The sequence below is a fragment of the Ancylobacter sp. Lp-2 genome (genome assembly GCF_020523795.1).
GTDB lineage: Bacteria > Pseudomonadota > Alphaproteobacteria > Rhizobiales > Xanthobacteraceae > Ancylobacter.
Genome location: NZ_JAJALI010000003.1, coordinates 620131 through 668863 on the forward strand (window position 1 = coordinate 620131; position 48733 = coordinate 668863).

General features: G+C 67.8%; 47 protein-coding genes and 1 riboswitch (1 of these 48 cut by a window edge). Of the genes, 21 read left to right on the forward strand and 26 right to left on the reverse strand.

The window, feature by feature from the left end; genetic code table 11:
* From LGR54_RS11195 to scpA, 5 genes are all read left to right on the forward strand, one after another.
* Positions 1-1025, forward strand: the 3' portion of a protein-coding gene (locus tag LGR54_RS11195) for an acyl-CoA carboxylase subunit beta (RefSeq protein ID WP_230362026.1). 508 nt of this gene lie to the left of the window's left edge; only the last 1025 of its 1533 coding nucleotides appear in the window; the start codon falls outside the window, past its left edge; its stop codon occupies positions 1023-1025.
* 9 nt (positions 1026-1034) lie between these two features.
* The gene (locus LGR54_RS11200; protein ID WP_230362027.1) at positions 1035-3050 is read left to right on the forward strand and encodes an acetyl/propionyl/methylcrotonyl-CoA carboxylase subunit alpha; all 2016 of its coding nucleotides are present in this window, start codon (positions 1035-1037) and stop codon (positions 3048-3050) included.
* 12 nt (positions 3051-3062) lie between these two features.
* Entirely contained in the window at positions 3063-4919 is a 1857-nt protein-coding gene (locus LGR54_RS11205) for a methylmalonyl-CoA mutase subunit beta (protein WP_230362028.1), read from the forward strand.
* 44 nt (positions 4920-4963) lie between these two features.
* Positions 4964-5329 carry a hypothetical protein gene (locus LGR54_RS11210; protein WP_230362029.1) on the forward strand — a complete coding sequence of 122 codons (366 nt, stop codon included), beginning with the start codon at positions 4964-4966 and terminating at the stop codon, positions 5327-5329.
* Between the two features lie 64 nt (positions 5330-5393).
* Entirely contained in the window at positions 5394-7550 is a 2157-nt protein-coding gene (scpA, locus tag LGR54_RS11215) for a methylmalonyl-CoA mutase (RefSeq protein ID WP_230362030.1), read from the forward strand.
* Between the two features lie 15 nt (positions 7551-7565).
* Here the strand turns inward: scpA and LGR54_RS11220 are convergent, their stop codons facing one another.
* Complete coding sequence (locus LGR54_RS11220) at positions 7566-8417, reverse strand: pYEATS domain-containing protein (RefSeq protein WP_230362031.1); 852 nt, start codon at positions 8415-8417, stop codon at positions 7566-7568.
* A 52-nt stretch (positions 8418-8469) separates the two neighbouring features.
* Here LGR54_RS11220 and LGR54_RS11225 point away from each other — a divergent pair, with 52 nt between their 5' ends.
* The 6 genes from LGR54_RS11225 to LGR54_RS11250 all read left to right on the forward strand — a co-directional run bounded on the left by LGR54_RS11225 (position 8470) and on the right by LGR54_RS11250 (position 12859).
* Positions 8470-9225, forward strand: coding sequence for a GntR family transcriptional regulator (locus LGR54_RS11225; RefSeq protein WP_230362032.1), 756 nt, complete (start codon positions 8470-8472; stop codon positions 9223-9225).
* A 3-nt stretch (positions 9226-9228) separates the two neighbouring features.
* Entirely contained in the window at positions 9229-10026 is a 798-nt protein-coding gene (locus LGR54_RS11230) for a transporter substrate-binding domain-containing protein (protein WP_230362033.1), read from the forward strand.
* Between the two features lie 389 nt (positions 10027-10415).
* Entirely contained in the window at positions 10416-11087 is a 672-nt protein-coding gene (locus LGR54_RS11235) for an amino acid ABC transporter permease (protein ID WP_230362034.1), read from the forward strand.
* 10 nt (positions 11088-11097) lie between these two features.
* The gene (locus LGR54_RS11240; RefSeq protein ID WP_230362035.1) at positions 11098-11757 is read left to right on the forward strand and encodes an amino acid ABC transporter permease; all 660 of its coding nucleotides are present in this window, start codon (positions 11098-11100) and stop codon (positions 11755-11757) included.
* On the forward strand, positions 11735-12463 hold the full coding sequence (locus LGR54_RS11245) for an amino acid ABC transporter ATP-binding protein (protein WP_214011146.1): 729 nt from the start codon (positions 11735-11737) through the stop codon (positions 12461-12463). Before LGR54_RS11240 ends, LGR54_RS11245 begins: the two co-directional genes overlap by 23 nt.
* Positions 12464-12526: 63 nt before the next feature.
* Positions 12527-12859, forward strand: a complete 333-nt coding sequence (locus LGR54_RS11250; RefSeq protein WP_230362036.1) for a (2Fe-2S) ferredoxin domain-containing protein — start codon at positions 12527-12529, stop codon at positions 12857-12859.
* A 15-nt stretch (positions 12860-12874) separates the two neighbouring features.
* Here the strand turns inward: LGR54_RS11250 and LGR54_RS11255 are convergent, their stop codons facing one another.
* From LGR54_RS11255 to LGR54_RS11280, 6 genes are all read right to left on the reverse strand, one after another.
* Positions 12875-13867, reverse strand: a complete 993-nt coding sequence (locus tag LGR54_RS11255) for an FUSC family protein (RefSeq protein WP_230362037.1) — start codon at positions 13865-13867, stop codon at positions 12875-12877.
* Positions 13868-13882: 15 nt separating this feature from the next.
* The gene (locus tag LGR54_RS11260; RefSeq protein ID WP_230362038.1) at positions 13883-14863 is read right to left on the reverse strand and encodes an HlyD family secretion protein; all 981 of its coding nucleotides are present in this window, start codon (positions 14861-14863) and stop codon (positions 13883-13885) included.
* A 95-nt stretch (positions 14864-14958) separates the two neighbouring features.
* Positions 14959-16671 carry an ABC transporter ATP-binding protein gene (locus tag LGR54_RS11265; RefSeq protein ID WP_230362039.1) on the reverse strand — a complete coding sequence of 571 codons (1713 nt, stop codon included), beginning with the start codon at positions 16669-16671 and terminating at the stop codon, positions 14959-14961.
* Positions 16672-16703: 32 nt separating this feature from the next.
* Positions 16704-17579, reverse strand: coding sequence for an ABC transporter permease (locus LGR54_RS11270; RefSeq protein ID WP_214011141.1), 876 nt, complete (start codon positions 17577-17579; stop codon positions 16704-16706).
* A gap of 25 nt (positions 17580-17604) precedes the next feature.
* Positions 17605-18630: an ABC transporter permease gene (locus tag LGR54_RS11275; protein WP_370638181.1), complete on the reverse strand. Its 1026-nt coding sequence runs from the start codon at positions 18628-18630 to the stop codon at positions 17605-17607.
* A 340-nt stretch (positions 18631-18970) separates the two neighbouring features.
* Positions 18971-20599, reverse strand: coding sequence for an ABC transporter substrate-binding protein (locus tag LGR54_RS11280; protein ID WP_230362041.1), 1629 nt, complete (start codon positions 20597-20599; stop codon positions 18971-18973).
* A 226-nt stretch (positions 20600-20825) separates the two neighbouring features.
* Here LGR54_RS11280 and LGR54_RS11285 point away from each other — a divergent pair, with 226 nt between their 5' ends.
* On the forward strand, positions 20826-21497 hold the full coding sequence (locus tag LGR54_RS11285) for a GntR family transcriptional regulator (protein ID WP_230362042.1): 672 nt from the start codon (positions 20826-20828) through the stop codon (positions 21495-21497).
* Between the two features lie 150 nt (positions 21498-21647).
* The gene (locus LGR54_RS11290; protein WP_230362043.1) at positions 21648-22580 is read left to right on the forward strand and encodes an ornithine cyclodeaminase family protein; all 933 of its coding nucleotides are present in this window, start codon (positions 21648-21650) and stop codon (positions 22578-22580) included.
* A gap of 20 nt (positions 22581-22600) precedes the next feature.
* Here the strand turns inward: LGR54_RS11290 and LGR54_RS11295 are convergent, their stop codons facing one another.
* The 5 genes from LGR54_RS11295 to LGR54_RS11315 all read right to left on the reverse strand — a co-directional run bounded on the left by LGR54_RS11295 (position 22601) and on the right by LGR54_RS11315 (position 27365).
* Entirely contained in the window at positions 22601-22822 is a 222-nt protein-coding gene (locus LGR54_RS11295) for a hypothetical protein (protein ID WP_214011136.1), read from the reverse strand.
* Between the two features lie 177 nt (positions 22823-22999).
* Positions 23000-23830, reverse strand: a complete 831-nt coding sequence (locus LGR54_RS11300) for an ABC transporter permease (RefSeq protein ID WP_230362044.1) — start codon at positions 23828-23830, stop codon at positions 23000-23002.
* A gap of 19 nt (positions 23831-23849) precedes the next feature.
* The gene (locus tag LGR54_RS11305; RefSeq protein ID WP_230362045.1) at positions 23850-24701 is read right to left on the reverse strand and encodes an ABC transporter permease; all 852 of its coding nucleotides are present in this window, start codon (positions 24699-24701) and stop codon (positions 23850-23852) included.
* Positions 24702-24926: 225 nt separating this feature from the next.
* Complete coding sequence (locus LGR54_RS11310; protein ID WP_230362046.1) at positions 24927-26213, reverse strand: PotD/PotF family extracellular solute-binding protein; 1287 nt, start codon at positions 26211-26213, stop codon at positions 24927-24929.
* Between the two features lie 57 nt (positions 26214-26270).
* Entirely contained in the window at positions 26271-27365 is a 1095-nt protein-coding gene (locus tag LGR54_RS11315) for an ABC transporter ATP-binding protein (RefSeq protein WP_230362047.1), read from the reverse strand.
* A gap of 331 nt (positions 27366-27696) precedes the next feature.
* Here LGR54_RS11315 and LGR54_RS11320 point away from each other — a divergent pair, with 331 nt between their 5' ends.
* A complete protein-coding gene (locus tag LGR54_RS11320; protein WP_230362048.1) occupies positions 27697-28713 on the forward strand; it encodes a tripartite tricarboxylate transporter substrate binding protein in 1017 nt (338 codons plus the stop codon).
* 62 nt (positions 28714-28775) lie between these two features.
* Here LGR54_RS11320 and LGR54_RS11325 read toward each other — a convergent pair whose 3' ends face one another.
* From LGR54_RS11325 to LGR54_RS11335, 3 genes are all read right to left on the reverse strand, one after another.
* A complete protein-coding gene (locus LGR54_RS11325) occupies positions 28776-30002 on the reverse strand; it encodes a URC4/urg3 family protein (RefSeq protein WP_230362049.1) in 1227 nt (408 codons plus the stop codon).
* 28 nt (positions 30003-30030) lie between these two features.
* Positions 30031-30333, reverse strand: coding sequence for an alkylphosphonate utilization protein (locus tag LGR54_RS11330; RefSeq protein ID WP_230362050.1), 303 nt, complete (start codon positions 30331-30333; stop codon positions 30031-30033).
* Between the two features lie 66 nt (positions 30334-30399).
* Positions 30400-31668, reverse strand: coding sequence for a GTP cyclohydrolase II (locus LGR54_RS11335; RefSeq protein ID WP_230362051.1), 1269 nt, complete (start codon positions 31666-31668; stop codon positions 30400-30402).
* Positions 31669-31886: 218 nt separating this feature from the next.
* Here LGR54_RS11335 and upp point away from each other — a divergent pair, with 218 nt between their 5' ends.
* The 6 genes from upp (at position 31887) to hemA (ending at position 37602) form a co-directional block, all read left to right on the forward strand.
* Positions 31887-32549 carry a uracil phosphoribosyltransferase gene (gene upp / locus LGR54_RS11340; protein ID WP_214011127.1) on the forward strand — a complete coding sequence of 221 codons (663 nt, stop codon included), beginning with the start codon at positions 31887-31889 and terminating at the stop codon, positions 32547-32549.
* A gap of 21 nt (positions 32550-32570) precedes the next feature.
* Entirely contained in the window at positions 32571-33047 is a 477-nt protein-coding gene (nikR, locus tag LGR54_RS11345; protein WP_230362052.1) for a nickel-responsive transcriptional regulator NikR, read from the forward strand.
* Positions 33048-33198: 151 nt separating this feature from the next.
* Positions 33199-33813, forward strand: a complete 615-nt coding sequence (locus LGR54_RS11350; RefSeq protein WP_230362053.1) for a HupE/UreJ family protein — start codon at positions 33199-33201, stop codon at positions 33811-33813.
* Between the two features lie 81 nt (positions 33814-33894).
* Positions 33895-34016, forward strand: a riboswitch (guanidine-I (ykkC/yxkD leader).
* Positions 34017-34107: 91 nt separating this feature from the next.
* The gene (locus LGR54_RS11355) at positions 34108-35313 is read left to right on the forward strand and encodes an agmatinase family protein (protein ID WP_214011123.1); all 1206 of its coding nucleotides are present in this window, start codon (positions 34108-34110) and stop codon (positions 35311-35313) included.
* Positions 35314-35671: 358 nt separating this feature from the next.
* Positions 35672-36178, forward strand: coding sequence for a hypothetical protein (locus tag LGR54_RS11360; RefSeq protein WP_230362054.1), 507 nt, complete (start codon positions 35672-35674; stop codon positions 36176-36178).
* 197 nt (positions 36179-36375) lie between these two features.
* Positions 36376-37602, forward strand: coding sequence for a 5-aminolevulinate synthase (hemA, locus tag LGR54_RS11365; RefSeq protein ID WP_230362055.1), 1227 nt, complete (start codon positions 36376-36378; stop codon positions 37600-37602).
* Between the two features lie 30 nt (positions 37603-37632).
* Here the strand turns inward: hemA and LGR54_RS11370 are convergent, their stop codons facing one another.
* Entirely contained in the window at positions 37633-38748 is a 1116-nt protein-coding gene (locus LGR54_RS11370) for an AbrB family transcriptional regulator (RefSeq protein ID WP_230362056.1), read from the reverse strand.
* A gap of 63 nt (positions 38749-38811) precedes the next feature.
* Here LGR54_RS11370 and hemN point away from each other — a divergent pair, with 63 nt between their 5' ends.
* Entirely contained in the window at positions 38812-40131 is a 1320-nt protein-coding gene (gene hemN, locus LGR54_RS11375; RefSeq protein WP_230362057.1) for an oxygen-independent coproporphyrinogen III oxidase, read from the forward strand.
* A 174-nt stretch (positions 40132-40305) separates the two neighbouring features.
* On the opposite strand, the gene LGR54_RS11380 is transcribed toward hemN, so the two are convergent.
* The 10 genes from LGR54_RS11380 to LGR54_RS11425 form a co-directional block, all read right to left on the reverse strand.
* The gene (locus LGR54_RS11380; RefSeq protein WP_230362058.1) at positions 40306-40998 is read right to left on the reverse strand and encodes a Crp/Fnr family transcriptional regulator; all 693 of its coding nucleotides are present in this window, start codon (positions 40996-40998) and stop codon (positions 40306-40308) included.
* A 134-nt stretch (positions 40999-41132) separates the two neighbouring features.
* Complete coding sequence (locus tag LGR54_RS11385) at positions 41133-41480, reverse strand: response regulator (RefSeq protein ID WP_230362059.1); 348 nt, start codon at positions 41478-41480, stop codon at positions 41133-41135.
* Between the two features lie 103 nt (positions 41481-41583).
* Complete coding sequence (locus tag LGR54_RS11390; RefSeq protein ID WP_230362060.1) at positions 41584-42201, reverse strand: response regulator transcription factor; 618 nt, start codon at positions 42199-42201, stop codon at positions 41584-41586.
* Positions 42185-43372 carry a nitrogen regulation protein NR(II) gene (locus LGR54_RS11395; RefSeq protein ID WP_230362061.1) on the reverse strand — a complete coding sequence of 396 codons (1188 nt, stop codon included), beginning with the start codon at positions 43370-43372 and terminating at the stop codon, positions 42185-42187. The genes LGR54_RS11390 and LGR54_RS11395 overlap by 17 nt, the downstream gene beginning before the upstream one ends.
* Positions 43373-43484: 112 nt before the next feature.
* Positions 43485-44258 carry a glycosyltransferase gene (locus LGR54_RS11400; protein ID WP_230362062.1) on the reverse strand — a complete coding sequence of 258 codons (774 nt, stop codon included), beginning with the start codon at positions 44256-44258 and terminating at the stop codon, positions 43485-43487.
* Complete coding sequence (locus LGR54_RS11405) at positions 44255-45202, reverse strand: hypothetical protein (RefSeq protein ID WP_230362063.1); 948 nt, start codon at positions 45200-45202, stop codon at positions 44255-44257. Before LGR54_RS11405 ends, LGR54_RS11400 begins: the two co-directional genes overlap by 4 nt.
* A gap of 13 nt (positions 45203-45215) precedes the next feature.
* Entirely contained in the window at positions 45216-46004 is a 789-nt protein-coding gene (locus LGR54_RS11410; RefSeq protein ID WP_230362064.1) for a hypothetical protein, read from the reverse strand.
* Positions 46005-46030: 26 nt separating this feature from the next.
* Positions 46031-47152, reverse strand: coding sequence for a UDP-glucose 4-epimerase GalE (gene galE / locus LGR54_RS11415; RefSeq protein ID WP_370638182.1), 1122 nt, complete (start codon positions 47150-47152; stop codon positions 46031-46033).
* Positions 47153-47190: 38 nt separating this feature from the next.
* Positions 47191-48165: a UDP-glucuronic acid decarboxylase family protein gene (locus tag LGR54_RS11420; RefSeq protein WP_230362066.1), complete on the reverse strand. Its 975-nt coding sequence runs from the start codon at positions 48163-48165 to the stop codon at positions 47191-47193.
* A gap of 349 nt (positions 48166-48514) precedes the next feature.
* Positions 48515-48733: hypothetical protein (locus tag LGR54_RS11425; RefSeq protein WP_230362067.1), on the reverse strand; the 219-nt coding region annotated here is incomplete at its 5' end.

The window sequence follows — 48733 nt, forward strand, 5'->3', positions numbered from 1 at the left end:
GCGACGTCTATTCGCCGGCGATGACCGACTTCATCTTCATGGTGCGCGACACCTCCTACATGTTCGTCACCGGTCCGGACGTGGTGAAGACCGTCACCAACGAGACGGTCACCGCCGAGGAACTCGGCGGCGCCAAGGTGCACACCTCGAAATCCTCGGTCGCCGACGGCGCCTTCGACAACGATGTCGAGGCGCTCTTGCAGATGCGGCGGCTGATCGATTTCCTGCCGGCCAACAACCAGTCCGGCGTGCCGCAATGGCCGAGCTTCGATGATGGCGAGCGGCTGGATGCCTCGCTCGACACGCTCGTCCCCGACAATCCGAACAAGCCCTACGACATCAAGGAGCTGATCGGGAAGGTGGTCGACGAGGGTGATTTCTTCGAGATCCAGGCCGCCTTCGCCGGCAACATCGTCACCGGCTTCGGCCGGGTGGAGGGGCGCACGGTCGGCATCGTCGCCAACCAGCCGATGGTGCTCGCCGGCGTGCTCGACAGCGACGCCTCGCGCAAGGCGGCCCGCTTCGTGCGCTTCTGCGACGCCTTCGAGATCCCGATCCTCACCCTCGTCGACGTGCCCGGCTTCCTGCCCGGCACGGCGCAGGAATATGGCGGACTGATCAAGCACGGCGCCAAGCTCCTGTTCGCCTATTCGCAGGCCACCGTGCCGCTGGTCACCGTCATCACCCGCAAGGCGTTCGGCGGCGCCTATGACGTGATGGCGTCCAAGCATGTCGGCGGCGACGTCAACTATGCCTGGCCGACGGCGCAGATCGCGGTGATGGGCGCCAAGGGGGCGGTGGAGATCATCTTCCGCGCCGATATCGACGATCCCGAGAAGATCGCCGCGCGGACCAAGGAATATGAGGCTCGCTTCCTCTCGCCCTTCGTGGCGGCCGAGCGCGGCTATATCGACGAGGTGATCGCCCCCCGTTCGACCCGTAAGCGCATCGCCCGCGCACTCGCCATGCTCAGATCCAAGCATGTCGAGACGCCGGCGAAGAAGCACGACAACCTGCCGCTGTGAGGCTCATCCATGTTCCGTAAGATCCTCATCGCGAACCGTGGCGAGATCGCCTGCCGCGTCATCAAGACCGCCCGCCGTATGGGCATCAAGACGGTGGCGGTCTATTCCGATGCCGACAAGGACGCGCTGCATGTCGCGATGGCCGACGAGGCCGTGCCTATCGGCGCCGCGCCGGCCGCGCAGTCCTATCTGCTGATCGACAAGATCATCGCCGCCGCCAAGCAGACCGGCGCCGAGGCGGTGCATCCCGGCTATGGCTTCCTCTCCGAGCGCGCCGCCTTCCCGGAGGCGCTGGCGAAGGCGGGCATCGTCTTCATCGGCCCCAATCCGGGGGCCATCGAGGCGATGGGCGACAAGATCGAATCCAAGAAGGCGGCGGCGGCGGCGAAGGTCTCCACCGTGCCCGGCTATCTCGGCGTGATCGAGGATGCCAAGCAGGCGGCAGAAATCGCCGACGAGATCGGCTATCCCGTGATGATCAAGGCCTCGGCCGGCGGCGGCGGCAAGGGCATGCGCATCGCCCATTCCCGCGACGAGGTGCAGGACGGCTTCGACCGCGCCCGCTCGGAGGCGAAGTCCTCCTTCGGCGACGACCGGGTGTTCGTCGAGAAGTTCATCGTCGATCCCCGCCACATCGAGATCCAGGTGCTGGGCGACAAGCACGGCAACGTCATCTATCTCGGCGAGCGCGAATGCTCGATCCAGCGCCGCAACCAGAAGGTCATCGAGGAAGCGCCCTCGCCGCTGCTCGACGAGGCCACACGCCGCAAGATGGGCGAGCAGGCCGTCGCGCTGGCCAAGGCGGTGAACTATGACAGCGCCGGCACGGTGGAGTTCGTCGCCGGGCAGGACAAGTCCTTCTATTTCCTCGAGATGAACACCCGCCTGCAGGTGGAGCATCCGGTGACCGAGCTCGTCACCGGCATCGACCTCGTCGAACAGATGATCCGGGTCGCCGCCGGCGAAAAGCTTGCCATCGCGCAGGACGACGTGAAGCTGAAGGGCTGGGCGGTGGAGAGCCGCGTCTATGCCGAGGACCCCTATCGCAACTTCCTGCCCTCCATCGGCCGGCTGACGCGCTACCGGCCGCCGGCCGAGCGGGTCGAGAACGGGGTGACCGTGCGCAACGACACCGGCGTCTATGAGGGCGGCGAGATCTCGCTGTTCTACGACCCGATGATCGCCAAGCTGATCACCCACGCGCCGACGCGCCTCGCCGCCATCGAGGCGCAGGCGGACGCGCTCGACGCCTTCGCCCTCGACGGCATCCAGCACAACATCCCCTTCCTGTCGGCGCTGATGGACCACCCGCGCTGGCGCGAGGGCCAGCTGTCGACCGGCTTCATCGCCGAGGAATACAAGGGCGGCTTTTCCGGCGCCGCGCTCACCCCCGCCCTCACCCACCGGCTGGCGGCGGTGGCGGCGGTGATCGACAATATCGGCAACGCCCGCAAGCGGACGATCTCCCAGCAATTGCCCGGGCGCAGCGTGGTGTTCGAGCATCGCCGGGTGGTGCGACTCGGCGATCTGTCGCTGTCCTGCGAGGTCGACCGCGCCGCCGGCGGCTTCATCGTCACCTTCCTCGACGATGAGGGGCGCGCCACCGGTACCTATGAGCTGCGCTCCGGCTGGAAGCAGGGCGAGCCGGTGTGGCACGGGACGTTCGACGATGAGCGGATCAGCGTGCAGGTGCGCCCGCGCCTCAACGGCGTCGCGCTCGGCCATCGCGGCGTGGCGGTGGCGGCAGTGGTCTATACCGAACGCGAGGCCGAGCTCGCCGCGCTGATGCCGGAGAAGCAGGACGCCGGCAGCGGCAAGCAGCTGCTTTGCCCGATGCCGGGGCTGGTGGTCTCCATCGCGGTGGCGGAGGGGCAGGAGGTGAAGGCCGGTGAGGCGCTCGCCATCGTCGAAGCGATGAAGATGGAGAACGTGTTGCGCGCCGAGCGCGACGCTACGGTGAAGAAGGTGCTGGCCAAGGCCGGCGACAGCCTCGCCGTCGACGCCGTCATCCTCGAATTCGCCTGAGGACAGCCCGCCATGGATCCCCTCGATCTCGACCTCGCCACCCTGCCGGCCGCCACCCGCGCGGACTGGCTCAAGCTGGTCGAGGGCGTGCTCAAGGGCGCGCCCTATGAACGGCGCATGGTCACCCGCACCTATGACGGGCTGGCGCTCGACGCCCTGCCGCCGCGCCGCGTCGAGGCCGGGCTGGTCGCCGCCCGGCCGTCGGGCGCGCCATGGAAGGTGCTGACCCGCATCGACCATGGCGACCCGGCCACCGCCAATGCCCAGGCATTGGACGACCTCACCAACGGCGCCGACGGCCTCGCCCTCGTCTTCGCCGGCGCGCCCTCGGCACATGGCTTCGGCCTGCCGGTGACGCGCGCGGCGATCGCCGCCACGCTTGACGGAGTGATGGCCGATCTCGTCACCCTGCGCGTCGAGGCCGGGCGCTTCCAGGGCCGCGACATCGCCCTGGCGCTGGCATCGCTGCTCGACACGCAGGATCCCGGGACGCTCGACATCCGCTTCGGCCTCGATCCCATCGGCGACCTCGCCGCGCTTGGCGCCTCGCCGCTGGAATGGGACAGCCTGTCGCTGCGCCTGGCCCAGACCGTCTCGGCGCTGCGGCTGCGCGGCTTCACCGCGCCGATGGTGCGGGCGGACGGACGCCCGTACCACGCCGCCGGCGCCACCGACGCACAGGAACTGGCGAGCGTGCTCGCCACCGCCGTCGCCTATCTGCGGGCGCTGGAGGCTTCCGGCCTCGCCATCGAGGAGGCCGCGCCGCTGATCGAGGCGACGCTGGTGGCCGATGTCGACCAGTTCCTCACCCTCGCCAAGCCGCGCGCGCTGCGCCTCGTCTGGGCGGCGGCGCTGGAGGCCTGCGGCGTCGCCAGCCCGCCGCCGCTCGCCATCCACATGGAAACCGCCTGGCGCAGCCTCACCCGGCTCGACCCGCACACAAACCTGCTGCGTGGCACCATCGCCGCCTTCGCCGCCGGGACGGGCGGAGCCGACAGCCTCACCGTGCTACCGTTCACGCAAGCGCTCGGCCTACCGGATGCGAGCGCCCGCCGGCTCGCCCGCAACACCCAGCTGATCCTCATCGAGGAAGCCAACATCCACCGCGTCGCCGATCCCGCCGCCGGCGCCGGCGCGGTGGAGGAGCGCACGCAGCAGCTGGCCGCCGCCGCGTGGGAGCTGTTCCGCGCCTTTGAGAAGGAAGGCGGGATCGTCGAGGCCCTGCAATCGGGCAGCCTGCAGCGGCAGATCGGACAGGCCCGCGCCGCCCGCGCGCAGGACATCGCCACCCGCAAGGCGCCGATCACCGGCACCTCGGAATTCCCGCTGCTCGGCGCCGCCGTGCCGGCCGTGCTGGCGCCGCTGCCGCTCCTCGATGCGCCGCCCCCCGCCGAGGGCGCGCTGCTGGTCGAGCCGCTGGTCCCGCACCGCCTCGCCGAACCCTTCGAGGCGCTGCGCGCCGCCGCCGCACGGGCCGAACCGGCTCCCTCGGTGTTCCTCGCCAATCTCGGCACGCCGGCCGACTTCACGGCGCGGGCCGGTTTCGCGAAAAACCTGTTCGAGGCCGGCGGCATCGCCGCCCCCGGCAATGACGGCTTTGCCGACGAGGCCGCCCTCGTCGCCGCCTTCCGCGCCTCCGGCACGCGGCTCGCCTGCCTGTGCGGGTCGGACGGCACCTATGCGGAGCGGGCGGAGGCGGCCGCGCGGGCGCTGAAGCAAGCCGGCGCCGATCGCCTGTGGCTCGCCGGGCGGCTGCCCGAGCAGGAAGCCGGGCTGCGGGCGGCCGGCGTCGACGGCTTCATCTTCGCCGGCTGCGACGTGCTCGACGCACTGCGACTGTCACACGTCCCGACTGCCGTATTCGGGTAGTATGGTCGAGCGAGACGGATGGCGTCACGGCGAAGGGGAACGGCATGAAGCGGATGGTCGGCAGGATGGTATTGGGGATGGCACTGCTGGCGGGCGGCGCGGCGTCCGCCTCCGAGCAGACCGCCCATGACGGCGTGTGGAAAGTGCAGACCTCGGTGGAAGACGGCCGCTGCGGCACCAATTACGGCTTCAAGCTGTCGGTGAAGAAGGGCCGCGTGACCTATGCCGGCATGTGGCCGGTGAAGGCGACGGGCGACATCCGCCCCGGTGGCCGGATCGCCATGGACATCGCCCATGGCGGCCAGCACGTGCTGGCGACCGGACTGGTGCGGGGCGAACACGCCTCGGGCGAATGGAAGACACCCAAGCCGGCCTGTTCGGGCGCCTGGGTGGCCAGCCGGCAAAGCTAGGCCGGCAGGATTCGGGCGGTCGCGGCTCACGAGCGGCGCGCCCGGTGTCGAAGGAGACGACAGGATGAGCCGCGTTCCGAATTTCTCCGGCCTCGACTGGCGCCGGCCGGCGCTCGCCGCGCCGAGTTCCGGCACTGCCCACTGGATGACGCCGGAAGGCATTGCGGTGAAGGGCAGCTACGGCCCGGACGACCTCGCCGGGCTCGGCTTCGTCGACAGCTATCCCGGCCTGGCGCCGTTCCTGCGCGGTCCCTACCCGACCATGTACGCCACCCAGCCCTGGACGATCCGGCAATATGCCGGCTTCTCCACGGCGGAGGATTCCAACGCCTTCTATCGGCGCAATCTCGCCAGCGGCCAGAAGGGATTGTCGGTCGCCTTCGATCTCGCCACCCATCGCGGCTATGACAGTGACCATCCGCGCGTCGCCGGCGATGTCGGCATGGCCGGGGTGGCCATCGATTCCATCCTCGACATGCGCACTCTGTTCGCCGGCATCCCGCTCGATCGGATGAGCGTGTCGATGACCATGAACGGCGCGGTGCTGCCGGTACTGGCGCTTTATGTCGTCGCCGCCGAGGAACAGGGGGTGACGCCGGCCCAGCTCTCGGGAACCATCCAGAACGACATCCTCAAGGAGTTCATGGTCCGCAACACCTATATCTACCCGCCGGCGCCCTCGATGCGGATCATCTCCGACATCTTCGCCTTTACGTCATCGGCGATGCCGCGCTTCAACTCGATCTCGATCTCCGGCTACCACATGCAGGAAGCCGGGGCGACGCAGGACCTGGAGCTCGCCTACACGCTGGCGGACGGGCTCGAATATGCCCGCGCCGGCGTCAAGGCCGGCCTGCCGATCGACGCTTTCGCGCCGCGGCTGTCGTTCTTCTGGGCCATCGGCATGAACTTCTTCATGGAGGTCGCCAAGCTGCGCGCCGCCCGGCTGATCTGGGCGAAGCTGATGGCCGATCTCGGCGCCCAGAACCCCAAGTCGCTGCCGCTGCGCACCCATTCGCAGACCTCCGGCTGGAGCCTGACCGCGCAGGACGTGTTCAACAACGTCATGCGCACCATGGTCGAGGCGATGGCAGCCACCCAAGGCCACACCCAATCGCTGCACACCAACGCGCTCGACGAGGCGCTGGCGCTGCCGACCGACTTCTCCGCCCGCATCGCCCGCAACACCCAGATCCTGCTGCAACAGGAGAGCGGCACCACCCGCGCCATCGACCCGTGGGGCGGCTCCTTCTATGTGGAGAAGCTGACCGCCGATCTCGCGGCGCGGGCCAGCGCGCACATCGCCGAGGTAGAAGCGCTCGGCGGCATGGCGAAGGCCATCGAGGCCGGCATTCCCAAGCTGCGCATCGAGGAGGCGGCGGCGACCACGCAGGCGCATATCGACGCCGGCGCGCAGACCGTGGTCGGTGTCAACAAGTACAGGCCGGCGAGCGAGACGCCCATCGACGTGCTCAAGGTCGACAATTCGGCCGTGCGCGCCGCCCAGATCGACAAGCTGCGCCAGCTGAAGGCCGGGCGCGATCCGCAGGCGCTCGACGCCGCGCTCGCCGCCCTGCGCAATGGCGCGGCCGGCGGCGGCAACCTCCTGGCGCTCGCCATCGACGCCGCACGGGCGCGGGCGACGGTGGGGGAGATTTCCGATACGCTGGAGAGCGTCTTCGGCCGGCATCGCGCGGAAATCCGCGCGGTGTCGGGCATCTATCGGCGGGAAGCGGGTGCCATGAGCGACAAGGTGGCGGCGGTGCGCCAGCGGGTCGAGACCTTCGAGAACGAGGAAGGAAGGCGCCCACGCCTCCTCGTCGCCAAGGTCGGCCAGGACGGCCACGACCGCGGCCAGAAGGTGATCGCCTCCGCTTTCGCCGATCTCGGCTTCGACGTCGACATCGGCCCGCTCTTCGCCACCCCCGAGGAGGCGGCGCGGCAGGCGGTGGAGAACGACGTGCACGTCATCGGCATCTCGTCGCTGGCGGCCGGCCATCTCACGCTGGTGCCGCAGGTGAAGGCGGCGCTGGAGGCGGAAGGGCGCGGCGACATCATGATCGTGGTCGGCGGCGTGGTGCCGCCGCAGGATTATGACGCGGTGCGCGCCGCTGGCGCCGAGGCGATCTACCCGCCCGGCACGGTGATCGCCGAAGCGGCGGAAGAGCTCATCGAGGCAATCAGCCGCCGGCTCGGGCATGGCCGGGCAGCGGCCGAGTAGCGCGCCGCATCTTCCTCAGCGCGTCCTCCAGGCATCGGGAGCCTGGACATTGGGGCTTTCCGCCAGATCGAGTTCGAGCATCGTCGATCCATCGACGATGGCGCCGGCGGTGAAGGCGCCGTAGGAACGCAGCGTCAGCACCGCCTCGCCACGATCAGCATTGATCGTGTAGCGGTCCGGCGAGAAGGAATCGTGCAGGTAGAACACGACCTTGCCAGTGACAGGCTGCGCGCCCCTGGCCGGGCGCACCGCCAAAGTGAGCTTGCACCAATCGCCATTCAGCATGGATTCCTCGACTGTCGCGCTCAAAACGCGACCATTCTGCCGCTCATTGCCTCCAAATCGACCCTTGTTGGGATCGTTTGCCAGAATCGGCGGCGGCGGCTCGACGAATTCCGGCAGCGCCTCGGATAGCGGCGTCTCGCCGGGCGGCGCGAGCATCGCCTTGAGCGACGCGACCTCGCGGAAGAGCTGATCGAGCTTCACATTGATGTTGCTGTCCACCTCGGTGGTGGCGGCAATGTTGTTGGTGTCGATCTTGGCAAGCGCCGCCTTCACTCCGTCCGAACCGAAGGAAAACGACTCGATCTTCGGCGCCAGCAAAGTGACGATGGCAAGGGCGATGAGGATGCTGACCTTCGATCCGTCGCCGGCGATTCGGCCGAAAGCTTCCGCAGCGGCGACGATGAGGCACATCACGGCGATGATGATGAAAGGCTTGTTGAGCGACTTCTGCCAACCGGCATAGGCCGCAGCGGCGACGGCTCTGACATTGTCCACGGAACTGCCCCCCGGCAGATGAGAAAATACCCTCATAAATTGTATATGGATCGATCGTCCTCGCAATAGGTTGCGACACCGGTTCATTGGCACAACGATTGCTTACAAGCTTTGTATACAAGCCTGTGAGCCCAGCGTGATGAACCCGTCTACCGCCAATATCGAGGAATCGATCCTCTCCGCCATCCTGGCCGGCCGCATCCCGCCCGGCACACGGCTCGGCGAGCAGAAGCTCGCCGATCTGTTCGGTGTCTCCCGCACCCGCGTACGCGAGGCAATGATGCGGCTGGAGACGCGCGGCATCGTGCAGGTGAGCGCCCGGCGCGGCTGGTTCGTGGTCGAGCCTTCCGCCGACGAGGCGCGCGAGGCGTTCCAGACCCGCCGCGTCATCGAGACCGGGCTGTTGCAGACCGTGCGCGAGGTGCCGCCCAAGGTGCTGGCCAGCCTCAAGGAGCATGTCGCGATCGAGCGGCAGGCCATCGAGACGGGCGACGTGTCGTCGCGCGCCTGCCTGCTCGGCGACTTCCACATCCACCTAGCCGATGCGCTGGGCAACCGGCTGCTCACCGAGATCATCCGCGACCTCACCGCCCGCACCACGCTGATCTCCATGCTCTACCAGCCGACGGAGAAGGCCGAGGAATCCAGCCACGACCACGAGGACATCGTCGCGGCGATGGAGGCGGGCGATCTCGCCGGCGCCGCCCGGCTGATGGACGAGCACATCGGCAAGGTGGAGGCTGGCCTCGACCTCTCCGCCAAGCCCGACCCGCTCGCCTCGCTGCGCGAACTGCTGGTTCCCTCGACCTTCAGCGACGTCGCCCCTTCCATGCCGCACGCCCACGGCGCCGCGGCACCGCATGCGCATCATCATCCATCGACCAAAGAGGACTGATCCATGAACCGCCGCACCCTGCTCGCTTTGCTTGCCGGCGCCGTCGTCGCCGCGCAGGCGCTGCCTGCTTTGATCCAGCCGGCGCATGCCGACGCGCTCGCCACCATCGAAGCGGGCAAGGTCATCCGCATCGCGGTGCCGCAGGACTTCCCGCCCTTCGGCAGCGTCGGCGCCGACATGGCCCCCAAGGGCTATGACGTCGACGTGGCCAAGCTGATCGCCGACAAGCTGGGCGTGAAGCTGGAACTGGTGCCGGTGACCAGCGCCAACCGCATCCCCTATCTCCAGACCAACAAGGTCGACCTCGTCATCTCCTCGCTGGGCAAGAACCCGGAGCGCGAGAAGGTCATCGACTTCTCCGCCGCCTATGCGCCGTTCTTCAACGGCGTGTTCGGCCCGGCCGACGTGGCGGTGAAGGAGGCGAAGGATCTCGCCGGCAAGACCATCGGGGTGACCCGCGGCGCGGTGGAAGACCTCGAGCTGACCAAGGTCGCCCCCGCCGACGCCTCCATCAAGCGCTACGAGGACAATAACGGCACCATCTCCGCCTTCCTGTCCGGGCAGGTCGACGTCATCGCCACCGGCAACGTGGTCGCCGCCGCCATCCTCGCGCGCAACCCGCCGAAGAAGCCGGAGATCAAGTTCCTGATCAAGAACTCGCCCTGCTATATCGGCCTCAACAAGAACGAGCCGGCGCTGCTCGCCAAGGTCGATGGCATCATCGCCACCGCCAAGAAGGACGGCGCGCTGGACGCCATCTCCGAGAAGTGGCTCGGCACCAAGCTGCCCGCCGATCTGTGAGCGGCTTCGGGGGCCGATCGTCCGGACTGACCTGAAGGCGCCCCATCGCTCGCAGGTCCGATCGCCCCCTTGACCTCTCCCCACCCGAAACCGGCTGTTGCCGGGTTCGGGTCAGGCAAGACCGACGCAAATATCCGGCTCCGGTGGAGAGGTGGCCCGCGCAGCGGGTTGGTAAGGAGCGGCGCGATTGGGAAGCGTCGAAGGCCCCTCACCCTACCCCCTCTCCATCAAACTCGGCTGTTGCCGGGTTTGACCTATCAAAGATCGAACTCGGCAACAGCTGAGTTCGAGGCGGGGAGAGCGGGCTACCCGCCTCCCCATCGCCTGATCCTTTTCCCTAAGGGGCGAGGACTTTCCCGACATCACCCCACCAGCGGGAGTTCAGTGGCATGAACTACGCGTTCGATTTCGGCTGGCTGGCCGATTACTGGCCGGTGCTGCTCAAGGGCATCGGCATTACCGTCGAGCTCACCCTGGTCGGCGGCGTACTGGGGGTCAGCCTCGGCATCGCCTGCGCCTGGGCGCGGGTGCTCGGTCCCGGATGGCTCAAGCCCATCGTCGCGGCCTATGTGGAGATGATCCGCAACACGCCGTTCCTGATCCAGCTGTTCTTCATCTTCTTCGGCCTGCCGGCGCTCGGGCTACGCATGGGGGAATTGCCGGCCGCCAACCTCGCCATGGTGATCAATCTCGGCGCCTATGGCTGCGAGATCATCCGCGCCGGCATCCAGGCGACGCCGCGCGGGCAGTTCGAAGCCGGCGCCAGCCTTGGCATGAGCCGCATCCAGACCTTCTGGTATGTCGTGCTCGTCCCGGCGCTGCAACGCATCTGGCCGGCGCTGTCGTCGCAGATCGTCATCGTCATGCTCGGCTCGGCGGCGGTGTCGCAGATCGCGGCGGAGGATCTCACCTTCGCGGCGAACTTCATCCAGTCGCGCACCTTCCGCGCCTTCGAGACCTATTTCGCCGCGACGCTGATCTACCTGGCGCTGGCCATCGTGCTGCGCCAGCTGCTGCGCGGGCTCGGCTGGACGATCTTCCCGCGGCGAACGGCACGGTGAGGAGACGGCGATGAACGATTTCACCACCTGGGACATCCTGCGCAACCTGCTGTTGGCGGCGCGCTGGACAGTGCTGCTCTCCATCGTCTCCTTCGTCGGCGGCAGCCTCGTCGGCGTGGCACTGCTGTTCGCGCGCATCGGCAAGGGGCGGCTCGGGCCGGCCTTCGCCAGAACCTATATCGAGCTGTTCCAGGGCACGCCGCTGCTGATGCAGTTGTTCCTCGCCTTTTTCGGCCTCGGCCTGTTCGGCATCGACGTGCCGGCCTGGCTGGCGGCCGCCGTAGCGCTGATCCTGTGGACCGCCGCCTTCCTCGCCGAGATCTGGCGCGGCTGCGTCGAATCCGTCGCCAAGGGCCAGTGGGAGGCGTCGTCCTCGCTCGGCATGGGCTATCTGCAGCAGATGCGCTGGGTGATCCTGCCGCAGGCGCTGCGGGTGGCGGTGCCGCCCACGGTCGGCTTCTCGGTGCAGGTGGTGAAGGGCACGGCGCTCACCTCGATCATCGGCTTCGTGGAGCTCTCCAAGGCCGGGACCATGGTGACCAACGCTACCTTCGAGCCCTTCACCGTCTACGGCTTCGTGGCGCTGATCTATTTCTGCCTGTGCTGGCCGCTGTCCAAGTCTTCCCAGATCCTCGAGAGGAAGCTCAATGTCGCTCATCGAAATCACTGAGGTGAAGAAGCGCTTCGGCGACAACGAAGTGCTCAAGGGCATCAATATCGACGTCGAGCCGGGCGAGGTCATCGCCATCATCGGCAAGTCAGGCTCCGGCAAGTCGACGCTGCTGCGCTGCATCAACGGGCTGGAGACCATCGACGACGGCTCGATCTCGGTAGCCGGCGCGCAATTGCTGCCGGACGAACTGCATCTGAAGGCGCTGCGCCTCAAGGTCGGGATGATCTTCCAGGGCTTCAACCTGTTCCCGCACCTCACCGCCGGGCGCAACGTCATGCTGTCGCAGATGGTGGTGAAGAAGACGCCGAAGGCCGAGGCCGAAGTGATGGCCAAGAAGATGCTGGAGCGGGTCGGGCTCGGCCACAAGTTCGATGCCTATCCGGACCAGCTCTCCGGCGGCCAGCAGCAGCGCGTCGCCATCGCCCGCGCGCTGGCCATGCAGCCCATCGCCCTGCTCTGCGACGAGATCACCTCGGCCCTCGACCCGGAACTGGTCAACGAGGTGCTGGCGGTGGTGAAGGAGCTCGCCTCGGAAGGCATGACGCTCCTGATGGTGACGCACGAAATGCGCTTTGCCCGCGACGTGTGCTCGCGCGTGGTGTTCATGCATCAGGGCCGGGTGCATGAGATCGGGCCGCCGGAAGAGGTGTTCGCCAATCCGAAGACGCCGGAGCTCAAGCAGTTCCTCGGCGTGACGCACTGAGGCGCGGCGCGCTTCCCAAGCGTCTCCCGCCATGGCACATCGGGCGCGATGAAAACCCGCCCGATGAAGCCGATCGCCTCCGACTGGACCGACGTGGTGCTGGTCTGCCGCAAATGCGCGAAGAAGCTCAAGAAGGGCTTCGGTGCGGATGGCGGCGACCGCCTCGCGCCGGCGCTGCGCGGCGCGGTCGCCCATCGCGAGGGCGGCAATCCGATGAAGAAGCCCCGGCGCAAGGGGGCCGGCGTGGCGGTTGTCGAGGTCGACTGCCTCGGCGTCTGCCCGAAGGGCGCCGCCGTCGTGGTGCCGGCCGGCGCCCCTGAGCGCTGGCGGCTGGTGCGGCGCGGCGACGACCTCGCCACGCTGCTCGACGAGATCGCCCCGCCGCGCGGCGCGTGAGGCTCGGCGTGAGGCTCAGCCGTCGGCCGCCTTCTCGGCGGCGATCTGCCTGGCATTCAGCGCCCAGACCAGCGTGGTCATGATGCTCACCCCGATGATGATCCCCACCAGCCGCTCCACCGGCGGGTCGAGGGTGGTCGGCGGCCCGGTCGACACCAGGGTGACGAGATAGGCGATCGCCGACTGGGTGCCGATATAGGTCTGCGCCGATTTGGCGAGATGGATGCGCGCGCACAGGAATACGCCGAGGAACAGCATGGTCGCCCACCACCATTCCTCGGTGGCGTCGATTGCGATCACCGCCAGCCCGGCGGTGCCCCCGATGATGCAGCCGATGATGCGCTGGTAGCCGCGATGGCGGCTGGCCGCCGGATCGGCGTCGATGATGATCAGGCTGGAGATCAGCACCTGCGGCAGTTGCGGCAGGTTGAAGAAGGTCCAGGCGAGGATGATCACCAGCGCGCCGAGCGCGGCGATATAGGACTGCTTCAGCGCGCTTTCCGGCGTGGTGGCGGTGGCCGCGGCGACGATATGGCCGAGCTCCCCCGCCCTCGGACCCAGCGCCCAGTTCGCCAACGTACCGCAGGTGACGCCGATGACGATCTCGTAGCAGCGGTACCAGGCGAACGAGTAGAGGTCCTGCGGCTGGACCATGGTGTAGAGCATCACCAGCGCGAAGGTGAGAGCACCGTAGAACCAGGCATAGCCATAGGCGCTGCGCTGGCGGCCATAGGTGCCGATGCCGGCGGCGATCATCACCAGCGCCGCCTGCGGCAGTTGCAGCCCCTCCACCCACTGACCGACGACATAGCCCAGCGTGACGCCGATGAAGGTACCGGCGATGCGCAGCACGCCCTTGGTGAACAGCTGGTCGCGGTCGACATTGGCGATGATCATCACCGAGAGCGCCGCCCAATAGGGATCGGCCAGCCCCATGGCGAGCGAGATATATACCGCCGCGAGCACTCCCGAGGCGGTGGCGAGGGCCTGCCGGGTGACGTCGTCCATCGCCCGGCCCCCGGCTCAGAACCAGATCAGCGCGCGGGCATCGGCGCCGTAGAACAGAGCGAGATCGGCCGGCCAGTCGTCGAGCTCGATCTCGATCGGGAAGCGGCGCGGCAGCCGCACCCAGTCGGTGGTCGGCTCGACATAGGGCACCACTTGCGGGTTGTCCGGCGAACGGGAGATGCCGGCGGCGATGCCGCTCACCCGGCCGTAATGCAGCACCCACGGGTCGGAACCGAGGGTCAGCCAGACGCGCTGGCCGGTGCGGATGCGGGCGAGATGGCGCTCGGGGATGTTGGCGACCACGCGTGGGCGGCGGTCGGTCACCACCGCCAGCACCTCGGTGCCGGTCTTCAGATAGTCGCCCTGGCGGATGGTGAAGGGCGCGATGCGGCCCGGCTCAGGCGCCGCCATCGTGGTCTTGGAGAAGTCGTACTGGGCCTTGTCTAAATCGGCCTTGGCCGCCGCGATGGTGGCGCCGGCCACCGCCACCCGCCGGCTCGACACAGCGAGTGCCGCCTGCGCGGTCTGCACATTGGCGGTGGCGGTGGCGACGTCGCGGGTGGCGACGTCGAGCGTCGCCTCGGGCGAGAAGCCTTCGGTCGACAGCGATTTCACCCGGCCGAGCTGCGCCTGCGCATTGGTCAGCACCGCCTGCGCCGAGGCGACGCCGGCCTGGGCCGAGCCAACCTCGTCCTTGGCCAGTTCCAAGTCAGCCTCGGCCTGCTGCACCGCCGCCTGCGTCTGCTGCACCTTTAGCTGATAGGGGGTCTTCTCGATCTCGAACAGCAGCTGGCCGGCGGCAACCTTCTGGTTGTTCTGCACGGCCAGCGTCGAGACCGGGCCCTCGATCTCCGAGGAGACCACGATGATGTCGCTCATCACATAGGCATCGGCGGTATAGGCGAGGAAGCGGACGCTGACCTCGTAGGCGGCGAACAGCACCAGCACGACGCCGATGATGAGCTTCACCGGATGGCGCAGCAGGGCAGTGAACATCAGGGGACGAATCTCCGGCGCCGGGGCGCCGGCATCATCGCGGCTTTGACGGCGAAGCTCAATCCGCCGCCGGTCCGCCCCCCACCCGCTCCTGCTCAGATCGGCGGATGCGGGATCGAGGCCAGCAATTCGCGGGTGTACTCGGCCTTGGGCGCCGCCATAATCGCCTCCGTCGCGCCCTCCTCGACGATGCGGCCGGTGCGCATCACGATCACCCGGTCGCACAGCATGCGCACCACTTCGAGATCGTGGCTGACGAAGATGTAGCTCATGCCGAGCCGCTGCTTCAGGTCCTGCAACAGGTTCAGCACCACCGCCTGCACGGAGACGTCGAGCGCCGCCGTCGGCTCGTCGAGGATGACGAGATCCGGGTCGGGCGCGATGGCGCGGGCGATACCGACGCGCGCCTTCTGCCCGCCGGACAGCTGGTGCGGGAAGCGGTCGAGCAGGTGGACCGGTAGGCCGACGAGGCCGGCCAGTTCCTCCACCTTCGCCCGCAGCGCCTTGCCGGACAGGCCGGACCCCAGCCGCAGCAGCGGGTCGGCGATGGCGCGGGCGGCGGTGTAGCGCGGGTTGAGGCTGTCGGTCGGGTCCTGGAACACCAGCTGGATGCGCGAACGCCATTTCGAGCCGGCGAAGCGCTTGGCCGGAATGGCGGACAATTCCTCGCCCTTGAACACGATGCGCCCCGAGGTCGGGTCGAGAAGGCGCATCAGCATCATCGAGGTCGTGGACTTGCCGCAGCCGCTCTCGCCGACGAGGCCGAGGCTCTCGCCCTTCGCCACCGAGAAGCTGATGTCGTCCACCGCGCGAAACGGGTCGGCCGCCGCGCCCTTGATGCCGAAGGCCCCGGCAAGACCGGTCGCCGGCGTCTGGCGCGGATATTCCTTCACCAGGTTCTCGACGACCAGCAGCGGCGTGCCGGCGCCCTCCACCGGCATCGCCGGTGTCAACGCGACGGGCGCGGCATCTTCCGGCAGCAGGTCGCGCAGGGTGACGCCCTTGCGCGGCGTCGCCCGCATCAGCTTGCGGGTATAGGCGTGCTGCGGGGCGCGGAAGACCGCCTCGGCATTGGCGGTCTCCACCACCTTGCCCTTCTCCATCACCATCACCCGGTCGCAATAGGCGCTCGCGAGCCCGAGATCGTGGGTGATGAGGATGGTGGACATGTTGCGCTCGCGGGTGAGCTCGACCACGAGGTCCATCACCGCCTTCTGCGTCGTCACGTCGAGGCCGGTGGTCGGCTCGTCGGCGATCAGCAATTGCGGCCGGCAGGCGAGCGCCAGCGCGATGACGATGCGCTGGCACATGCCGCCGGACAGTTCGAACGGATAGGCGTGGTAGCGCTCCTCCGGTCGGGCGATGCGCACCGCCTTCAGCACCTCGATAGCCTTCTCCTTCGCGTCGGAGGGCTGCGCCTGCACGTGCTCGATCAGCACGTCCTCGATCTGCTTGCCGACCTTGCGGATCGGATTCAGCGCCGCGCGCGGGTTCTGGAAGATCATCGACATCTCCCGCCCGCGTAGCGCCCGCACCTGGCTCTCCGAGGCGGCCCCGATGTCGACGCCGCCGAAGGAGATCGTTCCCTCGGCGATGCGGCCGGCGCGGTCGAGGATGCGCATCACCGCATAGGAGGTGACCGACTTGCCCGAGCCGGATTCGCCGACAATGCCCAGCGTCTCGCCTTTGGCCAGCGTCAGGTCCACCTGCTTCACCGCCTGGACGGTGCCGCGGCGGGTGGCGAACTCGACGGTGAGGTCGCGCACCTCCAGCAAGGGCGGCTGCATGTTGTTGACACCCGCAGACATGTTTCCCGCATGAATGTTCATCGCCGCCTCCCTCAGGTGCGCCGCTGCGGATCGACGAGGTCGCGCAAACCGTCGCCGAGCAGGTTGAAGCAGAACACGGCGAGCATCAGCGTCACGCCGGGGAAGAAGGCGATCCACCATTCGCCGGAGATGATGAAGGAGGCGCCCTCCGCCACCATGATCCCCCATTCCGGGGTGGGCGGGCGCACGCCGAGGCCGATGAAGGACAGCCCCGCCGCATTGAGGATGGCGTAGCCCATGGTGAGCGACACCTGCACCATCATGATCGGCAATATGTTCGGCGCGATGTGGCCGAGCAGGATGCGCATCTCCGAATTGCCGGACAGTCGCGCCGCCTGCACGAAGCCGGCCTCGCGGCGGATATTGGCCTCGGCGCGGGCGACGCGCACATAGAGCGGGAAGTTGATGATCGCGGTGGCGATGATGATGTTGGTCACGGTGTTGCCGAGCGCCGCCACGATGCCCATCGCCAGCACGAAGAGCGGGAAGGCCATGATGGTGTCGGAGACGCGCCCGACGATGCGGTCGGTCCAGCCGCCGAAATAGCCGGAGGCGATGCCGGCGAAGCCGCCCGCGACGAACACCAGCGCCACCGAGGCGACGGCGATGATCATGTCGAGCCGGCTCGCCACGACCACGCGCGAGAAGATGTCGCGCCCGAGCTGGTCGGTGCCGAACCAGTAGGTGGCGGACGGCGGCTGCAACGCCGCCGAGGTGTTGCTCGCCAGCGGATCGTGCGGCACCACATAGGGGCCGATCAGCGCCGCCAAAGCGAACAGCGCGAACAGGCCGAAAGCGATGCCGGTGACCGGGTTTTCGGCGACGATGTGCCGGGCGTGGGAGAACAGGCTGTCCTTCGGCGCGGCGTCGGTGGCGGCAAGGCTCATGGCTTTCCCCCTCATGGCACCCTCCTCAGGCTTCGATGCGCACGCGCGGGTCGACCAGCCCGTACAGGATGTCGATCGCGAGGTTGAGCAGCACGTAGAGAATGGCCATGGCGAGCACGAAGCCCTGCACCGGCGCATAGTCGGAGGTGATCAGCGCCTCGATGGCGTAGGAACCGATGCCCGGCCAGGCGAACACCTTCTCCACCAGCACATTGGCGCCGAGCAGGAAGGAGAACACCATGCCGAGCGTGGTGATGACCGGCAAAAGCGCATTGCGGAACGCATAACCCATCACGACCTTGGACGGCTTCAGCCCACTCGCCCGCGCGGTGCGCACGAAATCCGAGGCCAGCACGGAGAGCATGGAGGCGCGGGTCATGCGGGCGATCGGCGCGAGCGAGAAGATGGCGAGCGTCACCGCCGGCAGCCAGATCTGCGACCAGGCGGCGCGGAACAACTCGAAATCGCCGGCGAGCAGGCTGTCGATCAGGTAGAAGCCGGTCACGGTGTCCGGCGCGGAATAGATGAAGTCGAGCCGCCCCATCGGCGCCGGCGCCCAGCCGAGCTTGTAGTAGAACACATAGACCAGCAGCAGCCCGGTGAAGAACACCGGCAGCGACACGCCGGCGGTAGCCACCACCCGACACAGATGGTCGATCCACGAGCCCTGCCGCACCGCCGCGAGGATGCCGAGCGGCACCGACACCGCGACCGAGAGGATCAGCCCGAGCAGCGTCAGTTCCGCCGAGGCCGGCAGCCGGGCGCGGATATCCTCGAACACCGGCTGGCCGGTGGTCAGCGACATGCCGAGATTGCCGGTGGCGAGGTCCTTCACATAGGCGAGGAACTGCACGAACAGCGGCTGATCGAGGCCGAGCTTGGTCTTGATCTCGGCGATGGCCTGCGGGGTCGCCGCCGGCCCGGCGAAATAGGCGGCTGTGTCGCCGGGCAGCACCCGCGTCAGCAGGAAGGTGACGATGACGACGCCGATAAGGCTCGGCACCGCGGTGCCGAGGCGGCGGACAATCTGCTTGAGCACGCGCACCTCCATGGGATGGACGGGTGGATCCGGCGACGCGAAGGGTGGGATAGGAAAGACCGACCGGATAGAAGATCTAACCGGCCGAACGCTGACCGGATCGGCGTTTTGTTTTACGGACGCCCCTTCAGACGCCTCCGACCCAGCAGACAGCCAAGCAACAGCATGGCCCGGAGCGACTGACGGGGAGAGGGGCCTTCTTGGCCTCCCAATGTCGCCCCCCTCGCCGACCCGCTGCGCGGGCCACCTCTCCGTCGAAGCCGGATGTTTCCGGCTTCGACCCCGCCGGCCCCGAACTCGGCAACAGCCGAGTTCGGACGGGGAGAGGGAAAGCTAAGAAAGCTACCCGTCCCTACGCCTTGCGCAGCGTGCGGTAGTCGAGTTGCCGGTGGAACCAGTATTGGTAGCCGGCAATCGACTTCTGCATGGCTACGTTGAGATAGGGCTGGAACAGCGGCACGCGCGGCATGTCGGCGAAGGCGAGGTCGATGAAGCCGGTGACGTCCTTGTCATAGGCCGGCCAGTCGCCCGCCGCCGCCGTGGCACGGGCGCCGTCGATCAGCTTGTCCATCTCGGCGCTTTTGTAGCCCATGGTGTTGAACACCGCGTTCTGGCCGTGATAGCCCCAGAAGAAGAAGTATTCCGGGTAGTCGAGCCAGCCGGAGAAGAAGTTGGCGATCAGCGGCATCTCCTTCTTGGTGATCTCGCCGCGCCAGTTGGCACCCGGAATCTTGTTCAGCGTCACCTTGATGCCGATCTGACCGAGGCTCTCCTGCACCAGCGTGCAGAGCGGCTCGTTTACCACGGCCGCGCCGAGGTCGAAGGAGAGCGTGGTCTCGAAGCCCTCGGGATAGCCGGCCTTGGCCAGCAGTTCCTTCGCCTTGGCGATGTCGGTGTTGTAGCCATGCGCCTGCGGCCACACCGGCTGGCTCACCTTGTTGGAGGCCGCGCCGTAGAGCGGCTTGCCGAGGCCGAACAGCACCGCGTCCATGATCTTCTGGTAGGGAATGGCGTAGGCCACCGCCTGGCGCACCTCCAGCTTGTCGAAGGGCGGCTTGGTGACGTTCATGCCGATATATTGCACGCCGTTGCTGACCGGGTTCGACACCACCTTCACCTTGCCGGCCTTGTCGAGCTCGACGAAGTCCTTGGCCGGCAAATCGAACGAGATGTCGGCGTCGCCGCGCTCGATCAGCGCCCGGCGGTTGCCGGCCGACGGCACCATGCGCCACACCACCCGCTTGATCGACGGCATCGGGCCGCAGGCCCAGCTCTCGTTGCGCTCGAAGATCACCTCGGTGCCGGAGGTCCACTTCGCCACCTTGTAGGCGCCGCCGCCGGCGGTGTTCTGCTTGGTGAACTCCATGCCCCATTTGTCCTGCTCGGTAGCCTTGGACTGCACCAGCTTGGAGTTGAACACCGAGGGCACGATCACCGCGAGGTCCGGCATTGTCAGCCGGTCGGGACGGATGAAGTCGACGCGGAAAGTGTGATCGTCCACCACCACGAACTGCTCGGGCTTTTCCAGCGAACCGGCCTTCATCTGGAAGGTCGGGAAGCCGCCCACCGACACCGCGCGGTCGAACGACCATTTCACGTCCTGCGCGGTGACCGGCGAGCCGTCATGGAAGGTGGCGTTCTTGCGCAGCTTGAAGGTGGCGGCATTGGCCGAGACGTCCCACCCCTCGGCGAGCTCGGGCACCAGCTTGTTCTGGTCGTAGCTCACCGAACCGTCCGCCAGCGTCTTGGTGCCGTAGCTCATCAGCCGGTCGTAGCAGTTCCACGCCACCTCATAGCCGGGACGGTTGGTGCCGACGCCGTGGATGTCGAGATTGTTCGGGCCGGCTTCGCTGACCAGCAGCAGCGTCTCGGCCCGCGCCGACTGCGCACGTGCCGACGACCAGACGGCCGGCGCCGCGACGCCGGCAGCGGCAACCGAGGAGAGGACCGATGCGGATTTCAGGAATTCGCGACGATTCATGAGGCGAGGCTCCGAGGAATGACGCCGGGCGCGGACAACGACAAGCCGGCGGCGATGAACGGGCGATGCTGCTGTACTCTCAGGAAATATTGTGCATGCAATTTTTGAATCTTGCGTGCTTAAATTGCCGTCATGGACGCTGAAATTCTGTGCTGTATGCGCATGGCGATTCATGCCATGACTTGCGGTACAGGCGAGTTCCCCTTGCGAGCAGGCGCATTCCCGCATGGCCGACGAACGGCAGACGCGCACCGAGAAGTTGGCCGGCGAGATCGCCGACGCCATCATCGACGGCTCGCTGGAACCGGGTACACGCCTCGACGAACACATGCTGGCCGCCCGCTACGGCACCTCGCGCACGCCGGTTCGCGAGGCGCTGCGCAAGCTCGCCACCACCGGGCTGATCGAGCTGCGCCCGCGCCGCGGCGCCATCGTCGCCGAGATCACCTCGCAGCAGCTAGAAACGCTGTTCGTCGCCATGGGCGAGCTGGAAGCCACCTGTGCCCGGCTCTCGGCGCTCAGCATGACGCCGATCGAGCGGCGGCGGCTCGGCGCCCTCTATGAGGGCATGGCCGACATGGTGGTGCGCGACGACGTCGAGGCCTACGCCGCCGCCAATGTCAGCTTCCATACGCTGTTCTATGCCGGCTCGCACAATCCGGTGCTGGCGGAGATGACCGCGACGCTGCGCCGGCGACTGGCGCCGTTCCGCCACGCGCAGTTCCGCGCGCCCGGCCGGCTGGCGCTCTCCCATGCCGAGCACGGGGCGGTGATGCGGGCGGTGCTGACCGGCGACGCCGCCGCCGCCCACGCCACCATGCTGCATCATGTCAGCCTGGTCGAGGACGCCTTCGAGCAGCTCGCCCCCTCGCCCGCCTCCCGGCGGCAGGCCAACTGAGCCGTACCGGCCGCCGCCCCCCTGCCCTCGCCCGGGGAAAGCCTAATGTGTCAACAGGCTGCCGCCGCCCATGTCCAAAGGCCCATTCCGCCGGCGCCGAACATGCTCTAGTTTCGCGCCCGCTTTCCCGCACATTCAGGAGATGGACCGATGCGCTTCTACGCCGCCAAGGAAATCGAGGCCGCCCTCGACTATCCCCGCCTGATTGCGGCGCTGCGCGAAGCCTTCGCCACCCATGACGAGCCGATGCCGGTGCGCGGCGCCTTCGATGTCGGCACGCCGGCGGCTCCCGGCCACCTGCTCACCATGCCGGCCTGGAAGCGCGGCGAGGCCATCGGCACCAAGCTGGTCACCGTGTTCCCCAACAACGCCGCGCATGGGCTCGGCGCGGTGGGCTCGCTCTATGTGCTGTTCGACGGCGTCACCGGGCAGCCGCGCGCGGTGATGGAGGGCGACGCGCTCACCAATCGCCGTACCGCCGCCGCCTCGGCGCTCGCTGCCTCCTGGCTGGCGCGGCCGGACAGCCGCACGCTGCTGATCGTCGGCACCGGCCATGTCGCGGCTCAGCTCGCCGCCGCGCATCGCACGGTACGGCCGATCGAGCGGGTGCTGGTGTGGGGACGCCGCCGCGACAAGGCCGAGGCGCTGGCCGCCGCCATCGGTGCTGGCGGCCTGGAAGCGCGGGCGGTCGACGATATCGCCGCCGCCCTCGGCGAGGCGGACATCGTCAGCTGCGCCACCACCTCGACGGCGCCGCTGGTCAAGGGCGCCGAGGTGCGCCCCGGCACCCATGTCGACCTGGTCGGCGCCTTCAACCCGGCGATGCGCGAGAGCGACGACGCGCTGGTGCGGCGCGCCGAAGTGTTCGTCGATACGCGGGCCGGAGCGCTGGCCGAGGCAGGCGACCTCTTGCAACCACTCAAGGCCGGGCTGTGGTCGGCCGAGGCGCTGCGGGCCGACCTGCGGGACCTCGCGCTCGGCCGCCATCCCGGCCGGCGCACGGCGGAAGAGGTGACGCTGTTCAAGTCGGTGGGCGCGGCGCTGGAGGATCTCGCCGCCGCGCTTCTGGTGGTCGGGAGCTGATTCGCCTCAGCGGCGCGCGTTCAGCGGATGAACTCGATGGTATCGAGCGCGATCAGCTGGTTGCCCTGATAGTTGTTGTCGTGCAAGCGGCACAGCATGAACCGGTCCGCCACCTCGATCGGTCCATAGGCGGTGACGGTATCGCCGCTGCGCAGCTTGATGATCAAGGCGTGCTTGCGGTCGTCCTTGGCCACTTCCTTGAGCAGATCGCAGATGCTGCGGTCCGTGGTGCAGATGTTCATGGCGTTTCTCCCATAACGTCCACGCCGCTTCGGCCCGGTGGGTTCCAGCCGCACGACTTATTCTGGACATCAACCCGCCACGAACTATCCGGTTCCTTGCCGCCCCCGGCAAGCACTTTCTGCGCAAGCCTCTGTGAGGGCAAATCTTTCCGCAGCGGCAGGAAAAGGGGGACGGGATCAGCCCGCTACCTTCCGCGCCCGGCGCTTGCGCAGGACGGCGATGGCGATGAGCGCCACCACGATGATCGCCATCGAGAACACCGTCGTCACCGTGCCCAGCGCATAGAGCACCGGCGTGGTGACGTTGGTGGTCATGCCGTAGATCTCCAGCGGCAGCGTGTTGAAGGTGCCGGCGGTCATCAGCGTGCGGGCGAACTCGTCATAGGAGAGCGTGAAGCCGAACAGCCCGACACCGACCAGGCTCGGCAGGATGATCGGCAGCACCACATGCGCGAAGGTCTGCCACGACGTGGCGCCGAGGTCGCGCGCGGCTTCCTCGTAGGACGGGTTGAAGCGGTTGAACACCGCGAACATGATCAGGAGGCCGAAGGGCAGCGTCCAGGTGAGATGCGCGCCGAAGGCCGAGGAATACCAGGCCGGGTTCAGCCCGAACACCTGGAAGGCGAGGCCGATGCCCAGCGAGATCAGGATCGAGGGCACGATCAGGCTGGCGATGGTGAGGTAGAATAGCGGGCCGGAGCCGAGGAAGCGGCGGCGGAAGGCGAGGCCGGCGAGCAGCGACACCACCACCGTCGCCACCATGGTCATCAGCCCAAGGAGGAGCGAGCGGGTGAAGGCGCCGCCGAAATCGCCCACCGCCTGCTGCTCGAACAGGAGGTTCTTGAACCAGTGCACCGAGGACCCGTTCATCGGGAAGGTGAGGCCGCCATTTGGGCCCTGGAACGACAGGATGAAGATCGTCGTCAGCGGCCCGTACAGGAACAGCACGAACAGCACGAAGAAGGCCGTGAGGACGTAGAAACCGAGGCCGCGCTTTTCCGAGTTCATCGCGAGATCCTTCTCCGCCTCACAGTTCCTTGCGGATGTTGACGACGCGCAATATGCCGCCGACCAGCATCAGCACGATGATCAAGAGGATCACCGCATTGGCCGCCGCGGCCGGGTATTGCAGCAGCGCGATCTGGTTCGCCATCATCAGGCCCACCGAGGCCGACTGGCCGCCGGACATGAAGCGCACGGTGATGAAGTCGCCCATCACCAGCGTGACGACGAAGATCGAGCCGATGGCGATGCCCGGCTTGGCCAGCGGGATGATGACGTTGGTGAGGATCTGCCAGCCATTGGCGCCGGCATCGCGCGCCGCCTCGATCAGCGCCCGGTCGATGCGCATCAGCGTGTTGAAGATCGGCGTCACCATGAATAGCGTGTAGAGATGCACCATGGCGAGCACCACCGAGAAGTCGGAGAACAGCAGGAACTCCAGCGGCTGGTCGATGATCCCCATGGTCATCAGCGTCTGGTTCAACAGCCCGTTGCGGCCGAGGAACGGGATCCACGAGATCATGCGGATGATGTTCGAGGTCAGGAACGGGATGGTGCAGATGAGGAACAGCAGCATCTGCATCGTCGTCGAGCGGATGTGGAAGGCAAGATAATAGGCCACCCAGAAGCCGATGAGCAGCGTCAGCGCCCACACGATCAGGGTGTATTTGAAGGTGTTGATGTAGGTGTTCCAGGTCACCGGCGAGGTGATCGTCTCCTCGTAATTGGTGAAGACGAAGGCCGGGAAGATCTGGATGGAATCATAGTCCCAGAAGCTCACCATCGCGATAGTGGCGATGGGCAGCACCAGAAAGGCCGCCAGGATCAGCGTCAGCGGCGTCGCCTGGAGATAGGGCGCGAGGCGTGAAAGCGTCATGCGGGCGTTCCGGTGGAGGGCCTCTGCTCCCTCTCCCCGACGGGGAGAGGGATGGAGTGAAGGGGGATGCACGGTCTCGCGATGAGGGAGCCCCCTCACCCCACTCTTCTCCGTCGACATCGGATATCTCCCATGTCGACCTTGCCGAGAACCGAACTCGGCAACAGCCGAGTTCGGTGCGGGGAGAGGGAGCAGGAGGCGCTCCCTCGCGGCCGTCGATCAGCCTCACGCGGCGATGAACTCGTTCCAGCGGCGGACCATGTAGCGATCCTCGTCCATCACCGAGTTCCAGCAGGCCACCGCGCCCATGCGCTCCTTGAAGGAGCCGCCGTCGCGAACCGCGCCCACCGTGTACATCACCTTGCCCTCCGGCGAGAGGATGTCGGCCTTGGCCGGCTGGCCGAGCATCCAGAACGCCCACTCGTCCGGCGTCATGTTCTTCTCGGCGGTGGAGAGCACGGCCGAGTAGTAGCCCTGGCGGTTCAGATAGGCGCCGACCCAGCCGGAGAGGTACCAGTTGATGTACTCATAAGCGGCGTCGAGCTGCGCGCCCTTCAGGTGCTTGGCCATGCCGAGGCCGCCGCCCCAGGCGCGGTAGCCCTCTTCCAGCGGCTGGTAGACGCAGGGGATACCCTTGGAGCGCACCGCCGCCACCGCCGGCGACCACATGGACTGGATCACCACCTCGCCCGAGGCCATCAGGTTGACGCTCTCGTCGAAGGTCTTCCAGAAGGCGCGGAACTGGCCGGCCTTCTTGGTCTTGATCAGGAAATCGATGGTGGTGTCGATCTCCGCCTTGGTCATGTTGCCCTTGTCGCCATATTTGATGACGCCGGCGCTCTCGCAGATCATCGCCGCGTCCATGATGCCGATGGACGGGATGTTCAGGATCGAGGTCTTGCCCTTGAAGGCGGGGTCGAGAATGTCCTTCCAGTTCTTGATCGGCCGGCCGACGAGGTCGGGGCGGATGCCGAAGGTGTCGGCGTTGTAGATGGTCGGGATCAGCGTCATCCACTGGGTGGGCGACTTGGCGAACGTCTTGGAGTCCGGTCCCTCGACGAAGCCGACGGTGTTCGGCGCGGTGCCCTGGGCGATCTTCGATTCCGGGGTGAGCTTGCCGGTGGTGAAGATCGGCACGATGTCGTCGTAGTACTTGATCTTCTTCACGTCCATCGGCTGCAACGTGCCGGCCGGGAACACCTTCTTGCAGATCCAGTATTCGATGTCGGCGATGTCGAAGGAGTTGGCCTGCGTCACCACGCGCTGCGATACCGCGTCGGAATCGAGCGCGGTCATCTGCAGGGTGATGCCGAGGTCCGCCTTGCACTTCTCGGCGATGGCATTGATGTTCGACACGCCGGTGCCGAACTGGCGCAGCGTGATCGGGTTCTGCGCCCAGATGGTCGGGAAGCCGGTGACGACGCCCGCGCCGGCGGCGAGGCCGCCCGCTGCGGCCGCCCCCTTGAGCAGCTGGCGGCGGCTGACGCCCTTGGAGGTGGTCTTCTTCGTCATGTCTGTCTCCCGATATGTCGTTTGGCTGCGGACCCCCGTCCGCCGGCCGTGTCTCTCTCAGGCGGAAGGCGAAGGCTTGAGCAGATGGACGTCGTCCGGCGTCCAGGCGAGCGGCACCGCGTCGCCGAGGGACAGCGGATTGGCGAAGAAGGCGGATTCCGGCACCTGCACCGCGAAGTCGTCGACCCCGGGCGCGGAGAGCGCCACCTGCACCTTCTGGCCGTGATATTCGATGTTCTGCACGAGGCCGGTGAGCCCGCAGCCGGCGACCACCGGCTCGCCGATGCGGATGCGGTCGGTGCGCACGGCGATCTCCACCGGCGCGCCCGGCTCCAGCCCCTCCCCGTCCGGCGCGGCGAAGGAGGCGCCGCCCGGCACCTCGAAGGTGAGCGCCTCCCCCGCCTTGCCGGCGACGCGGCCGGCGATGACGTTGTGGTCGCCCATGAAGCGGGCGACGAAGGCGGTTGCCGGCCGGTTGAACACCTCGCGCGGCTCCGCCGCCTGCTCGATGCGCCCGCCATTCATCACCACCACCAGGTCGGAGAGCGCCATCGCCTCCTCCTGGCTGTGGGTGACGTGGATGAAGGAAATGCCGAGCTGCAATTGCAGCTTCTTCAGCTCCTGCCGCACCTTGATCTTGAGGAACGGGTCGAGCGCCGAGAGCGGTTCGTCGAGCAGCAGCGCCTGCGGATCGGTGATGAGCGCCCGCGCCAGCGCCACGCGCTGCTGCTGGCCGCCGGAGAGCTGCGCCGGCCGGCGCTCGGCGAGATGGTCGAGCTGCACCAGCTTGAGCATCTCCATCGCCTTGGCGCGGCGGGTCGGCTTGTCGACGCCCTTCATCTTCAGCGAGAAGGCGACATTGTCGACGGTGTCGAGATGGGGAAACAGCGCGTAGCTCTGGAACATCATCGCCGTGCCGCGCTTGGCCGGCGGCAGGTCGGTGACCACGGCCGGGCCGAGGCGGACATCGCCCTGCGTGATGCTCTCATGGCCGGCGATCATGCGCAGCGTCGTGGTCTTGCCACAGCCGGAGGGGCCGAGCAGGCAGCAATAGGTGCCCTTGGGAATCTTGAGCGACACCGCATCGACCGCCAGCGCCAGCCCGTAGCGCTTGGTGACCTGGATCAATTCGATGTCGGCGCCTTTGCTCATCTGGTCTGCCACCCTCGCCCGTCCGCCTCGGCAAAGACCTTCGCAAGGCCTATGCCAGTTGTTGCGGGCGGCGCCGGACGGGAAAATCCGCGCCGGGATGACAGGCGGAGACGGGAAAGCCGCCAATCGGGCGCCCAGCTTTTGGGCATCGTGCGCGAGCCATGGTCAAATCGGATACAATTTTCTCATAGATCGAATCCAATCACGGAAAACCTGCCGTCCATTGGTCGAACTTGCCGGCGAAGCCGTTGAGCCCGGCCGCCAAATCGGGGAACGTGACCAAAAGGCACCCGACAAGATGCCGCCATCCGTCCCCATGGGAGATACGCCAATGTTTCGCGCCACACTTCGCGCCACGCCTCGCGCCGCCTTCGGTGGCAAGTTCCGTACGCTGCTTGCCGCCGCCAGCGCCGCCGCTTTCGCCTTCGCCGCCGGTCCCTCGCTCGCGCAGGGCTTCCCGGAGCGCCCCGTCACCCTCGTCATCCCCTTCCCGGCCGGCGGCTCCACCGACCTTGTCGGCCGGCTGGTCGCCGAGCGCATGAGCGCCGAGCTCGGCCAGCCGGTCGTGGTCGAGAACAAGGGCGGCGCCGGCGGCAATCTCGGCGCGGCGCAGGTGGCGAAGGCCAATCCGGACGGCTACACCATCCTGATGGGCACGGTGGCCACCCACGCGCTCAACCCGGCGCTGTACAAGAAGATTCCCTACGACGCGGAAAAGAGCTTCGCGCCCATCTCGCTGCTGGTGGTGGTGCCGAACGTGCTCGTCGTGAACCCGGACTTCCCGGCCAAGACCGTTCCCGAGCTGGTCGAGCTGCTGAAGAAGGACCCGGACAAGTACAGCTACGCCTCCTCCGGCAACGGCACGCCGCTGCATCTCTCCGGCGAGCTGTTCAAGAGCCTCGCCGGCGTGCAGATGCAACACATCCCCTATCAGGGCGCCGGCCCGGCGCTGAACGACGTGCTGGCCAACCAGGTGCCGATCATGTTCGACAACCTGCCGTCCTCGGCCGGGCACATCAAGAGCGGCAAGCTGCGGGCGCTGGGCGTCACCACCGCCAAGCGCGCGCCGTCCTTCCCGGACGTCCCGGCCATCGCCGAGACCATTCCCGGCTACGAGACCTATACCTGGAACGCGCTGTTCGCCCCGGCCGGCACGCCGCCGGAAGTGGTCGCCAAGCTGAACGCCGCCGCCAACAAGTCGCTCTCCGACCCGAAGGTGCAGGCCCGCCTCGCTGATTTCAGCGCCACCGTCGTCGGCTCGACGCCGGAAGAGCTCGCCGCCCATGTGAAGGCGGAGCTCGCCAAATGGGCGCCGATTGTCAAGGCGTCCGGCGCGCAGATCGACTGACGCCGCGCCTCATCCGCCAACGCCATGCCCGGGCTCGTCCCGGGCATGTGCGTTTTCAGCGTTCAGAACACCGTGCCGTCCGCGTCGATGGCGATAGGCGGCGGCCCGCCGGCGCGCTTCTGCGCAGCGATCTGCCGCCCGGCCGTCCAGGTGCCGCCCTGCAGCAGCTTGGCGAACGGGAACGAGTCGGCGTCGAGCCCGAGCCGCTCGCGCACCGCCCCGGCGAGCCGGTCCATCAACGCCACGGTGAGCGCCCGCCATTCGACGATCATCTCCGAATCCACCGAGTGCTTCTGCGCGGGGTCGATGGGCCGGCGCGGCACGATCAGCTCCAGATCCACCAAGAGGCCACCATTGCGGTATTCCGGCAGCGCAGTGAGTTCGTCGAGATCCACCACCGCGACGCCGGCGGCCTCGAACGGCTCGAGCAGCGAATAGGTCAGCCACTGCGAGAGCTTGTGGAACGGCACCAGCCCGGCCGAGCGGTCCGGCACGGTGATCGCGCTGTGTCGGCCGACATCGCCCAGCAGCACGCCGTCCACCACCAGCCCCGCCGGCCAGATCACCGACAGCCCGTCGAGCAGCGCCTCCAATATGCGCGCCGCCGGCAGCCGGCCGACCTTGGCCTGCGGCAGCAGCGCGTCGATCAGCCCGCCCGGCCGCGTCGCCCCGTCGCCGAACAGATCGGTACGCGCCGCCATCGCCTCGCCGAGCCGGTTGAGCAGCGTCACCCGTCCCGGCACGCCCACCAGCGGATTGTCGGGGCCGACCTGGAAATGCCGGGCCAGCGTCGCGGCGTCGAGCGCGATCAGCGCCGGCGCGTCGACGCGCAGCGGCACCGCCGGATCGGAGGAGAACGCGCCGGCCTGGAACATGTGCAGGCTGGCCACCGCCAGCCCTTCCGAGCGGGTCACGGTGAGCCCGGTCGCGTCCTCATGGTAGCGCCAGGCGTCGCCGGCCCCGGCGTCGAGCAGCACGCTCACCACCGCGAGATCGACCATGATCCGCGCGCGCTCCAGCGTATCGACGCCCTCCAGCGTCCCGGCAAGCGCATCCCAGCGCGCCACCCCGCCGGCGTCGAAGTGCCGCCAGCGACTGTGATAGGGAATGTCGAGCGTCGGATAGGCACGGCGCGTCACCTCCGCCACATAATCCGCCACCGCGCCGAGCCGGGTTTCATCGACGGTGAAATGCGGCGAGGCGCCCGCCAGCACGTGGTCGAGCACCATGTGACTACGGGCGCGCACGGCGTGGGGGGAACGCAAAGCGGCGAGTTCGGGCGGGATCATGCGTCGTCCTTCTCGGAAGTAGTCGGCGTCAGCGCTTGCGCACGAATTCCGTGCGCAGCACCAGGCCCTTGATGCTGTCGTGGCGGCAGTCGATCTCGTCCGGGTTGTCGGTCAGGCGGATCGAGCGGATCACCGTGCCCTGCTTCAGCGTCTGGCCGGCGCCCTTCACCTTCAGGTCCTTGACGAGAACCACGGAATCCCCATCGGCCAGCACGGTGCCGGAGGCGTCGCGCACCGCGCTGGCCGCCGCCGCTTGCGCCTTCATCTCCGAGGCCGGGCGCCATTCGCCGGTCGCCTCGTCATACACATAGTCTTCGTCGTCGCCGGCCATGCCCGCCTCTATCCTCGTGAAGTCGCCCGCCCCACGCGAGCGCAAGGCGGACGATGGAACGGGGGCCTATTCCTTCAGCCCGCGCCCCTGCGTGTCGTCATAGTGGCTCTGGAAGCCGGCACCGTAATAGCCGGCCGAGACCTTGGCCTCCATCTCGACGCGGGCATCCTGCGGGATCAGCTCATCGGGAATCGCCACCCGCTCGATCACCTTGATGCCAGCGCGGTCGAGCGCGTTGAACTTCATGTCGCTCATCGAGGCGAAGCGGTCGATCTGCGTGATGCCGAGCCAGTGGAACACGTCCGGCATCAGTTCCTGGAAGCGCATGTCCTGCACGCCGGCGACGCATTCGGTGCGCTTGAAATAGGTCTCCGGAAGGTCGCCGCCCTCCTGCCGCTTGCGGGCATTGTAGACGAGGAACTTGGTCACCTCGCCGAGCGCCCGGCCTTCCTTGCGGTTGTAGACCACGAGGCCGGTGCCACCCTTCTGCGCCATCTCCACGCACAGTTCGATGCCGTGGGCGAGATAGGGCCGGCAGGTGCAGATGTCGGAGGAGAACACGTCGGAGCCGTTGCACTCGTCATGCACGCGGCAGGCGATGGGGGTGACGCCGTCGCCGATCTTCGAGGGATCGCCGAACATATAGAGCGTCATGCCGCCGATCGGCGGCAGGAACACCTTGAGGTCGCCACGGGTGACCAGTTCGGGGAACATGCCGCCGGTATATTCGAACAGCGCCCGGCGCAGTTGCCCCTCGCCCATGCCGAAGCGCTGGGCGATGCCGGGCAGGTACCAGACGGGATCGATCGCCGCCTTGGTGACGCGCACGTCTCCCTTGGGGCCGATGATGTCGCCATCGATCTTCAGCCGCCCGGCGCGGATGGCGTCGCGGATTTCCGGCATGTCGATATGGGCGCGGGTGATGGCGATGGTCGGGCGCACGTCGACGCCCTCGGCGATGAGGTCGGCGAAGGCCTCGCCGATCATGTGGCCGTAGGGATCGATGGAGACGATCTTGGTCGGGTCCGCCCATTGCGGGTGCGGGCCGATCAGGTCGGACGGCGCGGTGTTGGTGAGGTCGGCCTTGAAATCGGCCGGCAGCGCCCCGGCGGCGATGGCGAGCGCGCGATACACCGAGTAGCCGCCGCCATGGGTACCGATGGCGTTGCGTCGCTTGGGATCGGTGAGGGTGGCGACCACCGGGCCGCGCTGGAGCGCCGTCGGCGCGCCCCAGTCGAGCGCCGGCGCGCTCGCGGAGACGCCGGTCGGCGCACCGTGGGAGGTGAGGACGATGTGATTGCGGGAACGACCGCCGGAACCGGTAGTGACGGACATGATGGGCTCGCTTCTCGCCCGGCCTTGGCGGCCGGTCCTCGGGAAGCACTGAATGTGAGCGCGTTATGTGACGTTCTGCAAGGGGGTCGGTGGCGGGAGGCGAAAATTTTCGGACGAACTGGTCCGAAAATTGTATCGCCGGAATGTAACGCCCTTCGCGTTTCCGCTAGCTTGTGGAACTCTGTCCCGCCTCCCATCCCGCCTTCAGCGAGCGTCCCATGACCACGACCGACACCGCGCCCGTCACCGCCCCGCCCTCCACCGTCGTGGTCGATCACCCGCTGATCCAGCACAAGCTCACCCTGATGCGCCGCTCGCGCACCCCGGCCAACGAATTCCGGCTGCTGCTGCGCGAGATCAGCATGCTGCTCGCCTATGAGGTGACGCGCGACATGCCGCTGGAAATGACCGAGATCGAGACGCCGCTGACGACGATGCAGGCGCCGATCCTGTCCGGCAAGAAGCTCTGCCTCGTCTCGGTGCTGCGCGCCGGCGGCGGCATTCTCGAAGGCATGCTGGAGATCCTGCCCGCCGCTCGCGTCGGCCATGTCGGGCTCTACCGCGACCCGGTGTCGCTGCAGGCGGTGGAGTATTATCTCAAGCTGCCGCGCGACATTTCCGAGCGCACCGCCATCGTGCTCGACCCGATGCTGGCCACCGGCAATTCGGCGGCGGCGGCGGTCGACCAGGTGAAGGCGGCCGGCTGCCAGTCGATCAAGTTCGTCTGCCTCATCGCCGCGCCGGAAGGACTGAAGGTGTTCCACGAGGCGCATCCCGATGTGCCGGTCTACACCGCGGCGGTTGACAGCCATCTCAACGACCACGGCTATATCGTGCCGGGCATCGGCGACGCCGGCGACCGCATCTTCGGCACCAAGTGAACGCTCCAGAGCGAGGAAACCATGCAGCGCGTGACCGTGACCATCGACGACGCGCTGCTCGCCGCCCTCGACGCCCATGCCGCGCGGCGCGGCTATGAGAACCGCTCCGAGGCGATCCGCGACGCGCTGCGCACCGCGCTCGGCATGGAGGAGGCGCCGGCGGCCGACGACGCGGACGCGAACAGGCAGCCCTGCATCGCCACGCTGAGCTATGTCTACGACCACGAGAAGCGCGAGCTGGCACGCCGCCTCACCCAGGTGCAGCATGGGCATCACGATCTCACCGTGGCGTCGCTGCATGTGCATCTCGACCACGGCACCTGCCTCGAAGTCTCGGTGCTGCGCGGACCGGCGGACGAGGTGAAGCAGCTGGCAGATACCGTCGTCACCCAGCGCGGCGTGCGCTACGGCAATCTGCATCTGGTGCCGGCCGGCGAGGAAACTCACGGGCACGAACATGGTCACGGGCACCCGCATGACCATGTTCACTCCCGGTGAAAAAGTCTTCGCACCCGCAAAAAGCCGATTGACCCGCACCCCCTCGGACGTATGCTGATTTGGTCAAATCATCATACGCAGACGTACGCACCGGGATTCTCGCGCACCGGGTCTTTCCCGAAGGCGGCCTGCCTGCTCCACAGGGGTTGTCATGTCGAACGCCGTTTCGTCCCAGCTGCGCCGTGCCGCGCTTACCGCCGTCTTCGCGCTGTCTCCCGCCCTCGCCTTCGCCCATCCCGGCCATGAAGGCGCCGCCGGCCTCGTGCATGGCTTCGCCCATCCGATCGGCGGCCTCGACCACGTGCTCGCCATGGTGGCGGTCGGTATCTTCGCTGCCCAGCTCGGCGGCCGCGCCATCTGGGCGGTGCCGGCGACCTTCGTGGCGCTGATGGCCGTCGGCGGCGCGCTCGGCATGGCCGGCATCGGCCTGCCCTTCGTCGAATTCGGCATCCTCGGCTCCATCGTCGCGCTCGGCCTCGTCGTCGCCATGGGCTGGAAGAACGCGCCGCTCGGCGTCGCCATGGCGCTGGTCGGCTTCTTCGCGGTGTTCCACGGCCACGCCCACGGCACCGAGATGCCGGCTGACGCCTCCGGGCTCGCTTATGCCGCCGGCTTCATGCTCGCCACGGCGGCGCTGCACATTGTCGGCGTCGGCCTGGGCCTTGCCGTCGGCAAGCTCGGCGAGGTCCGCGCGCCGCGCCTCACCCAGGCGCTCGGCGCCGTGGTGGCGGTGGCCGGCCTCGGCCTGCTGTCCGGCGTCATCTGACGCCGCGCCGAAAGTTTCGGCGCGGCTTTTCGCGCCTGCCACTATTCCGGGCTTCCGATCCGTCGGAAGCCCGGCTACGTTCTGATCCGTCCCTAGGGTTCCGGCATTGCTCGCGATGCGTCTGGGCCGAGAGGGACAGCCCGGCGGGGAACCTCGTTCCACCACATTCGCCGGGTCCACGGCGGGATAAAAGCCCGGGAGGCTCGCGCGAGCGGTTCGCGGCGTGACCCTCCGGCTCATCCCGAAGGGCTCTCCAGGACCGGTCGCAAGGACTGATCGCAAGGAGAGAACCTGATGCGTTCCCATCCCACCCGTTCGACCCGTTTCGCCGGCCTTGCTCCGGCACCGGCCCGCCGCCGCCGCCACCATCCCAATTTCGAGATCAAGGGGATGCAGGGCTGGAAGGCACTGGAATCCGAGGAGAAGCTCTCCGAGGACGGCTGGCGCAAGGAGCAGAAATGGGCCCTCGACATGGGCCTGCCCGGCGCCGACTCGATCAACGACAAGTCGATCCCGACCTTCGCGCGCGGCGAGCTGCCGCATTTCGCCGGCATCAACACCTTCATGAAGGCGCCCTATGTCGAGAACGTCCGCGACGTCGGCAAGTACGACGCCGCCGTGCTGGGCATCCCGTTCGACAGTGGCACCACTTACCGCCCCGGCACCCGCTTCGGGCCGCAGGGCATCCGGCGCATCTCGGCGCTGTACACGCCCTACAATTATGAGCTCGGCGTCGACCTGCGCGAGCAGATGACGTTGTGCGACGTCGGCGACGTGTTCACCATCCCCGCCAATCTGGAGAAGAGTTTCGACCAGATCTCCAAGGGCGTCAGCCACGTCTTCTCCTCCGGCGCGCTGCCGATCATGCTGGGCGGCGACCACTCGATCGGCTTTCCCTGCGTGCGCGGCATCGCCGAATGCACCTCGAAGCGCATCGGCATCATCCATTTCGACCGCCACATCGACATCCAGGAGAAGGATCTCGACGAGCGGATGCACACCACGCCCTGGTACTGGGCGACCAACCTGCCGAACGTCTCGCCGAAGAACCTCGTGCAGCTCGGCATCGGCGGCTGGCAGGTTCCGCGCTACGGCGTGCAGGAAGCCCGCAAGCGCGGCACCAATGTGCTGACCATCGACGACATCGAGAAGATCGGGCTGGAGAAGACCGCCGAGATCGCGCTCGAGCTCGCCTGGAAGGACGCCGACGCGGTCTACATCTCCTTCGACGTGGACAGCATCGACTGCGGCTTCGTGCCGGGCACCGGCTGGCCGGAGCCGGGCGGCTTCCTGCCGCGCGAGGCGCTGAAGATCCTCGGCTTGGTGGCCGCCGAAGGCCTGTGCGGGCTGGAAGTGGTGGAGGTCTCGCCGCCCTACGACACCTCGGACATCACCGCGCTGTTCGGCACCCGCGTGGTGGTCGAGGCGCTCGGCTCGATGCTGGCGCATGGCAAGCTCGGCTCGCACAAGCACATCATCGACAAGCCGGTGAGCTTCTGAGCAAACTCCACCCACCCCTCCTCGGAGCGGCACGCACGCTGGAAAGCTCCCTCTCCCCGCACGGAACTCGGCTGTTGCCGAGCTCCGCACTCAGGGCGGTCGACATCGGATGCATCCGATGTCGACGGAGGGGGGAGTGAGGAGTCTTCGACGTTCCGCACCCACGTCGCCCCTCACCGCCCCGCTGCGCGGGCCACCTCTCCGCCGAAGCCGGACGTTTCCGGCTTCGGCCTTGCCAGAACCGAACGCGGCAACAGCCGAGTTCGGGCAGCCGGATGTTTCCGGTTTCGGCTTTGCCAAAGCCGAAACCGGCAGCAGCCGAGTTCGGGCGGGAGAGGACAAGACAAGGACATCAGTCATGCATCGCGGCCACGATCACGATCATCATCACGACCACGGCGCCGGCGGCCATTCCCACGGGCACGCTCACAGCCATTCCCACGCCTCCGGCCACAATCACGGCCACGGCCCCTCGCACGTCGCCCAGTGGCAGACGCCGCACCTGCCCGATGCGCCGCCGCCGGAGGAGCACCGTCACGAGGAGCCCGATCTCGACCTCGTCGAGCAGGCCTTCGTCGAGGGCTTCGCGGCGGCTTCCGACCCGACCAGCTTCCTGCGCCTCGCCCGCGTGCCGTTCGACGCCATCGCCGAGGACGGCGCCCGCGTCAGCCTGTTGCGGGTCGAGAGCAACGCCGCCACCGATGTCGGGGCGGTGATGCCGCATCTGGGCGGCGGCAGCTTCCGCTATGACCCCTTGCCGAAAGCCATGGTGTCGCGCCGCCAGCAGCTGCGCTTCGTCTATTTCGACGGTAAGGGCCTGCGGCAGCTGCCACTGGCGGATGTTCGCAAGCTGACCGAGACGTGAGCATCGGCGCGGGGCCGCGCGCTCGCGCAGTCGTGACATCGACGTGTCGCAATGCCACGCGTTCGATCGCCGCGTGGGCATTTTGACAGGTTGATCGGAACCTTTCTGAAGTTCATGGTGCCCGCGACGCCCGCTTGGGAAGGGCGCGGCCGGAATCTCCGGCCGCCGCTACCCGGCGAAGCAGAGTGGATGCGCTGATGGATTACACCGGGATTTTCGAGGCCGCCGTCGACACGCTGAAGAGCGAGCGGCGCTATCGCACCTTCGCCGAGATCGAGCGCGACGTCGCCCGCTTCCCGCGCGCGACCTGGCATTCGCCGAACGGTGCGCGCGACATCGTCATCTGGTGTTCCAACGACTATCTCGGCATGGGCTGCCACGCGAGCGTCATCGAGGCGATGTGCGCCTCCGCCCGCACGGTCGGCGCCGGCGCCGGCGGCACCCGCAACATTTCCGGCAACAGCCACGCCATCGTCGAGTTGGAGCGCGAGCTCGCCGACCTGCATGGCAAGCAGGCCGGCCTCGTCTTCACCTCCGGCTACATCTCCAACGAGACCGGCATCTCGACACTCGCCCGGCTGATCCCGGACTGCCTGATCCTCTCCGACGCCCTCAACCACAATTCGATGATCGAGGGCGTGCGGCACGCCGGGCGCGACAAGGCGGTGTTCCGCCACAACGACCTCGCGCATCTGGAAGAGCTGCTGATCGCCGCCGGCAACCGGCCCAAGCTGGTGGTGTTCGAGAGCATCTATTCGATGGACGGCGATGTCGCCCCCATAGGCGCCATCTGCGACCTCGCCGAGAAATACGGCGCCATGACCTATCTCGACGAGGTGCACGCGGTCGGCATGTACGGCCCGCGCGGCGCCGGCCTCGCCGAGCGCGACGGGGTGATGCACCGGGTCGACGTCATCGAGGGCACGCTCGGCAAGGCGTTCGGCGTGGTCGGCGGCTACATCACCGGCAAGCGCGCGGTGATCGACGCGGTGCGCTCCTATGCGCCGGGCTTCATCTTCACCACCGCGCTGCCGCCGGCGGTCGCCGCCGCGGCCGCCGCCTCGGTGCGCCATCTCAAGTCGTCCAGCACCGAACGCGCCCGCCAGCAGGAGCAGGTGGCCAAGGTGAAGAACGCCTTCGAGGCCGCCGGCCTGCCGCAGCTCGACACCGACACCCACATCGTGCCGGTGATGGTCGGCAATGCCGAATTGTGCAAAGCGGCGAGCGACATGCTGCTCGCCGAGCACGGCATCTACATCCAGCCGATCAACTACCCGACCGTGCCGCGCGGCACCGAACGGCTGCGCATCACCCCCGGCCCGCTGCACGATGACGCGCTCGTCGAGCAGCTCGTCACCGCGATGGTCGATGTGTGGACGAAGCTCGGGCTCGACTTCGTCGCCCGCGCCGAAGCCGCGGAATAAGGCACCGGCCGCAGCGAAGCCGACGGCCGGTCAGTCCTTCGGCTCGGCGTCGGGATCGGCGGTGCCCGGCTTCGGCACCGCCGACGGCCCGAACACGAAGCGCACGACCAGCGGCAGGCACAGCGACAACCCGACGAAGCGCGCCAGATGGTGCGCGGCCACGAAGGCCGGATCGACGCCCAGCACGAAGGCCATGATGGTCATCGCCTCCAGCGCGCCCGGCACATAGGCGAGGAACACCTTCGGCAGCGCCTCGCCGGAAATCCATGCCGCCAGCAGCGCGAACAGGAAGGCGACGCTTACCGCCACCGTCAGCGCCACCAGCCCATCGATGAAGAAGCGCCGTAGCGTCGCCATCGAGGTGCCGGCGAAGCGCGCGCCGGAATTGGCGCCGAGGATGACGAAGCAGACGATCAGCAACAGGTCCGGCAGCCGCCCCTCGACGAAGCCGGAGCCGTGCAGCACGCCGCTGGTCAGCATGGCGCCGACCATGGCGCCGCCGGGAAACCGCGCCCGCTCGAACAAGAAGCCGCCGAGCGCGCCGGCACCGAGCGACAGCAACAGATTATAGAGATCGGGCGCCACCGGATTGATCGGCAGCGTGCCGGCCGGCTGGTGCCCCAGCCCGCCCATCGCCGCCGGCAGCAGCGCCACTAGCACGAACAGCCGCAGCGACTGGCCGAACACCACCCGCCGCACATCGGCGCCCGAGGTCTCCGCCATGATCAACACGGCGGACAGCGCCCCCGGCGCGGCGGCGAAGAAGGCGCTGCGCCGGTCCCATTTGGCGATCTTTTCCAGATAGAACCCGACCGCCAGCATCATCGCCGGCAGCGAGACCATCAGGATCGCCATGGTGGCCGGCCAGCTGGCGAGCCCCCTCAGCGTCTCCGGCGAGATCGCCGAGCCCATCGAGGTGCCGAGCAGCACGAAGGTGACGTCGCGCACCCGTCGGCCAATGCCGATCGGCGCCCCCGCCAGCGAGGCGATGGCGCAGGCCACCAGCGCGCCGGACAGCCAGCCGGCAGGCATACCGAGAAACGCGAACAGCCCGCCGCCGGCAAAGGCCAGCGCCAGCGTTCCGGCGAGTCGGGCAAAGCCGCGCAAACGCGCGCGACGAGATTCGGAAGAATGCGGATGCGGCATGAACGACGATTTCGTTTGTTCCGGATCAATGCGCCTCCCGACCACGAAGGTCAATTTCCACACATGACCAGTTCCGCCCTTTTTCACGCCGAGCGCGCCGTGCCGCGCTACACCTCCTATCCGACCGCACCGCATTTCAGCGCGGAGATCGGTGCCGAACAGCACGCGCAATGGCTCGCGGCGCTGCCGTCCGGCGCCAGCCTGTCGCTCTATCTGCATGTGCCGTTCTGCTCGGCGCTCTGCTTCTATTGCGGCTGCACCACCAAGGCGACGCGGCGGGCCAGTCCGGTCGCCGCCTATGTCGCGCGGCTGGAGCGCGAGATCGCCCTGGCGGCGGGCGCGGCCGGCGGACGGCCGGTGCCCCACATCGCCTGGGGCGGCGGCACGCCGAGCCTCATCGGCCCGGAAGCCCTGCGCCGGCTCTTCGACCGCCTCGCCGCGGCGTTCGACCTCGAGCCGCTGGCCGAGCACGCCATCGAACTCGACCCGCGCGAAACCGACGCGGCGCTGGCCGATGCCCTCGCCGCCATCGGCGTCGACCGCGTCAGCTTCGGGGTGCAGGACTTCTCGGCCCATGTGCAGACCGCCATCGGCCGCGTGCAACCCTTCGGCACCGTCGAGCGGGCGGTGACGCTGATCCGCGAGGCCGGGGTGGCCGCCGTCAATCTCGACCTGATGTACGGCCTGCCGCGCCAGACCGCGCGCGACGTGCGCCGCACCGCCCACATGGCGGCGCAGCTGCGGCCGGACCGCCTCGCGCTGTTCGGTTATGCGCATGTGCCGTGGGTACGGCCGAACCAGCGCCTGATCGACCAGAGCGCCCTGCCCGGCGCCGCCGAGCGGCTGGAACAGGCGGAGGCCGCGCGCGAGGCGCTGGTCGCGCTCGGCTATGTCGCCATCGGCCTCGACCATTTCGCCCGGGCCGACGACCCGATGGCGGTGGCGGCGCGCGAGGGCCGGCTGCGCCGCAACTTCCAGGGCTACACCGTCGATCAGGCGGATGCGCTGATCGGGCTCGGCGCCTCGGCGATCAGCCGCTTCCCGCAGGGCTTCACCCAGAACGCCGCCGATTCGCACGCCTATATCCGAGCGCTCGACGCCGGGCATTTCGCCACGGTGCGCGGTGTCGCCTTCACTCGCGACGACATCCGGCGCGGCCGGCTCATCGAGAAGTTGATGTGCGACTTCGCGGTGGATCTCGACGAGGAGATCCTGAGCGAGGCGGCACCGCGCCTCGCGCCGCTGGCGGCGGACGGGCTGATCCGCATCGAGGGAGGCCATGTCGAGGTCACCCCCAGCGGGCGCCCCTTCGTACGGCTCGCCGCCGCCGCCCTCGACGCCCGGCTTCAGCAGGGCACCGCCCGGCATTCCGTGGCGGTGTAAGCGGCGTGCAGGCCGGCTGGCGCGCCCGGCCCGGCCCCGAAAACAAGACGCCCCGCGGCGGAGCGCGGGGCGTATCGAGGATCGGCGCCGAAGCCTTTTGGGGCTAAGTGCCTCGGGCCGCACGACCGGATGAATTTGTTCTTGTTTGTCCCCCTCCGGCGTATTCCCTGCGTCTCAGGCGGCCCCGGCGAGCCGCTCCATGCTGCCACGGTCGCGGATGCGCACCTCGTCGGCGCGCAGCAGCGCCACCAGTCCCCGGCGCTTCAGCTCGGAAAACGCCCGGCTCACCGTCTCCAGCGTCAGGCCGAGGAAATCGGCGATCTCCTGCCGGGTCATGGCGATATGCACCGATCCGTCGAGCGGGGCATCGCCGCGCCCCGGCTGGCGTCCCTCCGGCATCAGCCGCAACAGGAAGAAGGCGACGCGCTCCAGCGCCGACATCCGCCCGAGCACCAGCGCATGCGCGTGCAGGGTGCAGAGCTGGCTCTCGAAGCGGCGCAGCAGCCGGGCGGCCAGCGCACCGTCGCGCTCCAGCGCGCCGCGCTCATGCGCGACCACCACGCTGGCGGTAAGCGTTTCGGCGGAACAGACATAGGCGTCGCCGCAGGCAAGGCCGAACACGTCGCCCGGACCGAGCAACTCGACCACCTGGCGGCGGCCGTCGGGCAGCAGCTTGGTCAGCATCACCGCGCCCTCGACCAGTTCCATGATGCGCCGGGCCGGATCGCCCTCATGCAGCAGGACCGCATGGCCTCCGACCCGCTGGCCCGGAGCGGGACCGTCGAGCAGCGCATGGCCGAGCTCGGCGCCGGGGGCATGCGAGCGCCCGTGGCTGGTGCCGATCCGATCCTCGATTGCCTGTCGCATGGAAGCCTCCGTTACGCTGTGTGGCAGACCATACGGACGAATGTTGCGACGCACAGTTGGGGCGGCTGCGTAAGGGAAACTGCGCAAGGGAAACTGCGGAACCGCGAAGCGGCGGCAGCGCCACGCCCGGCGACTCAGGCATCCGGCAGCGCGTCGACCAGCGCCTCGAAGTCCAGCGGCTTGCGCATAACCTGCAGCGGCGCCAGCCCGCGCAACTGGTGGTCGATCACCGTCTGCGACTGGCCGGTCACCACGACGACGCGTGGCGGCCGGGCAAGGCCCTGCAGCCACCGCACCGTCTGCCCCCCGGTGATGCCGGGCAGGCTGAGATCGACCAGCACCACATCGCCAGAGGCGGGCGGCGACTGGGAGAAGAAGCTCTCGGCGGTCTTGTAGAAGACCACCTCGTAACCGAGGTTGTTCAAGGCAAAGCTGAGCGAATCGCTCACCCCGCCATCGTCCTCGAGCACGTGAATGCGCACCGCCGTGCCTCCCGCTTTTCCCCGAAGGTGGCGAAGGCGAGAGGTGGCGGCAATTCGTAGGAATGCGCAGCACAGGGGCCGGCGGAACCGGAACCGGGGCCGTTCAGGCCCGCATGTCCTTGAGCACGATGCGCACCAGATCGGCGGCATTCTTGGCGCCGAGCTTCTCCATGATGCGGGCGCGATGCACCTCGATGGTGCGCGGCGAAATGCCGAGCTTGCGCCCGGCCTCCTTATTGGAGGCGCCGTTGGCGATCTGCACCAGCACCTCGCGCTCGCGCGGGGTCAGCAGGCCGTGGCCGGGGAAATGCGCCGTCAGCAGGTCGCCCGAACCATTGCCGGCGCGCTGCGCCTGCGCGGCGATCGCCTCGCGCACCCGCTCCACCACCGTGTCGGCATCGAACGGCTTCTCGATGAAGTCGAGCGCGCCATGACGGATGGCATCGACCGCCATCGGGATATCGCCCTGGCCGGAGATGATGAAGATCGGCGCCGGATAATGGTCGGCCTCCAGTTCCTTGAGGATATCGAGGCCGGAGCGGCCGGGCATGTGCACGTCGAGGATGACGCAGGCCGGTACATTCTGCCGGGCGATGGCGAGGAAGGCGGCGCCATCGGAGAAGCTGCGCACATGATAGCCTTCGAGGCTCATCACCAGCGAGAGGGCATCGCGGATCGCCGGATCGTCGTCGACGACGAAGATGTCACCCTGCCCGGCCATGCGGCTGCCCTCCCTGCTCGGCCTCGATTCCAGCCATGTCGGCCCGGATCGGCAGCGACAGGGCAAAGCATGCGCCGCGTCCCTGGCCACCGGGATCGACCACCAGATCGCCGCCGTGGTTCTGAGCGATCGTTCGGGAAATCGCAAGCCCGAGCCCCATGCCGCGACGTTTTGAGCTGGCGAAGGCCTGGAACAGCTTCGGCAGCGCCTCCGGCAAGATGCCCGGCCCGTTGTCGGAAACCTCCAGCACCACGTGGCTGGCGGTCCGGGAGGTCGCGATGCGAATGGCCGGACGCCGCGCCTGCGCCGCCGCCTCGATGGCGTTGCGCACCAGGTTGACGATGATCTGCTGGATCTGCACCGGATCCACCAGCACCAGCGGCAGATCGTCCTGCTGCTCGCGGCCGATGGCGATGCGGTGGCGCTGGCCGAGCAGGGTCAGCTCGATGGCGTCGTCCACCAGCGGATCGAGCAGGCGCAGCTGACGTACCGGGTCGCGCTTTTCCACGAATTGCCGCATGCGCTGGATGATGTGCCCGGCGCGCTCGGCCTCGCCCGTCGCCTTGTCGAGGATGTCGCCGACCGAGGCATTGAGGTCGATTCCCTTGGCGTGGGCGCGGCGGATCGCCTGCAGATAGAGCATCAGCGCGGTGAGCGGCTGGTTCAGCTCATGGGCGATCGCCGCCCCCATCTCGTCGATCGCCGAGACGCGGGCGAGATGCACCAGTTCGCTCTGCAGCTCGGCGAGGCGCTGCTCGCCCTCCTTGCGCGGGCGCAGGTCGCGCAGGATGCCGATGAACTGGCGGCCTTCCGGCGTCTGCGCTTCGCCGACCGACAGCTCCAGCGGGAACACCGTGCCGTCGGCATGGCGGCCGTGCACCTCGCGGCCGATGCCGATGATCTTCCGCTCGCCGGTGCGAATATAGCTGCCGATATACTCGTCGTGCTCGACGGCATATTCGGTCGGCATCACCACCTTGACGTTCTGTCCCAGAACGTCGGCGGCGGGAAAGCCGAACATCTTCTCGCAGGCCTTGTTGAACACCAGGATGCGACCACGCGCGTCGATGACGATGATGCCATCCGCCGCCGTGTCGAGCACCGAGAGCAGCCGCGCCCCGGAGACGGTATTGGGCTCTGCCCGCTCATACTCGCCACTCATTTCGCGCATGACGTCGGCCTGTCCAGAGATACGCAACGCGGCAGGCTTGAGCGGCACTCGACGCACCAACTCGCTTCCGGCAATCCGCATCCGGCTCGTCGTCGCCCCTGCTGGTGCCGCGCTACAGCCAGCCTATGTCGGGATGATAGATACGCCGCCCGTCAAAGCCAAGGGGCAGGCCGCTTTTGCGCTGGGCGTAAACGCGCCGCATCTTCGAATGATCGAAGGCGGTGGTCTGGATCATCGACAGCGGCGCGACATGATAGTAGCCGAGAACCATCGGCACGAAGACCAGCAGGCGGTCTTCCGCGCACAGATGCAGCAACAGCTCCCAGTCCTCATGCGCGGCGGCATGCTTGCCGTAGTAGCCGCCCAGTTCCTCCACCTGGTCGGCGTCGACCAGCGAGAAGGCGTCGATGTAATTCATGTCGTAGATGCGCTCGTCCACGAAATCGTTGGACAGCAACCCGATCGAGCGCTCGCCATTGTGCATCACCAGATTGCCGTAGGTGATCGCCGCGCCGGTGTCCCGCGCCGCGCGCCAGAAATGGTAGAGATTGTCCGGCACCAGCTCATTGTCGGCATCCATGAAGCAGACATGCCGGTAGCGCGCATGGTGCATCGCCCGGTTGCGCGTCGCGGCGAGCCCTTCATTGCTGGTCGCCAGGATCGGATCGAGCACGCCCAGCCGGTCGGCCAACGCCATCGAGGCCAGAAGGCGCTGCGAGCCGTCGCGGGAGAAATCGTCGACCACGATGACCTGGCAGCCCACGCCGCGGTCCTTCAGCGCCTCGGCCGCCCGCAGCGCGCTGCCGATGGATCGGCCGAGATAGTTGCGGTGGTTCCAGTTCGGAATGCAGATCGACACGCCGTGAGGGTTGCGCCCGCCGATCATTGCGCGACTTCCAGCCTGCTGCCGTCCTCCAGCAGCCGCCGTGCCGGCGAATGCCACGGCGCGATCGCCTCGGCGACATTGCCGGCCAGCCGGCCGTGCCGCTCGATGAAGTCGAAAGCCGCCTGGTACAGGCCCGCGAGCCCGTGCCGCTCCCGCGCCTCCCTCACCGCCTCCAGGCTGGAATAGACCCAGGGGACATGCGCGAAATGGGCGGCGTTCAACGGATCTACCTTGGCGGGGACGGCGCCGGCGGCCACGGCATGCAGCGCCCGGAAGCCCTCGTGATAGGGAAAGCTGTGGTGGCTGCTCCAGAGGTAGAGATCGGACCGGGCGAGCACCCGGGCGATCTCGGTCGCCTCGAAGCCGGAGCGCCGGTCGAACGGCCGGTGCGGCGGCAGGAAAGCCAGGCCGTCGCTGCCGAGCGCCTCCATGGCGGCGGACAGGAAAGCCGCCCGGTCGGCGGTGGCATGGCCCAGCATCGCCCAGGGCAGCGGCCGGCCGGGCTGCCAGGGACGCACGGCCGCGCGCTCGCGCGCCGAAAACGCCTCCGGCGCCCACGCATAGGGCACGCCGCGCACGAAAGGCACCGCCACCTGCCGCACCATGGTCAGGTCGACGATGGCGGTGATCGGCGGCGCATCCGCGGGGAACTGGTTGCCGAACCAGTGCGAATAGATGGTGTCGTAATTGACGAGGACCCGGTGCTCGAACTCCCCGAGAGCCGCGACCAGTTCGCCGCGCCGGCCCGCCCGCTCCGCGGTGATCAGGCATTCGGAATAGTTGACGATCAGCACCGTGCTGCCGGCATGCGCACGCAGCGCGGCGACATCGCTGGAGGACAGCGCCGCGGCCGCCAGCCCAAACGCCGACAGGTCCTGTGCCAGATTGGTCGCCTGGCTCTCATAGAACCAGTTGATGCCGATGGGAGCGATGACCGGGATCATGCCGCCGCCCCTGTCACGGAAGACCGGCCGCGCTGCCGAGGCGCTGGAGGCTTTCCTGCTGCACCAGCGCGTAGCGGCGCAGTCCGGCAAGCTCGTGCTCCAGTTCGGCGATGCGCGTCTTGAGCGCCTCCGCATCGTCGGGCGCCGCCTCCGGACGGCGAGCGGCGGCCCGCAATTCCTGGATCTGGTCCAGGAGGAAGAACGGGTCGATGGCGCGATCGGCGAGCAGTGTCGTCACCTGCGCCAGCAGGCGATCGCGCGCGGCGCAGGCACCCTCGGTTGCGAGCAGCAGCAGCGACGACTTCCACAGCGCCGGCGACAGCCCCGCCAGCGGCCGGCGGCGCACGCTCTCGACACCCGACGGCGCCAGCGGCGCCTGCCAGTCGCGGCCGACGCCATGCACCAGCACCAGCGCCCCGGCGGCCGCAGCCTGCTCGGCCAGCCCGATCTCGGCCAGGGAATAGAGCCGCAGTTCGTCACCGGCCGGCACCTCGCCCGCCCGTTCGGCGAAGACGAAGGCGGAATCGGTCCGGCAATGCTCCAGCCGGCGGGCGAGTTCAGCGGAAGCCACCCGCACGCGCCCGACACCGGCGAAACGGGCGAGGAGCCCGACCAGGAAGACATCGACCTCGTTGGGACCGGCCTCGTCGCCACCGACGGTGGCGACCAGTTCCCGCCAGTTGCGGCGCGCATCGAGATGCAGGGCCAGCAGGGCGACCCACGTCGAACGCGGCTCGCGCTGGCCGGCGAGCGGCGGCAGCGGTGTCGAGGCGTCCGGATCCGGCTCGGCGATACTGCGCATGGCGGGTTCTCTCGCGGGATGCACGATCAGCGTCTCGCGCGCCGGCCCGCGGCATCGCCCGGCAGGGCCTCGACGGACACAGCATCGACGGACACGGCATCGACCGACAGAACGTCGGCGGGCAGGGCCTCGACGGGTCGAACCTCGATCGGCGCGTTGCGCCGGGGATGGGCACGCAGGTGCCACTGCCAGGCGGTTTCGATGATCTGCCGCAGATCCGAGCGCCGAGTCTCGAAGCCCAGTTCATCGCGGGCGCGCGCCGCATTCGCCACCAGAATGGCCGGGTCGCCCGCCCGCCGGTTGCCGACCACTTCCGGCAGCTTCAGGCCGGTCACCTCCTCGATCACGCTCAGAACCTGCCGGATCGAGTACCCCTCGCCGGTGCCGAGGTTGAAGGTGCCGCCGGGCTCGCCGCGCAGCAGCCGCTGCAGCGCCAGCACATGCGCATCGGCGAGGTCGACCACGTGAATATAGTCGCGCACCGCCGTGCCGTCCGGAGTGGGGAAATCGGCGCCGAACACGCTGAAATCGTCGATATAGCCCTGCAGAGTCATCAGCGCGCGCGGGATGATGTGGGTCTCGGGATCGCGCAATTCGCCGAGATCGCCGGCCGCGTCGGCGCCGCAGGCGTTGAAATAGCGCAGCACCACCGATTTCAGGCCGTAGGCCATGCCGAAATCGTCCAGCATGTGCTCGACCATGCGCTTGGTCTGGCCGTAGGGATTGACCGGCACGGTGGGCACGCTCTCGTCGATCGGCATGTGTTCGGGCTGGCCGTACACCGCGCAGGTCGAGGAGAACACCAGCTTGTCGCACGCCGCCGCGCGCAGCCCGTTGAGCAGCGACAGCGAGCCGGCGACGTTGTTCTCGTAATATTTGGCCGGATCGATCATGGATTCGCCGACATAGGCCGAGCCGGCGAAATGGATGGCGGCCACCACGCCGTACTCGCGCACTGTGGCGGCCACCGCGGCGGTATCGCGAATGTCGCCCTCGACCAGCGGGCCCCAGCGCACGAAGTCGCGGTGGCCGGTGGAGAGATTGTCGAAGGTCACCGGCAGGAAGCCGGCTTGCGCGAGCGCCTTGCAGGTATGGGCGCCGATATAGCCGGCCCCACCGACCACCAGGATTCGTTCCGCTGTCACCACATTCTTTCCGCTGTCACCGCGACCATCTCCGCGTTCGCTCAAACAGCGATAACACGCTGCACCAGTCCCTGCGAAACCAGCGACTCGAAATAGGGTATCGTCCGCTTCACGCCTTCACGCAACGGCACCACCGCCTGCCAGCCGAGCAGGGACTGCGCCCGCTCCACATTCGGCCGGCGCTGGCGCGGATCGTCCTCCGGCAGCGGCCGGAACACGATCTTCGACCGGGAACCGACGAGATCGATGACGAGATTGGCCAGCTCCAGGATGGTGAACTCGGTGGGGTTGCCGAGATTGATCGGCCCCGTCACCTGCATCGGACTTTCCATAAGCTTGATCAAACCACCAATCATATCATCGACATAGCAAAATGAACGCGTCTGCTCGCCACTGCCATGGACAGTAATATCCCGATTCAGCAGGGCCTGCACGATGAAACTCGATACCACGCGTCCATCATTGGGATGGGTTCGCGGGCCGTAGGTATTGAAGATACGCGCGATCTTGACCTGCAACCGGTGCTGGCGCCAGTAGTCGAAGAACAGTGTCTCTGCGCAGCGCTTGCCCTCATCGTAGCAGGAGCGCGTCCCGATCGGATTCACATTGCCCCAATAGTCTTCCGCCTGCGGATGCACCTGCGGGTCGCCATAGACTTCGCTGGTGGAAGCCTGCAGAATCTTGGCGTTGAGCCGCTTGGCGAGGCCCAGCATGTTGATCGCACCGAGCACGCTGGTCTTCGTGGTCTGCACCGGGTCGCGCTGGTAGTGAATCGGCGAGGCCGGGCAGGCAAGATTGTAGATCTCGTCGACCTCCACATAGAGCGGATGGGCGATATCGTGGCGCAGCAGCTCGAAGCCGGGATGCCCGGCCAGATGCTCGATGTTGCGCCGGGTGCCGGTGAAGAAATTGTCCACACACAGCACCTGGCATCCCCGCTTCAGCAGGTACTCCGCCAGATGCGACCCCAGAAATCCGGCCCCACCGGTGATGAGGACGCGCCGTTCAAGATGCATGAATCGATTCCGGGTGCCACAGCACAGACGAACTTATCCCGCCTACAGCAGGGCGATGAAGGTTTCGCTAATAGAGGACCGGGCAGGACGGCCCGACCCGGCGCATGCAGACAGCGCGTCATTATCCACCGCGCCGGATCACGCTGCGCTATGCCGCGCCGCGCCCTCTCACGCCGAGTGAACCCGCCTGCGCGGGACGCACGCCATGGCGCTCCCTGTCGGGAAGGCCGCCTCTGTCGAGGATCCAACCGGCCGAGCCGGCGCGCCCATGGCCGATCCTGCCCTCCCCCGCCCTCTGCCGCTGCGTCCTCGCCGACGCCCTGCGGTGTCGGCGGGCGCCGTCTGCGTCTCAGGTGAAGAGGAAATTGCTGCTGGTGAGATCGGTCAGCTTGGCGTTCTGCAGCACGATGCCGTCATGGCCGTCCCAGATCACCACGTCGGTGCCGCTCTGGAACGCCGCCGTCATCGCCGCACCGATCGAGGAGAAGATCGCGCTGTCGAACACCACCCGGTCGCGCGTCACGTTCCAGTCGACGAAATAGTCGACCCCGCCGCCCTTCTCCAGGAT

Excerpts from the sequence above, each read along its gene's own strand:
- LGR54_RS11400 (WP_230362062.1), bottom strand. The coding sequence starts at position 44,258 with ATGATCGGCGGGCGCAACCCTCACGGCGTGTCGATCTGCATTCCGAAC.
- LGR54_RS11225 (WP_230362032.1), top strand. The coding sequence starts at position 8,470 with ATGAACCCGTCTACCGCCAATATCGAGGAATCGATCCTCTCCGCCATC.
- LGR54_RS11295 (WP_214011136.1), bottom strand. The coding sequence starts at position 22,822 with ATGAACATCTGCACCACGGACCGCAGCATCTGCGATCTGCTCAAGGAA.
- LGR54_RS11320 (WP_230362048.1), top strand. The coding sequence starts at position 27,697 with ATGTTTCGCGCCACACTTCGCGCCACGCCTCGCGCCGCCTTCGGTGGC.
- LGR54_RS11265 (WP_230362039.1), bottom strand. The coding sequence starts at position 16,671 with ATGTCTGCGGGTGTCAACAACATGCAGCCGCCCTTGCTGGAGGTGCGC.
- LGR54_RS11220 (WP_230362031.1), bottom strand. The coding sequence starts at position 8,417 with ATGAACCGGTGTCGCAACCTATTGCGAGGACGATCGATCCATATACAA.
- LGR54_RS11205 (WP_230362028.1), top strand. The coding sequence starts at position 3,063 with ATGGATCCCCTCGATCTCGACCTCGCCACCCTGCCGGCCGCCACCCGC.
- LGR54_RS11230 (WP_230362033.1), top strand. The coding sequence starts at position 9,229 with ATGAACCGCCGCACCCTGCTCGCTTTGCTTGCCGGCGCCGTCGTCGCC.
- LGR54_RS11250 (WP_230362036.1), top strand. The coding sequence starts at position 12,527 with ATGAAGCCGATCGCCTCCGACTGGACCGACGTGGTGCTGGTCTGCCGC.
- LGR54_RS11260 (WP_230362038.1), bottom strand. The coding sequence starts at position 14,863 with ATGTTCACTGCCCTGCTGCGCCATCCGGTGAAGCTCATCATCGGCGTC.
- upp (WP_214011127.1), top strand. The coding sequence starts at position 31,887 with ATGACCACGACCGACACCGCGCCCGTCACCGCCCCGCCCTCCACCGTC.
- LGR54_RS11275 (WP_370638181.1), bottom strand. The coding sequence starts at position 18,630 with ATGGAGGTGCGCGTGCTCAAGCAGATTGTCCGCCGCCTCGGCACCGCG.
- LGR54_RS11300 (WP_230362044.1), bottom strand. The coding sequence starts at position 23,830 with ATGAACTCGGAAAAGCGCGGCCTCGGTTTCTACGTCCTCACGGCCTTC.
- LGR54_RS11350 (WP_230362053.1), top strand. The coding sequence starts at position 33,199 with ATGTCGAACGCCGTTTCGTCCCAGCTGCGCCGTGCCGCGCTTACCGCC.
- hemN (WP_230362057.1), top strand. The coding sequence starts at position 38,812 with ATGACCAGTTCCGCCCTTTTTCACGCCGAGCGCGCCGTGCCGCGCTAC.
- LGR54_RS11395 (WP_230362061.1), bottom strand. The coding sequence starts at position 43,372 with ATGCGCGAAATGAGTGGCGAGTATGAGCGGGCAGAGCCCAATACCGTC.
- LGR54_RS11420 (WP_230362066.1), bottom strand. The coding sequence starts at position 48,165 with ATGCATCTTGAACGGCGCGTCCTCATCACCGGTGGGGCCGGATTTCTG.
- LGR54_RS11380 (WP_230362058.1), bottom strand. The coding sequence starts at position 40,998 with ATGCGACAGGCAATCGAGGATCGGATCGGCACCAGCCACGGGCGCTCG.
- LGR54_RS11370 (WP_230362056.1), bottom strand. The coding sequence starts at position 38,748 with ATGCCGCATCCGCATTCTTCCGAATCTCGTCGCGCGCGTTTGCGCGGC.
- LGR54_RS11200 (WP_230362027.1), top strand. The coding sequence starts at position 1,035 with ATGTTCCGTAAGATCCTCATCGCGAACCGTGGCGAGATCGCCTGCCGC.
- nikR (WP_230362052.1), top strand. The coding sequence starts at position 32,571 with ATGCAGCGCGTGACCGTGACCATCGACGACGCGCTGCTCGCCGCCCTC.
- LGR54_RS11235 (WP_230362034.1), top strand. The coding sequence starts at position 10,416 with ATGAACTACGCGTTCGATTTCGGCTGGCTGGCCGATTACTGGCCGGTG.
- LGR54_RS11240 (WP_230362035.1), top strand. The coding sequence starts at position 11,098 with ATGAACGATTTCACCACCTGGGACATCCTGCGCAACCTGCTGTTGGCG.
- LGR54_RS11305 (WP_230362045.1), bottom strand. The coding sequence starts at position 24,701 with ATGACGCTTTCACGCCTCGCGCCCTATCTCCAGGCGACGCCGCTGACG.
- scpA (WP_230362030.1), top strand. The coding sequence starts at position 5,394 with ATGAGCCGCGTTCCGAATTTCTCCGGCCTCGACTGGCGCCGGCCGGCG.
- LGR54_RS11255 (WP_230362037.1), bottom strand. The coding sequence starts at position 13,867 with ATGGACGACGTCACCCGGCAGGCCCTCGCCACCGCCTCGGGAGTGCTC.
- LGR54_RS11355 (WP_214011123.1), top strand. The coding sequence starts at position 34,108 with ATGCGTTCCCATCCCACCCGTTCGACCCGTTTCGCCGGCCTTGCTCCG.
- LGR54_RS11245 (WP_214011146.1), top strand. The coding sequence starts at position 11,735 with ATGTCGCTCATCGAAATCACTGAGGTGAAGAAGCGCTTCGGCGACAAC.
- LGR54_RS11330 (WP_230362050.1), bottom strand. The coding sequence starts at position 30,333 with ATGGCCGGCGACGACGAAGACTATGTGTATGACGAGGCGACCGGCGAA.
- LGR54_RS11270 (WP_214011141.1), bottom strand. The coding sequence starts at position 17,579 with ATGAGCCTTGCCGCCACCGACGCCGCGCCGAAGGACAGCCTGTTCTCC.
- LGR54_RS11360 (WP_230362054.1), top strand. The coding sequence starts at position 35,672 with ATGCATCGCGGCCACGATCACGATCATCATCACGACCACGGCGCCGGC.
- LGR54_RS11390 (WP_230362060.1), bottom strand. The coding sequence starts at position 42,201 with ATGGCCGGGCAGGGTGACATCTTCGTCGTCGACGACGATCCGGCGATC.
- LGR54_RS11325 (WP_230362049.1), bottom strand. The coding sequence starts at position 30,002 with ATGATCCCGCCCGAACTCGCCGCTTTGCGTTCCCCCCACGCCGTGCGC.
- LGR54_RS11335 (WP_230362051.1), bottom strand. The coding sequence starts at position 31,668 with ATGTCCGTCACTACCGGTTCCGGCGGTCGTTCCCGCAATCACATCGTC.
- LGR54_RS11210 (WP_230362029.1), top strand. The coding sequence starts at position 4,964 with ATGAAGCGGATGGTCGGCAGGATGGTATTGGGGATGGCACTGCTGGCG.
- LGR54_RS11310 (WP_230362046.1), bottom strand. The coding sequence starts at position 26,213 with ATGACGAAGAAGACCACCTCCAAGGGCGTCAGCCGCCGCCAGCTGCTC.
- LGR54_RS11285 (WP_230362042.1), top strand. The coding sequence starts at position 20,826 with ATGGCCGACGAACGGCAGACGCGCACCGAGAAGTTGGCCGGCGAGATC.
- hemA (WP_230362055.1), top strand. The coding sequence starts at position 36,376 with ATGGATTACACCGGGATTTTCGAGGCCGCCGTCGACACGCTGAAGAGC.
- LGR54_RS11290 (WP_230362043.1), top strand. The coding sequence starts at position 21,648 with ATGCGCTTCTACGCCGCCAAGGAAATCGAGGCCGCCCTCGACTATCCC.
- LGR54_RS11405 (WP_230362063.1), bottom strand. The coding sequence starts at position 45,202 with ATGATCCCGGTCATCGCTCCCATCGGCATCAACTGGTTCTATGAGAGC.
- LGR54_RS11410 (WP_230362064.1), bottom strand. The coding sequence starts at position 46,004 with ATGCGCAGTATCGCCGAGCCGGATCCGGACGCCTCGACACCGCTGCCG.
- LGR54_RS11280 (WP_230362041.1), bottom strand. The coding sequence starts at position 20,599 with ATGAATCGTCGCGAATTCCTGAAATCCGCATCGGTCCTCTCCTCGGTT.
- LGR54_RS11315 (WP_230362047.1), bottom strand. The coding sequence starts at position 27,365 with ATGAGCAAAGGCGCCGACATCGAATTGATCCAGGTCACCAAGCGCTAC.